Here is a 57,056-nt window from a genome sequence, read left to right as displayed (position 1 = left end):
TCGACAGCGCTAGGTTATGGGAATTTTGTGGAACTTGGGTATTATCGAATGACAAGGACTGATTATGATGCTGAAATGGTTGCTGCATTCCGCAAGCAGGTGAAAGAGGAAGTGGTACCGCTTGTCACCCGGCTGAAGGGACGTCAGCGCGAACGTCTTGGATTGGAGAAACTGAACTATTATGATGAGAATTTTCATTTCAGAACGGGTAATGCCATTCCAAAAGGCGATGCTGAGTGGATCATCGAAAATGGGAAAAGGATGTACCAGGAGCTTTCGTCTGAAACGAATCAGTTTTTCAACTATATGATCGATAATGACCTGATGGACCTTGTGGCGAAGAAAGGCAAAGAAAGCGGAGGCTATTGTACTTTTATAGAAGACTATAAAGCTCCATTCATCTTTTCTAATTTCAACGGTACTTCCGGGGATATAGATGTTTTGACACATGAGGCAGGTCATGCATTCCAAGTGTATCGCAGCCGTGATCTTGACATTCCTGAGTATTATTGGCCTACATATGAAGCCTGTGAAATCCATTCGATGAGCATGGAGTTTTTAACTTGGCCATGGATGGAGCTATTTTTCAAGGAAGATACGGAAAAGTATAAGTTTTCCCATTTAAGCGGTGCCCTCACATTCCTCCCGTATGGGGTAGCTGTTGATGAATTTCAGCATTTTGTCTATGAAAATCCTGATGCTTCCCCCGTTGAAAGAAAGCAGGCTTGGCGTAAGATCGAGATGGAATATTTGCCACATCGCGATTATGAAGGAAATGAATTCTTGGAGAATGGCGGGTATTGGCAGCGGCAAAGCCACATTTATCAATCACCTTTTTATTATATCGACTATACATTGGCCCAGATTTGTGCTTTCCAATTCTGGAAAAGGTCGACCGAAAAAGATGAAACGGCTTGGGAGGATTATTTGAATCTGTGCCAACTTGGAGGCAGCAAGTCCTTCCTTGATCTCGTTGAATCTGCGAATTTGAAATCCCCATTTGTTGACGGTACTGTACAGTCCGTTGTAAAGGTGATAGACGAATGGCTCTCCAATGTAGATGATAAGGCATTATGAAATGTTAGTCTGTATGATACGAACTGGATACTTGAAAGAACGCTTGGAGATTATTCCAAGCGTTTTTTTGAATTTTTCATAGGTTCGGAATGTTGGGCATGAAAAGTGCTGATTTAAGCCTCACAGAGAAAGAGTTTCAGACTGCACAATGAGAGGATGTTAGCACAGGAAAAAAACAGCCGACGAAAGGAATATTGCTCGGCTTGTCTTAAATGTCTCTTCCTTACATATAAATGTAGGGAGGAGGGGAGAGTATGCTGTCAAGGTGGTCAGGGAGTTTTCAGATTGCAGCGGTTTATGTAGGCACAGTCGTCGGTGCAGGATTTGCAACTGGAAAAGAAATTGTCGAGTTTTTTACCCGTTATGGCTTTTATGGCTTTATCGGGATTTTAATAGCAGGTTATATTTTCATTTTCACCGGGACGAAAATCATGCTCATTTCCGCAAGGATCAGAGCATCTTCCTATGAGGAGTTCAATCAATTTCTTTTTGGCAGGAAAATAGCAGGAATCATCAACTTCTTTTTCCTTATCATGCTGTTAGGGGTGACGGCTGTCATGATTTCGGGTTCAGGAGCCGTTTTCGAAGAACAACTTGGCGTGCCTAAAAGTATAGGAAGTTGGTCTACGATCATACTGGCATCCTTGGTCCTGATGATGGGCATGCGCGGTGTTTTCACTGTGAACTCTTTTGTTGTACCAATCATGATCTGCTTTAGCTTGATCCTTTTTTTCTCGACTTTGGGTAATGGGGATTTCTATAAGACCCTCACAAAAGTTCCTGATGAAGTGATCACCGTGAAAATGATTTTGTCACCATTTGCCTATACAGCCTTTAACCTTGCTTTGGCACAGGCTGTGCTCGTTCCAGTTGCATATGAGGTTCGAGATGAGAAGGTCATTAAACATGGTGCAATCCTAGGAGGGATATTCCTAACGATCATTTTATTGACGGGGCATTTTTCACTTATGACACTTCCTGACGTGAATAGTTATGAAATTCCTTCAGCAGTTATTATGAGAACGGCAGCCAGTCAGTTATATTGGATGTTCATTTTGGTGATTTACGGGGAGATATTCACTTCGGTCATCGGAAACATATATGGGTTACAGAGGCAAATCAGCAGTTATATTAAATTGCCAAGCATGCTGATCATAGCGGTGATTTTTTTAATAGCCCTGATCATTAGTGAATTCGGATATGGAAGGTTACTAGGATATATTTATCCGGTTTTTGGATACATAAGCCTCCTTTTTTTAGTGCTGGTCTGGAAAAGCAAGGCAGGGAAGGAGTAATGAATAACGGGGGGCCAGTCCTTAGCCCTCCGTATCAGGGTAAAATGGATGTTCATCCTTTCATCAGCGTCTTAGCCATCTCTAGAAAAGCATCCCGGTAATCTCTATCTTTTTTCGTGAATATAGTTAAGCGGACGGGTGTTTTTTCATCCTTGAGCAATATGGAAGTGATCACATCATCCCCACTTTCCACTTCAAAGCCCGTGCCGCCCTCGACATCAAGTGAAGGATCCCTAATCGTTTCTGAAATGCTTTCCAGCTGGGCTTGAACATTTTTTTCTACCTCATCCCAATTGACATCCTCTTTCAACAATTCGACTCTCATATAAATGGAGTCATCTTCAGTCAGGAACACAATATCCTTTCCTGGTTCTTCGGCACTTAATCTGAATTGTTGCAAAACATAGAGGCTGAACGGTTGATTATCACTTTTTTTTAGGAACGCCGTTTTTTCTTTTGCTTCCCCGTTAATTGTATATTGCAGGTTTTGCTCCATCAGTCTTACTTTGTTATCGCTTCGGTTATTGCGATTATCTCCTTGAGAAGCCTTGCCTTCGTGCCCCTCTTTTACTGAATCTTCCTGTGGCTCATCTGGCTTTTCGTCTTTAGCCATACCGCAGCCAGTCAACAGAAAAGCGGCGAATGTGACACAGCCAATATTACGTTTCCAACTAGTCATGTGTTTCCCTCATCTTTCTGATAGAATTCCAATCTGTTTGGATATTCCTGCATCACATACAGGTATCTTGCCCTTTAATGAATTAGACGGCATAAAATGGAAAAGGTTACAAAAAGCGGGGGAATCAATGGGCACGATTGCTAGAAAGTGAAAAACGGAATGGTCATCCAGTAACCATCCCGTTTGAATACATTGAATTATCCTATGATTTTATAATTTTTATGATTGACGACGGTTTTTTGTTCAAGTTCCAAATCACGATAATTTTCCATATACGTGACGTCCACGATTACTGAGTTCTCGTTCACTTTCTCGACGATTCCTTTTAAGCCTTCTCTAAATTCAATGATATTTCCAACTTCCGCTTTCTTCATGGTAATCATCCTTTCCCATTTTGTTTCCAATGATTAAAAAGTAACTATGGAGTAATTGGATTATTCGAACATCTTGCCGTTTAGATTTTGACGTGGGAAGTGCTAGTAAGAGATTAGTTATCTCTTATGTCGGTACAGTAAGCTAAACTTTTAAAGGGAGGTACGATTCTAGTAATGGAGCAGTTGTAATGATATGGCATAATTTGGTATAACTTGCAAACGCAGTTATGCGTACCAGTATGTAATTCTATGTACAAAAAATGCCAATCATTTTACATTATGATATTTTACTATACAGTGTGCACTATTTTAAAGCATACGTAAAGAATAATGTAGCAAGTAGGCCTCAAAAAATTCTGATTTATATTAAGTGGCAAGCTTATGTTAAAATGAAAATGGAATTTCTCCTGTCTGGATTTGATGGAACATTTGATAATTAAGGAGGATAATATGATGAATGCAGAAGAAGCAAAAGATGTACTCGATAAACTGGCAAATCGGGAAATGGATGAATTCAGGATAACAAAAGAAGAATTTTTAGCTTTTCGTGAGGTTCTTGTTAAAAGGGAAGACTTTAAACATTTTCGGGGGAATGCTCAACATAACGGTGTGATAATTTATACGTATTTAGAAGAAGCGAGAAGTTGATGGATGTATATTTTTTAGGGTGGCTCATGATTGAGCCACCCTAAATTATTTATAATGGAAAAATCAATTGTTTCCTTAATTTATTTAAAGCGGACTTTCTCCATGATTTGACGGCTGCTGCAGTAACTTGATATATCTCAGCGATTTCAGTCACCGTTTTATTTTCCAGGTATGTCTGTAATAGCCAGCGTTGCTGATTCAGTGTCAATCCTTCCGTGTAGGTTAGGATAGTATCGATGGCAAAGGCCTCTTCATGCATTAAAAAAGGATCCTTAATCTCTAATATGAAGGAATCAAAGGGTTCGGTGCGGGTTTCATATTTATGATGGTGCTTTAATTCGTTCAGAATTTTGCCTTTGATCACTGTATAGGCATAGTTGGAGAATTGTCCGTATTCCTCATGGAAATTCCTAAATGACTCCCATAAAGCAATCAAGCCTACTTGAAAATATTCCTCCTTATTTTTATAGATGGAAAGTGAGCGGATAATATGATGGATCATCGGGGTGAATTCCTTCGTTAGCGCTGAGAAATCTTCCATTAAGCAAGTCACCTTTAGAAAGTGCACTTTCCTGTATTCCCGGGTGCTTCTACCATAAATAAATCGATCGGATATAGCCAAAGGGCATAACGGAATATGGAGGGAATAAAATGTGGGTTTTAAGGGAGCTAAAGAGAACCTTATTGAAAGGGGAAAAGGGAGATTCAAGTAATATTGAATGTGGCGGTGACCAAATGAAAAAAACATCCTGATATTGGATGTGCCGAAACAATTCACTCGTTCTTCTTTTAGTTTTTTCTCTTCATTCAATGTAACGCCATATATCATGAAGAGATGTTTAGTGTAGACAAATTTTGAAGAAAGCGATTTGCCTGCAGTTTTTTGATTTAATAAACGTTTCAGTTGATTTCAGAAATAGCTCCCTTTCCGCCGACCGACTGTCTGCCAAGCTCCTCGCTGCAAGCATCTGCGGGGTCTCGCTAGCCAGTTATTCGGCAGGGGTGTCGTAAATTTCTTCAATCCAGTGAGGAGGATTTCATAAAACAGTAACCTAGTCTTGTTAAAAAAGGGTTCGGGATGAGACCATTCCGAACCCCCTTTTGTCGACAAACTGTACACCGAAGCGGGCATATTATTAAACCCTTATATTTATTAACTTTGCGATTTTCGGAATCCAGCATCCTGTGCGTCTTGTTCGGTACAAAACATTTCTTCTGGTTTAGTTATTTCGTAATATTGGCCCGAAGGAATGTGATAAATTTTATTGCCTTTAGAGTTTATATTCCCTTTAATTTGCGGGTTACTGCAAGACCCAGTGGGCTTTTCCACTGATGCTTCTTTTGTCTTCGAATCATCAAACCCTTTTGAAGTTGCATAGTTTTCAATTGACCAAATACCGATTTCGTCTTTTTGGGCTTGTTTCTGAATAGTTTCCAATTCATCAAGATATTTCGTATTGGGTGCATAAACATAGGCTACCCTGGCCAGTCCTTTTTCAAGCAGGAGTTTATTCACCATTTTACCATCAACATAAAAATAGGCCAGCAGCCGGCCGTATTTATCTCTTTCACCTATGCCGGTTTCGACTTCCACTTTAGAACCCGCAGGCATTAGTTCCTTGGTGAATTTGCTTGCTTCAGGTCCAAAAGGCTGAACGGGCTTGGATGGGTGCACGGTTTCTGGGGTATCCACCAAAAGGAGCCTGACCGTTTCTTCATTTCCATTAGCCATTTTGATTTTTACTGTATCTCCGTCAACAACTTTGATGATCTCGGCTGTGAATGTCTTGCCCTTTTCTTCAGTTGAAGAATCCGCACTGGATTGGATGTCTTTGTTGGAAATTGAATCTTCCTGTTTGGATTGATTAATTAGGTTATTTGATGCTGCCTGACAGCCAGACAACGTGATCAGGCAAAGTGCAGTCAGGAGAAAAACATTCAGATAAGAATGTAAAAAGGAATTTCCCTTCATGATAAGTCCCTCCATTTTTTAAAGTGTTTTCCAAGTCCGTCATGGATATATTCGCCAGGAATAATACTAACCTATAAAAAAGCGAAAGAAAATGAAAATTTTTACATGCATCGCTACCCCATATCATGATAGTTTCTTATAATGATATGGTGGAGTAAGGGAGGCAGGCGTGCAAAATGATATTTAGGCTTGAAAATATTAGGTATAAAGGTATTTTGAAAATTGATGATTTGAAAATATCCGCTTGTATGGTTACTTGCTTGACTGGGGAAAGCGGTGCAGGAAAAACCTCACTGCTCCGATTATTGAACAGGATGGATGATCCGGATAGCGGTTCGATTTATTATCGGGAACAGCTGCTGGATGAATTCAACCCGATAGAGCTCCGGCGTAAAGTCACAATGCTTTCTCAGGCACCGTTCACTTTACCGGGTACGATTGAAGAAAATCTTCAGATTGGCCTGGAATTGACAGAACGGGAAAAAAAGGATAAAGCCGATTTGGTTAAAGCACTTGAAACCGTCCAGTTGCAGAAATCTTTGGACGAGAGGGCGGAGAATCTTTCTGGCGGGGAGAAACAGAGGCTGGCATTGGCGAGGTTACTTTTATTGAACCCCAAGGTGTATTTACTGGATGAGCCTACTTCAGCTCTTGATGAGGAAGCCGAGTTGACGGTCATGAGCCGTTTTTTAGAAGAAGTAAAGCGGAAAAAAGGAACAGTCATCATGATAACCCATTCAAAACAGCTTGCAGACATATGTGCTGAAAAGAGGATCGTTCTGAAAAAGGCGAAGGAGGGTGACTATTAATGGAGGCGAATGGGATAATAGATATTGAGTTCTGGCGTCTTTGTGCGGCCTACGTGTTTGTAGTAATTCTGCTCATAATCGTGAAATGGCGGGGGATTTCGCGGGAAAAGCAAATCATGCTCGCTACGGTACGGATGACGGTCCAACTCATTCTGGCCGGATATGTTTTGACATATATCTTTGAAAATCCCCACCCTTTACTTTCTTTAGGATTTTTATGTGCGATGGCCCTGTTTTCCATCCATAATATTTTTAAGCAAGTGTCCCATACACTTAATAAGAAAATCAAAAGGATGGTTATCTTAAGTATGTTGTCAGGTCCCATGGCTGCCTTGTTTTATTTTAATGTGGTCGTGATCCATTTCACGCCATGGTATGAGCCGAGGTATTTCATTCCAATTGCAGGGATGATCGTAGGGAATGCCATGACTGGAGTGACATTGGCGCTTAAAAACCTCCATGATGGGATTAGCAGTAATCGTGATAAGGTAGAAGCGATGTTGATGCTTGGAGCGACTCCAGCGAGGGCTGTTAAGAAATATGTGGATGCTGCATTCGACTCGGCAGTGCTCCCGACTTTGAACAATATGCTCGGGATGGGGATTATCTTCCTTCCAGGAATGATGACAGGACAAATCCTGTCGGGGATAAGCCCGCTCATCGCTATTGAGTACCAGATTGCGATACTGATCGGGATCCTCGGAAGTGTTTCATTAACGGTGGTCCTTTTCATTATGCTGAGTTTCAGGGCTTTTTTTACCAAAAATGCACAGCTGTCCATTTAATCATTGAAGAATCTGAAAAGTAATAGTTGCAGTTCCTTCTATATTTTTGTACTATTTTGTAGGTACCAATAGTTTTGGTTTGTTTGTTGGGAATGATAATGCTATCCTGATAAGGAAAAGGGCATTTCTTTTTTCATTTCTTTCCTGATTGGATGGAGAAAACCCCTTACATAACCTATTTTTGTTAATTTATCTTAAAGGAGATTGATTTATATGGTAGAAAAAACATTTACAGTAACTGCAGAAACAGGAATTCACGCTCGTCCGGCTACATTGCTTGTACAAGCTGCAGGAAAATTTGATTCAGAAATAAACCTTGCTTATAAAGAGAAAAAAGTAAACCTTAAGTCCATCATGGGTGTAATGTCACTAGGTATTGGCAAAGGGGCGGAAATTACGATCTCTGCTGAAGGAAGCGATGAAAACGATGCACTAAATACACTTGCTGAAACGTTGAACAGAGAAGGATTAGCAGAATAATGTCCACTTTGATTAGTGGAATAGCAGCTTCAAACGGAATAGCCATCGCTAAAGCCTATCGACTGACTGAGCCAGATTTATCGATTGAAAAAAGAAGCATAGAAGATGTCGAGGCGGAAATATCCCGTTTTAAGGAAGCTATTCAAAAGTCAACAAATGAATTGGGGATAATCAGGGATAAAGCCGAGAAGGATTTAGGGGCTGATAAAGCCGCTATCTTTGACGCACACCTACTTGTTTTGGCTGATCCGGAACTTATAGCTCCAATTCAGGATAAAATTCAATCAGAAAGCGTCAACGCTGAGTTTTCCTTAAATGAAACCGCAAGCATGTTCATTACGATGTTTGAACAAATGGATAATGAATACATGAAGGAACGTGCAGCGGATATCCGTGACGTCACGAAACGGGTGCTGTCACATCTTTTAGGTGTTCATATTCCAAATCCGAGCATGATTGCTGAAGAAGTGATCATCATTGCGGAGGATTTGACTCCATCCGATACAGCACAGTTGAATCCGGCATATGTCAAAGGATTTACGACCGATATCGGTGGACGTACATCCCATTCAGCCATAATGGCACGTTCATTGGAAATTCCAGCAGTCGTTGGAGCGAAGTCAGTGACCTCGTCCATTGAAAATGGTGATTTGGTCATTATTGACGGGTTAAAGGGTGAAGTTCACATCAATCCGACTCCAGAACTCGTGAAACGCTACGAAGAGGAGCAGGAAGCCTATGCTATGCAAAAGGCTGAGTGGGCGAAGCTGGTTCATGAACAAACCGTTACAAATGATGGTCATCATGTGGAATTGGCAGCCAATATTGGTACGCCGAAAGATCTGGACGGCGTACATCAAAATGGCGGTGAAGGCATCGGGTTATATCGTACGGAATTTCTTTATATGGGCAGAAATGACTTTCCAAGTGAAGAAGAACAGTTCGAGGCATACAAAGCGGTGCTCGAAGGAATGTCAGGTAAGCCTGTAGTCGTCAGAACGCTTGATATAGGCGGAGACAAGGAGTTGCCTTATTTAGAGCTTCCTAAGGAAATGAATCCTTTCCTTGGATACCGTGCGATTCGCCTTTGCTTAAATGAGCAGGAGATTTTCCGGACTCAGCTCCGTGCCCTCCTTCGTGCAAGCATTTATGGAGATTTGAAAATCATGTTCCCGATGATTGCCACACTGGCTGAATTCCGCGAAGCTAAAGCCGTCTTGGCTGAAGTTAGGCAGGAATTGCTTGATAATGGTGTTCAAGTTGCCGAAAAAATTGAAGTCGGAATCATGGTTGAAATCCCTTCAACTGCAGTGATGGCGGATATATTTGCTAAGGAAGTCGATTTCTTCAGCATAGGCACTAATGACTTGATTCAGTATACGATGGCCGCTGACCGAATGAATGAGAGAGTATCTTATTTATATCAACCATACAATCCAGCGATTTTACGCCTGGTTAAAATGGTCATAGATGCTGCTCATAAAGAAGGGAAATGGGCCGGGATGTGCGGGGAAATGGCTGGAGATGAAGTGGCCATCCCGATTTTGATCGGATTGGGCCTTGATGAATTCTCAATGAGTGCCACTTCGATTTTAAAAGCACGTTCTTTAATCAGCCAACTTTCGCTTGAAGAGATGAAAAAACTATCTCAGGAAGTTTTAGGGCTGGATACGAATGATAATGTAAAAGAAGCGGTACTTAACGCTTTAAAGAAATAAATGAATCAGGAAAAACGCACCCCATCCACAGAACCTTCGGATGGGGTGCTGTCCTATAATTCTTGCTTGATCATTTGAGAAAAAATGTTTAATGCACTAAAATGGGGGTAAATAAAAAGCAAGCACAGTTGTTTAGCTCTATTAGGGCAGCTGACATTCTCATTTCCCCCTTTGACGCCGGTTGGGTTATCCAACCGGCTATTTTTTGTAAATAAAAAAATAAAGAATGATTATTCAGATTTTTCACTTTACGGTAATGACGATATAATGGAAATATAATGTTAAGAAAATGGAGGTTAGATATTGTATGGAATTACATTTGGAAAAGAAAAATGCCTTGATTTTAGCTTCTAGTCAGGGTTTGGGGAAGGCTATGGCAGCTGAATTGGTTAAGGAAGGGGCAAATGTCATGCTAGCCAGCCGTGATGGAGAAAAGCTTTCCGCCGTACAAAGGGAATTATCGCAGCTTGGTACGGGTAAAGTTTCTTATATGGTAACGGATATTACCAAAGCTGAGGATATTAAAAGCCTGGTTGGGCAAACTGCTGAAGAATTCGGCGGTATCGATATTCTCATTAATAACGCCGGAGGTCCTCCAGGGGGTTCATTTGCAGATTTCAATGATGAAGAATGGCAACAATCTTTCGAACTTAATTTACTAAGCTTCATAAGGACGATCCGTGAGAGCTTGCCACATTTAAAAAAACAGGGCGGGAAAATCGTTAATATTGCTTCTTCATCCATTAAGGAACCGATTCCAGGACTGATATTATCGAATACATTCCGGACGGCAATCGTTGGATTGTCAAAGACGTTAGCTTCGGAATTAGCACCAGACCGGATTTTGATCAATACAGTCGGACCAGGAAGAATCTCAACGGACCGCGTTCAGCACCTTGATAAAATGAATGCAGAGAAACAAGGCGTCACTCCTGAGGAGATGACTGAACAATCCATAAACAAAATCCCTCTTGGCCGTTATGGGGAACCCGAGGAATTTGCAAAGTTCGTTACTTTCCTTGTTTCAGGTGCTAATACATATTTAACGGGCCAGTCCTATTTAGTTGACGGAGGAATGATAAAGTCCATTTAAGGTTTTTTTAAACAAAATGATTGGGAGGAATCTGCAGTATGCAATCGAACAAAGTGATCGGCTTCATAGGCTTAGGAGTTATGGGGAAAAGCATGGCCGCAAATCTACTTAAGGCGGGGTTTGAGGTATTTGTTTATACAAGGACGAAAGATAAGGCAAGTGAACTGCTCTCACAGGGTGCGAAGTGGGCATCTGCACCAAAGGAAATTACGCAGAAAGCTAATGTGATCATTTCCATGGTGGGGTACCCTAGTGATGTGGAAGAAATCTATCTTGGGGAAAATGGGCTTATCGAGAACGGGAAACTAGGAACCTATTTAATCGATATGACGACCTCCACTCCATCTTTGGCAGTGAAAATAGCAGAGGAAGCCAAGAAAAGGGGTATGGAATCATTGGATGCACCGGTTTCCGGAGGAGATATTGGTGCTCGAGATGCGAAGCTTACGATCATGGTCGGCGGGTCCAGTGAGGCATTTGAAGCGGTCCGGCCCATTTTTGATATCATTGGCAGCAATGTTGTCCATCAAGGGCCGGCTGGCTCAGGACAGCATACGAAAATGTGCAATCAAATCGCCATTGCATCTAATATGATAGGAGTGACTGAAGCGATTTCCTATGCCAAAAAGGCGGGGTTGGATCCGGACCGGGTTTTAAGGAGCATATCATCGGGTTCTGCCGGAAGCTGGTCACTGTCCAATCTTGTGCCGAGGATGGTTGAAGGGGATTTTGAACCTGGTTTTTATATCAAGCATTTTATCAAGGATATGAAGATTGCACTTGATGAAGCGGAAAAAATGGGAATGGACGCTCCTGGATTAAGCCTGAGTAAATCCCTATATGAGGGTCTGGCAGAAGCTGGCGAGGAAAATAGCGGTACACAGGCATTATATAAACATTATAATTAAGTGCTAGCATTTCTTTATCATGAATAAGCTGATAGCGACAGCCTTTATAAAAAGGAGTGAAAGCTATGGGCGAATTCGATGATATCAATATGAAATTCCAGGAATTAGAAGATGGTCGATATATTGTAAGGATTGAAGGCTTTAAACGAGAAAAAACCATTCATCAAACAAAGCCCATTCGTTGGGATCTGAAATTAATGAATGAAAGTCCGCTGATCTTGCCGGTGAAATTCAGTCATATCGAAACGAATGCCGGTTTTCAGATCCTGATGCGCGAATTGAAGAGTTTAGGTTTTTCAAAGCCGCGCTCCGCAAAGGAATTTGAAGAAGTGATGGCTGATTTACTTGGGTCCATCGTTGAAGTGAGCCTTACCACGACAAATAAGGAAGAAGGATATCGGGAAATTCGTTTTTTACGGAGATTGTATTAGTTGTCTGGCTTGGTGAAAAACCTTCGATAGCCTGACATCTTTGAAAATAGGAAAGTGGCCTTCAATTGTTCATTCAATCGAAGGCCACTTTTTTTTCGGTTACTTTATAGTTAAAAAAGCTTCAATACGGTCCAAAGCCTTTTCCAGGGTTTCCATGGAATAGGCATAAGATATCCTGAAGTACCCTTCACCAAGGGGAGAGAAGGCATCTCCAGGGACCACTGCCACTTTTTCCTGTTGAACAAGCTTAAGGCAAAAATCAAGGGAAGAGGCATAGCCTTCAGGCAGCTTTATAAAGAAGTAAAAGGCACCATTTGGTTTGACTATTTCCAGTTTCATCGCTTGTAAGCGACTGTATACGTATTCCCGTCTCCGTGCATACTCAGTCTTCATGGGGATGGCATCATCCCTGCCCGCTGTCAATGCTGCCAAGGCAGCTCTCTGCGATATGGAGGCGGCACAGGTCACATTGTATTGGTGAACCTTCAGGATATGCTGAGAGATGGCTGCAGGCGCAAACAGAAGGCCGATCCTCCACCCGGTCATGGAATGGGACTTGGACAATCCGTTCAGGACGATGGTTTGTTCTTTTAAGAAAGTGGCAATCGAAACATGTTCCTGATCGAATACCAGTTCACTGTATATCTCATCAGCCAATATGAAGATGTCCTTGCCCCTTACAAGTTCGGCAATGTCCAATAATTCTTCGGCAGATAGTGTAACCCCGGTCGGATTCGAAGGATAGGGCAGAACGATGCACCGAGTATGTTCAGTCATGTACTTTTCAATTATATCTGCAGTCAAACGAAATCCATTTTTTGTTGTATCGGCATAAACAGGTGTTGCACCGCACATCTTAATGATGGGTTCGTACCCTGGATATACCGGACCAGGTAATATTACTTCGTTCCCTGGGATGAGGATCGTCCGAAAGGTAATGTCTATGCCTTCGCTGGCACCAGAGGTCACTAGTACTTCATTCGCCGGATCATAGCTAAGCTTGTATTTATCCTTTACATATTTTGAAGCGGCTTCCCTTAATTCCAGATAACCGGCATTGTGAGTATAAACGGTATAGTCATTATCGATGGCTTGTTTTGCTGCTTCTTTAATATGCATTGGAGTTGGAAAGTCAGGCTGTCCTATCGTTAAGGAAATGGTGCCTTCGATATCTGCGACCATATTGTAGAATTTACGGATTCCTGATATTTGAACGTCTTTTACTAGAGGGTTTATTAAATGTTCCATCTATGAATATCCTCCCTTTTCTAACTACATGAATTATGTACTATGTTTGACTCATTCATTCTATTTTATCATTTAGTATGGATGGGGGAGAAAACTTTTTGAGATTAATGAATTAAAGGTATAATGAATGATAAGAAAATTTTGAGGGTTGATTACATATGATAAGGACTTGCGCAATTACTTCTAATCAAGAAATCAGTTTTGGTTTACCGCTAACGGAAATGAATAATCCGGATATCGAGTGGTACTGGGTGGATTTTTCCAACCCCACAAACAAGGAAATCGAACTATTATCCAATCATTTTCACTTTCATCCGCTGGCAATTGAAGACTGCCTGGATGATTTTAACCAACGTCCCAAAATGGATTTTTATGAGGGCTACCAATTTCTTGTGATTCATGCTCTAAGGGAGAAGGTATTTAAAGCAGTGGAATTGGATATGTTTGTTGGTGAAAAATGGATAGTCAGTTTTCATAAGGAAGATATGCTTGAACTGGAAAAGGTATGGGAAGAAATTGCTGGTAATAAAATGTTGAAGCAAAGTCCCTTTTTCTTGATGCATAGGATAATTGACAGAATCGTCGATGAATTTTTCCCACCTGTTTATAAAATTGAAAGCGAATTGGGCAGCATTGAGGAAAATACTGAAAATGACACGATTAACGAATTGATGGATCAGCTTTTCGATTTACGTACAGATATGTCCAGGCTCCGCCGGACCATATTGCCAATGCGTGATTTATTATACAGAATGATTTCATCAGAGCGTCTGAATTACTTGAAAGATCAGCACCTTTATTTTAATGATGTGTACGATCATCTTCTTAAATTGACTGAAATGCTTGAATCCTATCGAGATTTTTCGTCCGATATCCGTGATAGTTATTTGTCTGTGAACTCTAATAATATGAATTCAACGATGATGACATTGACTGTCATCACTACCATTTTCATGCCGCTGACCTTCATAGTGGGCGTATATGGGATGAATTTTGAATATATGCCGGAATTAAATTGGCATTATGGCTATTTCCTCATTCTTGGAATGATGGGCGGAATTGCCTTGATGATGTTTTTATTCTTTGTTAAAAAAGGTTGGCTCAATCCAAAGAAAAGGTCGCGAAAGAGATGAAAAGACCCAACTGACCTTGCTATTCTAAGTTTCAGTTGAGAAATTGGGGAGTATGCTGGATTTTGTTTCCGCGGCGAGAATATCATCGCTGGGGTAATTTTTTATGATTATTTTTGAGTGGAGCGACAACTTATAAGCTTTATTTGATATACTTTGCTGCTTTCCTCTAAATGCGAATAGGGTTTGGAAGGGCTGCAGGGCGTTATATTGCGACCATGCTTATCCATGTCGATTATATCATGGAGGGGTTATATCCAAGAGACGGGCCTTACGATCGATATGGTGGCCGGAATGGCAGTGGTGAAAAATGAGCTTGGAAAAAAGAGGGACTCTGATGGGTCCCTTTTAGTTTGGCTTTAATAAATAATCACTTCTTGATTCTTTTTTTATCTGCGCTCTAAACAAAAGAAATATTCAGCCGAATTATTAGGTATGAGTTCATTGATAAAACCATGATATTTTTCCTAGCGGTTAAATGATTTTTGGAATTATGAAATGAAAAAGTAGAAGGGCGAGATGCAAAATGGAAGCAAATAAAGGGATATTACTGGAAAGTGGAACGAATGAGCTTGAGATAGTGGAATTCGGTCTCGGAAAGAATAAATTCGGCATTAACGTAATTAAGGTGAAGGAAATCATTAATCCTGTCCCCATCACGCTTGTCCCTCATACCCATCCAAATGTGGAGGGGATCATTGAGCTTCGCGGAGAAGTCCTGCCAGTTGTGAATGTGGCGGATGCTTTAGGATTTCCGCCATCTGAAACTCCTGAGCAGGATAAATTCATAGTGGCTGAATTCAATCAGCAAAAAGTGGTTTTCCATGTCCATACGGTAACACAGATCCACCGTATTTCCTGGTCCCAAATCGAAAAGCCTTCGGATATGTATCAAGGCCTTGAAAGTCAGATTATTGGAGTAATAAAATTAAATAGTGAAATGTTACTGTTACTCGATTTTGAAAAAATAGTGGTCGAAATCAATCCAGAATCAGGAATAAACATCCAACAGGTTAAAAAGCTTGGTATCCGGCAAAATTCAGACAAGAAAATCCTGATTGCAGAAGATTCTCCATTACTGAGAAAGCTGCTGTTTGATACATTGTCAGAAGCTGGATTCAAGTACTTGGAGTTTTATGAAAATGGACTTGATGCATTTAATTATCTGGAGAATTTAATTGAATCAGGAAAAGTGGTTGAAGATGAAGTGCAACTGGTGATTACCGATATTGAGATGCCTCAAATGGATGGACATCATTTGACCAGAAAAATAAAGGGAAACGGGGAACTCTCTGGATTGCCGGTCATTATTTTCTCTTCTTTGATTACTGACAGCCTGCGTCATAAAGGTCAAGTCGTTGGGGCTGACGCACAAATCAGCAAGCCTGAAATTGCAGAGCTTATAAAGTTGATGGACAGATTGGTATTATGAATGTAAAAACGGGCCGATGAGGCGTTACCTCACGGCCCGTTTGGTTTATCGATGATTAATACTTGGAACCTTTTCCTAAAAAGGAGGATGGAAATGGATTGTGAAAAGGTTGCTTGACCGACCCACGCCCGTGAGCCCTTTTCTCGGTGTTGGTAGGGTTCGGTTGTTTTTCACCTGCTTGTCCAACGTAAGATTGCAGGATCTGTTTTGCCTTGGATAATGACAACGCTGCTTTAGGGTTCCGTATGGAGGCTGCCCGGCTGCCGAGGTGGGGTAGTTTTTTCAAATCTTCCTTAGTGGGAGGTAAATGAAAAACATATGATCCGCATTCGACAATGACGTCGGATTGTTGTGCTGCAAAGCGAGGGTTATCAGAGAAATGAAGTCCAATCTTCTTCGCTTTTCCTTCTTGCATAAGCTTGCTTAATGCGAGCCGTTTTAAATTATATAAATTCTTGGGCTCCAATGCAGTCTTTGCATGTTTATTGACAATAAACACGGCTTGGGCAAGGGAGTTTATCGAAAACTCATCCCTTTCAGAATGTCCTTTCGTTTGGTTCATTAGTGGAAACTCCTTTTCTTAATAAGGTTAGAAGGACGTTATAAACAGACTTCCTTCAGTAAAAACCTGTTTTTATATATTGGTTGAAATAGAGACGTGTGTGCAACTAGGCAGAAAATAGTGAAAAAATAATGCATGTACATCTCTAGGGTATGACCATCATTTCCCAACACTTTACCATCTATTCATTTTCATATTATACCACTTCAAAATATATAGGGAAGTAAAATTCAATCGGAAGCCTTTTGGTCCAAGAAAAAGAAGGCGTTTATGTCGCCTTCTGTCCAACCCTTATTGAGTGTAGATATTGATATTTTCAGATACCCCAGCCTGTGCGCCGAATTGTTGCTGGTAACCCTGAAAGCCTTGATAAGCAGGGTACGCTGGATAAGCAGGGTAAGGAGGGTAAGCGGGCGGGTATGGAGGAGGATATGGAGGATAGACAGGTGGACGGTTATTGAATAGCAACGGTCCAATTGCCAATCCTGCAACAAAAGCTACAGGCGCCAATAGCGGAAAGAAAGGAAAGAAGCGCTCGTCATTCCAATATTCAGGTCCATATTCATTCCCATATGCATTTCTGTAATCGTTCTGTAGCATTATGGTCTGCGGAAAGTGGTAGTAAGGAAAATACTGTGTTTGCATAATTAGCCTCCTTTTCTCAAATTCTTTACATAGTATGGATTTTTTTAAGAAAAGAGCCTGTTCCATCTTAATCTGTTATAATGAATCTACTTATGAGAAAAATTGGGGGGGACCTTAATGGATCGGTTTAAAAGCATTTTTGCAGTCGGTTTTGGAGGAGCGGCTGGAGCGATATTGCGTTATTCCGTAATCTTGACTGCTGGCCATTCCTTCTTCCCGTTTGGAACCCTCTTAATAAATATAGTAGGCAGCTTTTTGCTTGGAATGATCAATGGCTATTTCGCCTCGAAAAAGAAATCGCTTGTTTTCTTAGCGCTGGGCAGCGGGTTTTGCGGCGGTTTCACCACGATGTCCACATTTTCCCAAGAAGTGGTGAATCTACTGCAGACTTCTCTGCCATTGGCGGGACTGTATCTTGGTGCCACGCTTTTTTTTGGTTTGGTCGCTGGTTTCCTCGGACTGGGCCTTTTTAATAGACGGAGAGGTGAGTCCCTTTGATTGAGGTTCTTTCAGTTTTTATAGGAGGCTTTTTTGGAGCGGCCTCTAGATATGTCTTGCAGATTATTTTTAATAGTCTATTGCCAGCCTTCCCGATGCCCATTAGCATTTTACTGATTAACCTTATAGGTTCCTTTGGGCTGGGAATGGCGTTGCCACAGAAAGAAACCTGGGCTTTATCTTTGCAGGTTTTTCTGACAATAGGTTTCCTTGGTGCTTTTACGACCTTTTCAACATTCAGTATGGAAACACTTGAACTTATTAGAAAACACCGTTATATAGATAGCCTTATCTATATAACGGTGTCTGTTTTTGGGTGTATCGGAACTTTCCTTTGTGGCTATTTAAGTATGATATAACCTTTATGGCAACTACCATTGGCACTGGTAAAAAAAACCTGGTTTTCTCAGATATACTTCTAATGCTATAATTCATAGGAGTCCATTACATGATTTATTGCAACAAGTTGTTTTAGTCGCACAGGTTTTGTTAAAAGTCTGGCGGTTTTCCCCTGTATTCTTTTCCTATCATTTTTCGGATTGGAATTCGTAAACAGTTAACTCCGGACGTGAAAGAAAACGATATGGGAGACGGGTAGTGCCAAGCCCTCTATTAACATGTAACGTTAAAGAATCGATTTCATACGTGCCCTCCCGGTACTTTTCAGCGTATGGGGGAGTTACAAGGGCACCGGCAAAGGGGATTTGTACTTGACCTCCATGACTGTGACCGCTTATTTGATACTGGATGTCGTAGGTCCTTGATGTGTCGGCAAGGTCAGGGGCATGCGAAAGCATAATGGTGAACACTTCTTCCGGGATGCCAGAAAGTGCTTTTTCAAAATCAGGTTTCCCAAGCATGGCATCATCAACCCCGGCAATGACTATTTCTTCAGCCGTTAATAAGGTAATCTTAGTTGAGGTATTTTGCAACATGGTAAAATGGGATTTTTCCATGATATCGCTGTAAATTTCTGAGCCATATCCCCCATGATCATGGTTACCGTAGATGCTGAATTTTCCAAGTGGCGCTTTGAGCTGATTCAAAACGAGATGGATTTTCTGGTGAGCCTTGTATTTATTAGGCTGGTCCATCAAATCTCCGGTAAATAAAATAACATCAGGGTCCAGTTGGTTTATCTTATTGACAATTACTTGTAAATCATTAAGCTGAAATTGAAAGCCTAAATGCGTATCACTGAATTGGACCATTTTCATGCCATGAAAACCTTTTGGGATAAGCGGGTGGCTGATGATTTTATGCTTAATTTCTAACCATTTCGGCTCCAAATTATGGGCATAATAGCTTCCGCCAATACCTAAACCGGTTAAGGTAGCCAATGTACCAAGACTTTTCTTTAAAAATGTTCTTCTGGATATGGGTTTATTCAAATTAATCAACCTATCTAATATAAAAATGTTACTTCCTCATACTAACAAACAATATACATAAAATGAAGAAAATATCTTCTATAAGCATATGAAAAACATGTAAACTGGGGTTTGATGAAACCGTATCCGGTTTGAAATTGAACATCTATACGGAGGTAACATGATGACCGAACCAATGTTTATTACACTGATTATACTTCTATGCGCGATTGCGCTTTTTATACAAGGGAAATTTCGAGCAGATTTAATTGCACTTAGTGCACTATCTATTCTGGGTTTACTGGGGATTCTTACATTGGATGAACTAGTGGCCGGGTTTGCGAATCAAGTGGTCATCATGCTGGCAGGGCTATTTATAGTCGGTGCTGGCCTGTTAAATACAGGAATCGTGGAAAAGGCAGGAAATAAACTGTTGGGTTTATGTGGGGGCAGTGAATGGAAATCGCTGCTTATCGTCATGCTGACAGCAGGGATATTAAGTGCATTTTTAAGCGGAACAGGAATTGTTTCCATACTGCTTCCGCTCGTTATGAGCATGGCCTTACAACAAAAAACAAGTCCGACAAGGTATTTATTGCCACTTGCCTATGCAAGCAGTATTGGAGGGCTATTAACACTGACAGGTACTCCCTCCAATATGATCGTTGCTGATGTATTACGGCAAAACGGAATAGGGACTTTAGAATTTTTTGACTTTACACCAGTGGGCTTAATCGCCTTTGCAGCAGGGGTATTCTTCATGTTGACACTCGGACGCCTGTTGCTTCCTGAGAAGACCATTGCCGCGAACAATAGTGTCAAGGGACTGTCGGCAGGGGAGCTTGCCGGCATGTACAAAGTATATGACCGATTGCATTATCTGCATATACCCGCTACTTCCGATATTGTTGGAGAAAGGCTGTCGGACCTCCAGCTTCCTATCCAGTATGAATTGACTTTGATTGAAATCCAGCGGAAGCCAAAGGATAAGCAATTGCCGCTGTTGCAAAGACAACTGACGATTTCAGCCAGGGCGGATGAGGTTCTTCATCCTGAAGATATCATTTTGGTGTTTGGAGAAGAAGAAGCAGTTGAGAGATTGGCACTTAACTATGAACTGGAGTTTAAACATTTCAATACCGAACAAATAAAGAAACATTTTCTTAGCAGTAGATTTGGATTGACAGAAATATTGATCGTCCCGAACTCGGATTATGAAAACCAAACCTTGATAGATGTGCATTTTCGTGAGAAATACCAATGTAATGTGCTGGCAATCAATCGGAATGGCGAATATATTCAAGCGGATGTCGGAACGGAACGTCTGAAACCGGGGGATGCAATCCTGATACATGGAGAATGGGAGAACATTGAGAGGATTTCCTCGGATTTACAGGATGTCATCGTTATTGGGAGTACATCGGAAGATGGCTCTCCGGTCAACTCCAAGGGCAAAGCATGGATTGCCTTGGGAATCACTGCATTGATGGTTATTCTTTTATCGATGGAGTCCATCCCTGCTGTACTATCGGTATTGACGGCCGCATTGTTGATGGTGATCACTGGCTGTGTCCGTTCGATGGAGGATGCTTACCAAAAGATTAACTGGGAACCTGTTCTTTTGATTGCGGCCATGTTCGGAATAACGGCAGCATTGGATAATACGGGTGGAGTGAGAATGATAAGTGATTGGCTGGCCGTTTTATTCAGCAATATCGGGGCACACGGGATATTAGCGGTCTTTTACCTCCTGACACTGATCCTGAGCCAATTCATCCCGTATGGAGCCGCGACGGTAATCATGACGCCCATTGCCCTGACATCTGCGGTGAATCAAGGAATCGATCCTCTTCCTGTGTTTCTATGCCTTGCCGTTGCTGGCAGTTTGGCGTTATCCACTCCAAGGGTTGCCACTACCAACGCGCTTGTCATGACGGCGGGTGATTACAAGCATAAAGATTTTATCATGATCGGGATATCCATACAGATATTCATTGGCGTTATCATGGTGATCACGATACCATGGTTCTTCCCTTTTTAATAAGACATAAGGCATTGTCCATCTATGGACAATGCCTTTTCAATGTGTTTCTTATCAAATGGATAGGATGAATGGGGAAGTTTAAGGTTCTGAAAAAAGAGTTATGCAGTAGGAATAAAAATTATTTATTATCAATGCAAGAAACTAATGGTATAATTTTGGCATATTGTGTTTTCGTAATTAGGGGGAAGATGCATCATGGATACAGAAAAGATATTAAAGAATTTAGACAGGGTGACACCATTCTTTCAACCGATTTTCAGTGCAGATCAACATCAGGTAATCGGGTATGAAATTCTAGGGCGCTATGAGGAACAATCTGAATATAAAAGTCTTGGTCCTTTTTTTCACGATTCTGCAGTACCGGAAGAGTACAGGGTGGAAGTGGATAATTACGTACTTGAAATTGCCTTGGAAAGAATAAAAGACTATGGTGAAGATTTTCTTATCTTTATCAACAGAGATCCTAATTTGCTTATGCTGGATCATGGCGAAGAATTCATGGAGATTTTACATCGTCATTTTCAACCAGAGGAAATGCACCGGATCGTGCTGGAATTATCAGACACGATCAGTCCGGAAAACTTAGATCCTTTGCAGCATGTGCTTGCTTACTTTAAAACATATGGGATTAAGATAGCTTTAGATCATTTAGGACAAGATACGCAATTGGACCGAATCGCACAGATTTCTCCGAATATTTTAAAAGTTAACCTGGACCAGCTTCGCATTTCAGGTGGAGATGCCTATCAGGTCATCCTGTTTTCTCTAAGCATGCTTGCACGAAAAATCGGCGCCAATTTGCTATTTGAGAACATTGAGTCCGAATACCAGCTTCGCTTTGCATGGAAGAATGGAGGACGATATTACCAAGGGTATTTTTTGGCGAAACCGGAAGGCGAATTCATTAATAAAGATTTACTTCGTGAAAAATTCCATCAAGAATGTCAGTCCTTCATTTCTTTAGAGACCAAGAAGCTTGAAGCCGTTTATCAAAAGACTTTGCAATTCAACGAGAATATGCAAAACTTCTTAAAGCAGCAAAAGCGGGGTTCCCATGAAGAATTTCTTGGAGTTTTGGCGAAAAAAATGGATTCCATATGTTTTCGGCTTTATATTTGTGATGAAGAGGGGTATCAAAAATCCCCCAATATCCTCCATAAGGACGGGCAATGGTTAGTCCAACCCAGTTATATGAATAAAAATTGGAGCTGGAGACCTTATTTCCTCGAAAATATCGTAAAGATGCGTAACGAGAAAAAAGGAAGACTATCCGATTTATACAGTGATATCGAAACGGGGGAAACCATTCGGACCTTTTCATATCCACTGAATAATAAGGAATACATTTTCTGTGATCTTTCTTATAGTTATTTATATGAAAATGAAGCACTATTATAAAAAACGATTCATGAATATAATCGCTTTAAATGTGTAACGATAAGCAGAAATGATGCGCTTGGAGGAGACATATTTTGAGCACGTACATCTGGATTCTAATCATAATCGTTACAGTCATGGCGTTATATCTGCTCTTTTATACTTATTCTGTAGCAAGGGCACAGAAAGTGAAAGTCAGATATGATTCGACTATCGATGATTCAGTCAAAGAACACCCTTATTTAAAGAACCCGATATTCGTTTCTCTTTTTGTTGGAACGATTTTGGTTGCCGGTTTTATTTTTTACTATGCTTTTCGATAATTGTGAGAAGAAGATTTCAATATCATGAAATCTTCTTTTTTATTGTGAAGAATGGGCAATGGTATCAATGTCTTACGGAGAATGTGATTTTGTAGTTTGGCTTTGATTTGGACGGGTATTGAAAGACATAGGCAAAAATCCGAATCATTAGGAGAAATTCTATAACGAGGAGATGATTGTAATGAGTAAATATTTAGTTGCATGTCTTGCCAGTGTCCTTTTATTTTTAAGTGGAGGGTACACTGCTTCAGCGGAGGGCTTACATAGAGAGGAGGTACTATCTTTAGTACAGGATGCCATGGAGAATCAAGGTTCGATCAGTGAGGAAGTAGGTACTAAGGAAGCGATTGAAGGGAAGTTGGATAAACATTTCACAGGTGATTTCATCGAGAAGTTTGTCCAAGCTAATGTAGTGAAAGTCGATGGCGGTTATACCGCATTTGGATCCGATTTTGCTCCGTATTATATCCCTTTCTTCAGTTACGACAAGAATACGGAAATTGTATATGGGAAAAACGGTGATGTCATTTATGTTCAGGAGGAATTCCAGGACACTGGGGACGGACCTGTATCGATGGAAAAACATGTTGAGTCAGTTACTTTGAAAAAGGAAAATGACGTATGGAAGGTAATGGACGTTAAGTATAAAAGGGAAAAATGAAATAAGGAATTTTAAAGAAAAGTCCTTCAAAGTTAAAAAATATGGGGGCTGAATGAAAAAGTCTAGAGAAGGTTACAGCCTTCTCTAGACTTTTTGTTATATATTCAGTTCTCTCTTTATTTCGTCCAATTCAAAACCAATAATGGCTTTGCCGTCGATGACGACCGTTGGTGTGGAATAGGCGCCATATTTATTAGTTAGTTCTTTACGTGCATGTCCATCTGCTTTAATATCTTTTTCTTTGTATACGACATTATTATCATCAAAGAACATTTTCATGATTTTGCAGGGAGGGCAATCAGGTTGGGTATAGAGCGTTACGTCTTTCATTTCATTCCTCCATGTATGCTTTAGGTAAGGTTTACTTTTTCATTATAGAGAATGCCAAGACATTTGAATAGGGATAGACCTTAAGGATCGTTCTACCGATCTTTTTCCTGTTTTACCAGATAGTCGATCAATCCCATGGAACAAACGTTCAGGTCCATGGGAATGATATCAAAAACAGGATGATCAGCGCTGATTCCCTTTTCGCCTAAATGAACAGCGACCTCCGTGAAAATATTTTTACTGGTCGCTGCCACTTGTTCCTCAAAGCTAGCATATTCCCTATATGCCGATTTGGCAGTCTCCACAAATATAGGAAGCCAGTAATGAAGTTGTTTATATACTTCCTTAGGATTTTCCGATACCCCGTAATGTCCAAAATATATACGTTCGACGCCGATGCTTTCATACAATTCCGCTGCAGCAAGCATCGCATCGGGATTAAATTGGTTTGGCGATGTGGACGGTAAGTAAAATTCCAAACCTTCTTCATCGAGTTCACGATAATAGATGCCTACGGTGTCACCTGAAAAAATCCCTTTTGAAACCGAATCGTAAATGCTTAAATGATGGTTTGCGTGTCCTGGTGTGTCATAAAAGGTCAACATGGAATTTTCACTTGTTTTTAGGGATTCCCTATCATGTTTAGTTAACATTCTTTCAAATGGAATAGGTAATATCGGATCGAAAAGCTCGTTGAATTCTTCACCATAGACTGCTTTAGCCCCAGCGATCAAACGTGTTGGATCTTCTAGATGCCGTGCACCTTTTGGGTGGACGATCACTTTGGCATTCGGACAATGCTGTAAAAAAAGTCCAGCTCCACCTGCATGGTCCAAATGAATATGGGTAAGAATGATAGATGTAATATCTTCGAGGGCGATTCCCAAATGTTCGAGCCCCTTGATTAAGTGGGGGATGGAAGGGCTGGCGGAAGTTTCGACTAAGGTGATGTCTTCATCGGCAATTACATATGTTCCTGTACGATTTCTTCTATCCAAATCAAACCCATCAATCAATGAAATGCGATAACCAAGCTCACTAATGTTTTGCAACAGAATCTACCCCCCAGAAAATTTTTCATGTACAAAATCCATTCCTTATTTTATTCTGTTAATAGTGCCATGTAAAGAATGAAGTTTTAAATTATTCTGAATTTATTTCAGCGTGGCTACTGGATAGAAAAGTATGGTATAGTGAAACCTATCGAAAAGGTTTTATTCAGAAAGGAGAGGGAGTATGTCTCAATTACAGGGCATCCTTACCAGATTGAAAAGTCTTCAAGAGCAAGCGAAGGAATCTGAATCTGCTCAACGTTTTTTTGAAATAGATGGTGTGAAAAAGTGCCAGGTTACATATTTCAGCAAAACAGAAATGTTCGAGCTTGAAGTATACAGTGATAAAGGGAAATCATCAAAATATCAATTCGATAATATTGATATGATTACCATTGAAATCTTTGATCTTCTTCAATCTTAAAAAATCACAAAAAGCCGCCTTCCTTTGGAAGCGGCTTTTTTATTGTGAATGAAGCCGTTCAATTTTTACTTGAATGAAGTAGTGATTTTTACGACATCTTATTAATTGGAGGGATGTAAATGAAAAATCCAATGGTAATATGCCCGGTATGCGGAGAGGAAAGGGAAATGGAAAATGTATTAACGGCACAATCCAACCAAAATGTGATTTATCAATGCCCGGAATGCGGTTTTAAACAGGTTAACATCAAAACTAGTAAGGGCTAAGGGTCTCTTGCGAATCCCAGCGTTTGGGATTTTATTGGTCTAGGAATGAGCCTTTTCTGCTTACATATGTTAAACTATATAAAGAGCTGTTTATAAAAACATATGGTAAGGGGTTTTAACATGATCGGTACTCATGATGGGGATTTATTGGAATCCAGCGTTAAAGACTTAATGATTTCTTCTGAACGCGTGGCCCACGTGCAGGTAACCAATAATTTAGAACATGCACTATTGGTATTAACAAAGAGCGGTTATACGGCCATTCCTGTGTTAGATCCGATGTATAAACTGCATGGTTTAATTAGCACACCAGTCATTCTGGATTCAATCTTGGGACTGGAACGAATTGAATTTGATAATCTTGAGAATAAAAAAGTTTCCGAAATAATGAATATAGAAATACCTCGCCTGCATATTGAAGATACATTGACCAAGGGTGTGGAATTGTTGATTGATCATCCGTTTGTCTGTGTAGAGAATGACGAACATGTATTTGAGGGTATCTTAACAAGAAGGGCAATCTTGAAAAAAGTATTTAAACAAAATACACCTGATAAATAAGTAAGGCTTAAAATGATGGTTAACCTCAAGACTCGCCAGTTGGCGAGTTTTCTTGTTTTTACCTATTTGATCCAGTTAGTGGCAATGTCTATAAACAGTTAGGGTCTATTAGGGGAGGATGCGGAAATTGGGCCAAGCAGTGGATAGTGCAAAAGTGCAGAATAAAAAATTGAAACGTCCCTTCATATTAGCTACCATCATGCTGGCTATGTTTATGAATGCTATTGAAGGAACGATCGTTTCGACGGCAATGCCAGCCATTGTAAGTGATTTAGGTGGTTTTTCACTTTACAGCTGGGTGTTTTCAGGCTATTTGTTAATGAACGCCGTAACAGTCTTGATATATGGAAAGCTATCGGATATTCTCGGGAGAAAACCTGTCTTATTATTTGGAATCGTTGTCTTTTTAATTGGCTCCCTTCTTTGCGGCTTTGCCAATTCTATGACGGAACTCATCATTTATCGCTTTGTACAAGGTTTTGGGGCGGGGGCTGTAGCTCCTGTAGCTTCGACAATTGTTGGTGATATCTATAAAAATGAAGAGAGGGCACGCGTTCAAGGGTATCTATCGAGCGTTTGGGGCATTTCAGCGGTCCTGGGGCCCGCTTTGGGCGGCTTGCTCGTTGAATCCCTGACTTGGAAGCTGGTCTTCTGGGTCAATGTTCCACTGGGCTTGCTATCTTTTATTGGGATTTGGTTTTTCCTTCATGAAAATATCGAAAAGAAAAAACGTGATATCGATTACCTAGGTGCAACGCTATTGACATTATCCATATCCACTCTTATGGTGATACTCGTAGAAGGAGGAGTGAAATGGTCATGGGCTTCGGCTCCGGTCATATCCTTGGCATTAGTGGCCATCATCACCTTTATCTTATTCATTCTTCAGGAAAAGAAAGCAGCAGAACCGATGATGCCATTTGAAATCTGGCAGGAGCGTTCCATTCTGATTGCGAACCTCGTATCCCTGACGACAGGGGTGATGATGATTGGATTATCAAGTTTCCTCCCCACATTCGTTCAGGGCGTAATGGAGCGCTCGCCTACGGTAGCTGGTTTTACATTGACAGCCATGTCAATTGGCTGGCCGATCGCATCAATGGTCTCAGGCAGGTTATTGATGAAAATAGGATTCAAATCAACCTCCCTCCTTGGAGGGTGCTCATTGATTCTTGGGAGTTTGATCTTAGTATGGATGAAGCCGGAAGCTGGGCCCCTCATTGCTGCCACGGGATCCTTCTTTGTCGGTGTAGGCATGGGCTTGACTTCTACCTCATTCATTGTCGTCATTCAAAAAACCGTCAGCTGGGAACGAAGGGGTATTGCGACAGCCTCCAATATGTTCATGCGTAATTTAGGAAATACTGTAGGTGCTGCATTACTTGGAGGAATCATGAATATGAGACTTCAAGCCTATTTGAGCGAACATGCGCCAGCCGGCTCGGGTGTGACGATTGATACGGCAAATAAACTGTTGAACAGTGAAGAACGCATGTCGCTTCCTGAAAATGTGGTAAAGGTTTTACAGGAAGGACTTACATTGTCTTTACAGACGATTTATCTCATCGTTCTAGTCTTCTCTGTCATCAGCTTCCTGTTACTCACGAGACTGAGAAAGAATAAGAAAGCATAGGAAAAAAAGGCAGACTTTTTAAATGGAGTTTGCCTTTGCGTTTAAGGAAACGCGACTCTGATGACCAATTGAATCAATAATGCGATCGTGACCGACACGCTGTGATCCGATAAGGGAACCGATTGTGTAATAAATGGCAATACCCCATGCCATGCTACCGGCAATGAAATAGGTAATGAATGCAGATTGAAGGTAGGTGGCACCATTTCTTAAAAAGGTATACATGAGCATGGTTGCCTGTCCAGGTCGTAACATTCCGGGATGGATAAATTCTTTTGGGAGATGCCAATCCGTTTCATCGGAAGGTTTCGGTTTTTTTTATGAAATTCATGATCAAAGCGACAGTCAAAAGACAGATGGCCAATAGATTCATTGCCTTCTCAGAGAATGAATTAGCAAGCAGCCCGCCACATAAGCCGCCGAAAAGGGAAAATGGGATTAACTGGAGGGCATCCTTTTTAGCTGTTTTTTCTTGAATAAAATATAAAAGCTAGAAAAAGAAGATTGGGAAATTTGACTGAACCAATAACCTGGTGATGAATGGGTAAACCTATCAGATAGAAGGGAAGGCATGCCGATAAGACCGCCGCTCCCAGCCAATGTGCCCGACAAAGGATGCTGCAAAACTATGACAAGCAATAAAATGATCGTCAAAGGACATTCACTCCGTTTCTTTTCTCTTGTATTATAAGCCGACTTTGTTGATAATAAAATTTAAACAAATTAAATCATCATGATAAGAATTAATTATCAAGAGGTTGGTGTGTATGTCATTTTCAGAATTCCATTTATTATCCGTGCTTGCTCAGGAGATGAATATGAGAAAAGCAGCTGAGCGGTTGTTCGTTTCCCAGCCGGCTTTATCACAGCGTTTACAATCAATAGAAAAGGATTGGGGATCGAAACTGTTTCTGCGTTCACAAAAAGGGCTGTCACTGACTCCTGCAGGTGAAGCGGTAATCCGTTTGGCCAATGAGGTTATAGAAAAAGAAGAAAAGGTCAGGGAAAGTATTCAAGCTATGGACCATGAAGTATATGGCACATTGAAAATAGCCTGTGCCTCGATTGTCGGTCAAAATTGGCTGCCGCAAGTATTGAAAAAGTTCGTTCAAAAATATCCGTATGCCAAAATTTCCTTAATCACTGGCTGGAGCAGTGAGATTCTAAAGTCTTTGTATGAAGGACAAGTGCATATTGGCATCATAAGGGGAGCCCCGGATTGGAAAGGGGTAAAACAGCATTTATTTACGGATATGCTTTATTTGGTGGATACTGAAATGAAGGAGCTGAATCAAGTGTTCGAAACGGACCGGCCATTCATTCAGTTTAAAAGCGATTCGAATTATTATCAGGAAATTCAGGACTGGTGGCATCGGCAATTTAAAACGACACCAAAAAACACCATAGTCGTGGATCAAATCGAAACATGCAAACAAATGGTATTTAATGGTATAGGATATGCGATCCTGCCAGCCATAACTTTACATGATAAAGATACTAATGTTTTTAAAATCCCTCTACTGGATGGGCATAATCACTCAATCGAACGAGATACATGGCTTTGCGGCTATGAATCTGCCTTCCAGTTAAAGCAAGTCCAGGCATTCACGGAAGTGGTGAAAGAGCATATTCGGGACCAAGGAATGTTATAGGTCCGTTGACGAAAATGTCAATAGGGGAGAATAATATATAAGAGTGACATTCAACTTGTCTTGCCGGCAGTTGTCTGGTAAATTTAAAACGAGTAATGATACATATTTAGGAGGTTTACCCGGAATGAATAAAATGGATGCAAACGAAATTATTTCTTTTATCTCGAATAGTAAAAAATCTACACCTGTAAAAGTATATGTCAAAGGCGATTTAGAAGGCATGGATTTTGGTCCAGCTTCTAAAACTTTCATAACAGGAAATACAGGTGTTGTATTCGGTGAGTGGTCTGAAGTCGAAGAAGCAATCAAGGCAGCAGGAACAAAAATCGAGGATTTTGTAGTTGAAAATGATCGCCGTAACTCTGCCATTCCTTTGTTGGACCTAAAAGGCATCAAAGCACGTATCGAGCCTGGCGCAATAATCCGTGACCAAGTATCCATTGGAGACAACGCAGTCATCATGATGGGTGCATCAATCAATATTGGTTCTGTCATCGGTGAAGGCACAATGATCGACATGAACGCAATACTGGGCGGACGTGCAACAGTGGGCAAAAACTGTCACGTAGGTGCAGGTGCCGTTTTAGCAGGTGTCATCGAGCCGCCTTCCGCACAACCGGTCATTTTGGAAGATGATGTTTTAATCGGAGCTAATGCGGTCGTACTGGAAGGTGTGAAAATCGGTCAAGGTTCAGTTGTGGCGGCTGGTGCAGTTGTAACGAAAGACGTTCCTCCTTACTCCGTGGCTGCTGGTATCCCGGCGAGGGTCATTAAACAAATTGACGAAAAAACAAAATCAAAAACAGAAATCATGCAAGAACTTCGTCAACTTTAATTTTCTTTAGTGAATATTGCCTGAAGCGTGGATAAATATATCCACGCTTTCTGTATAGGGAGGAAATAATGTGAAAAAAAATCCTTTTGCCGAGATCCGGCGTGATTTGCATCAAATACCGGAGATAGGATTCAAAGAATTCAAGACGCAGCAATACCTACTGAATTACATAACGAATCTGGACCAGGAGCGAATGGAAATAGAAACTTGGCGGACTGGGATATTCGTTAAAGTGAAGGGGCTGAACCCGCGAAAAACAATTGGCTACCGGGCTGATATTGACGGTCTGCCGATAAAAGAGGAAACGGGATTGCCTTTCGCATCCAACCACGAGGAATATATGCATGCCTGCGGTCATGATTTTCATATGAGCATAGGTTTAGGATTATTGACATATTTCACCGAAAATCCGATCGATGATGACTTGCTATTCATCTTCCAGCCTGCAGAAGAGGGTCCTGGCGGAGCTGAACCAATGCTTAAATCGGAAACCATGAAAAAATGGAAGCCGGATATGATTCTTGCTTTACATATTGCTCCAGAGTATCCAGTTGGGACGATTGCCGTTAAAGAAGGGCTTCTATTTGCCAATACATCTGAATTATTCATCGATTTAAGGGGGAAAGGAGGGCATGCAGCCTATCCGCACGAAACAAATGACATGGTCATTGCGGCCTGCTCGCTTGTAGGGCAGCTTCAAACAATCGTTTCCAGGAATGTCAATCCACTTGATTCAGCTGTCATTACAGTTGGGAAGATTACTGGTGGCACCGTTCAAAATATTATTGCGGAGACAGCGCGGTTAGAAGGTACAATACGCACCCTTAACCCCGAATCGATGGTAAAGGTCAAGTCAAGAATAAAAGCGCTTGTGGATGGTATACAAGTGGGATATGAGTGCATGGCTGAAATCGACTATGGCGCGATGTATCATCAGGTGTATAATGAAGAACGGTTGACCAGGGAATTCATGGAATTTACAGAGAAGTCAACTGCTGTACATTTGCATAAATGTACTGAAGCAATGACTGGTGAAGACTTTGGTTATATGTTAAAGGAGATTCCAGGATTCATGTTCTGGTTGGGGGTTTCATCGGAATACGGATTGCACCACGCTAAGTTAAGTCCGGATGAAAAAGCGATTGAACTCGCGATTAATCACTTAACGGAATATATAACGTTTAAGGGAAGGGAAGCGTAAAAATGCTTTTCAGTACAGAACATGCTCTAAAGAGAGAACGAATGACGTTGGAGGGCTTATTGTGAAAAAAGAATTTGCGGTGATTGGACTTGGCCGTTTTGGCGGCAGCATAGTCAAGACATTAGCTGAAGAAGGATTAGGGGTTCTGGCTATCGATGCTGACGAAGATCGAGTGAATGAATTTGCCAGAATAGCTTCACATGCCGTAGTAGGGGATACGACAGATGAAAATGTACTGAGAAACATAGGAATTCGTAATTTTGATCATGTCATCGTAGCGATTGGCGAGAATATTCAAGCTAGTATATTGACGACTCTCATGCTTAAGGAATTGGGTGTCGGAAATGTTACGGTTAAAGCGCAAAATGATTATCATGAGAAGGTTCTTCGTAAGATCGGGGCCGACTTTGTCGTGCACCCCGAACGAGATATGGGGAGAAGGATTGCCCATAATATCGTCTCCAATAATATTCTCGATTATTTGGAGCTTTCTGATGAACACTCCATCGTCGAAATTGTTGCAAGCCAAAAGATGAATGGAAACTCGATATTTGACCTTGATATCCGTGCTCACTATGGGCTGAATATTGTCGCGATCAAAAGAGGGAACGACATAAATGTCTCCCCGCAGGCGAGCGATTTAATTCATAAAGGTGATATATTGATCGTCATCGGCGCGGATTCGGACATCAATCGCTTTGAAAAGAAAATTGTGGAATAAGTAAGCGTCCTGCTAAAATCGAGCAGCGCTTTTATCAAAGGAAAACAAAAAGGTTTCGGAATGGTCTCATTCCGAAACCTTTTTGTTTTTTAATTGGATTTGAAGTAGTTATAGAGAATAGCTTGCATCGACAATTTTTTAATTCCCTTAAGTAGTCCTTCGAAAACCATTCTTTTCTTTTACTTCTGTGAGTACACGCAATATTGTTTCTTTGCGTTTCGCATATATAGATTTTACATCTACATAATGACACAAATGATCTTTACTTTCTGTACACTGTGATAAAAGTGAACAAGTCGCACAAATGGGTTAGGATGATTTGTACTCTCTATTTTGATTTATTTCTTCTTGAAGGCGTACTTGATAGGCTTGTGTTTCCGGAACTGGCTTTCCACAGTGTGGAATCAACAAATACATGCTTCTTATCAGTTTACTTTCGGAAGCTTTCCATTAAGATGCGATAGAAAATCTATTCAAGCATCCTTATCACCTCAAGTTTTAATACTTTTTTAAAAAACAAAAAAGACTGTAGGCAAAAGGAGTTCTATCTAACTGTTAAAACAAAGTTGATTGGAATGGGTGTTCGGAGACTCCTGCGGGAGTACGCGTCCAAGGGAGAACCTACAGGCGCTAAGGCGCCGAGGAGGCTCCCGGACCGCCCGCGGAAAGCGAGTGCCTGGGGTGGAATTCAACGTTCGAGATTTACAAACCTAAACAAAGAAGCCCAGCCATCAATGGCTGGGCTTCTATTATTTATTGGACTTCCATGATGATCGGTAGGATCATTGGACGGCGTTTAGTTTTTTCATATAGGAATGGAGATAAAGTGTCTGTAATTTCATTTTTTATTTCAGACCATTGTGTAGTTTTACGATCCATCACCTTATTTAAATGCTTAGTTATCAAGGATTGAGCATCGCTGATAAGGTCTCCTGATTCTCTCATATAAACAAATCCGCGTGAGATGATGTCAGGACCGGATGCAATTTTGAATTCCTTCATATTGATGCTGACAACGACAACGACAAGGCCTTCCTCGGAAAGAATCCGACGATCACGGAGAACGATATTACCGATATCCCCGATGCCGCTTCCATCGATATAAACCGAACCTGAAGGGATTTTACCAGCGATTTGTGCTGTGTTTTCACTTAAGGAAAGAACTTCACCATTATCCATGATAAAGCAATTTTCTTCCGGAACACCGCAATCGACTGCATGGCGGGCATGTAGTTTTTGCATACGGTATTCACCATGGATTGGCATGAAGAATTTTGGTTTTATCAAACGGAGCATTAGCTTTTGTTCCTGCTGTCCGCCATGTCCCGATGTATGAATGTCATTCAAAGGACCTGAAATGACGTCTGCTCCTGCACGATATAATTGATTGATCGTTCTGGAAACACTGATTGTGTTACCAGGGATAGGTGAAGATGAAAATACGACAGTATCACCAGGAATGATTTGAATTTGACGGTGAGTACCATTCGCTATGCGCGACAGGGCTGCCATTGGTTCACCTTGGCTGCCTGTACAAAGGATGGTTACTTTATTCGCAGGCATACGATTCAATTGCTGTACATCAATAAATGTATCTTTAGGCGCTACGATATAACCAAGATCTTGTCCAATTGATATGGCTGAATCCATGCTTCGGCCAAAAACGGCTATTTTACGGCCGTTAGCCACGGCTGCTTCCACAACTTGCTGAAGGCGATGGATGTTCGATGCAAACGTTGCAAAAATAATCCGGCCGTCAACCTTACGGAAAATGTCTTGAATGGTATCGCCGACACGGCTTTCGGACATAGTAAAGTTCTGAACTTCACTATTTGTGCTATCCGAGAGTAAGCACAATACACCTTCTTTACCGATTTCAGCCATCTTGGTCAGGTTTGCAGGCTCGCCCACTGGTGTAAAGTCGAATTTAAAATCACCAGTATGGACAATTTGTCCAGGTGGTGTTTTTACAACGATTCCATAAGAGTCAGGGATACTGTGAGTTGTACGGAAGAAAGAGACGGACGTTTTCCGGAACTTGATCACTTCATCTTCACTGATTTCAATCATGGTTGTCTGACGTAATAGGCCGTGTTCTTCCAATTTGTTACGAAGCAGTCCAAGTGCCAGCTTCCCGCCGTATACAGGGACATTCACTTTTCTAAGTAAATAAGGAATCCCGCCAATGTGGTCCTCATGGCCGTGGGTAATGAAAACACCTTTAATTTTATCTACATTTTTCTCTAAATAGCTGTAATCTGGAATCACATAGTCAATACCGAGAAGTTCATCTTCAGGAAATTTAATTCCAGCATCAATGATGATGATTTCATCTTGAAACTGAACAGCATATGTGTTCTTACCGATTTCGCCTAAACCGCCCAGGGCGAATACAGCTGTTTGATCGTTTTTTACAAATTTCATAAGTTATAGCTCCAATACTTTGTAATCTTCATTTTGTTTTTCATATTCTAAATATGCTCCGGTTACGGGTAGTACGATTTCTACGTTATAAGGTTCTTTTTTTAATTTTAAACGAACGTCACGAACGGATTCACCTTCGACAAACATTGTTTTAGTATTCTCCCTGATGGGAACCTCTGATATGGTTACTTGATAGTATACCTTAAAAACCATTTTAATCTCTCCTCACTTGTTTGCATTGCTTTTTTCATTATATATAAAAACAACAATTTTTTCATGTTTTTCAACATCATGTAAAAATAAACCCAGCTCCGCCATAAAAACGGAAGGGGTTTGATGAATTAAATATACCAATGTCTAAAAGTATATAAAAAAATAGATGGCAGATTTTAGTTTCAATCCAATTGTAGCTTCCTCTATCTTATATCCTATCCGTTTTTGCCATGTGTAAAACTTAAATCATGGGATCTTTTTTTCGTAAACGATTTCTTTCTAGATTAATACAGTACAACTGTGTACAGCGTTTCATGAAAACACAACGACTCATATTTTAATTGAAATATGTATTCACCTGACCATATAAAAGCCATGATAGAAAGAATGCTTAACAAGAACTTTACAACAAGGAAGAAGCCCTCCGCAAGTTTTTGAAGGGCTGTCCGAAAAAAATTCGCATATGGATGACGGCCAAGGCAGGAATGAGTGGCAAATCATGCGATAGATTTTTTTCTTAAAAGATCATTCCACTGTTTAGCAAGCTTTTTACGAAGCTTTTTTAACATGGCGATCACGCTCCCTTAGTTATTATTGTATAGGATTATTCAATAATGTAAATACGTCTTTACAGGTACTTAGCCCATTTTTGAAAAAAAAGGCTCATTCAAACAAGCAACTGGGATTTGAGAGGCGAGAAGGATGGGAGAAGTGTAATCTGGAAAGCCTGAGTTGGTTTCTATTAAGAATAGTATATGCCCATTCTTGAATAAAAAACGTAACTTTGAGTTGAATCAGGTAGGGTTACTTGACTTATCTCGATGACAATTATTAAATGGGTACATATTAAAAAAGGAAAAAATGAATGAATTGGAAGTGAATCGTTAGTGAAAATCGTATTCTTTGATATTGACGGAACTTTGCTTGATCATGAAAAAAAGTTACCTGCTTCAACAAAAAAAGCCATTAAGCAACTGCAGGATAGCGGGGTTTTTGTAGCGATTGCCACAGGAAGGGCTCCGTTCATGTTCGAGTCTTTAAGGGAAGAGCTTGGCATCGATACATTCGTAAGTTTCAATGGACAATACGTTGTTTTTGAAGGGAAAGTCGTTTATAAAAACCCTTTGAGCATACCCGAGATAAAACGGCTCCACGAACATGCAGAAAAAAATGAAATACCGATCGTTTTCATGAATGAGGAGACAATGAAATCGAGTGTGCCACATCATAGCAGAATTGAAGAAGCATTAAGCAGCCTGAAGTTTCCCCACCCTGAACATGTGGCAGATTTTTATGAGGACCATGATATATACCAAGCCTTATTATTCTGCTCGGAAGATGAAGAAGGGAACTTTGTTGGGAAATATGATGACTTTCATTTCATTAGATGGCATGCGTATTCGACGGATGTACTTCCATTTGGGGGTTCAAAAGCTGAAGGCATTAAAATATTAATGGAAAAAGTCGGGTTTGCACTGGAGGATGTTTACGCCTTTGGAGATGGCTTAAATGATATCGAGATGTTAAAAGTAGCGGGATATGGCGTGGCAATGGGGAATGCCGGTCAACTTGTGAAGCAAGAGGCCGACTTTGTAACGAAGGATGTCGATGATGACGGCATACTTTTTGGTTTGAAGGAACTTGAACTGATATAAAAACAAAACCCCCGTCAATTAACAGACGGGGGTTTTGCTTATTACGTTACCTCTCCACCGCAATTGAATTTTTCGGAATGGCATAAGGGTCTTCCGGATTGATATGATCATAAAACAGGATTCCATTAAGGTGGTCTATTTCATGTTGAAAGCAAATGGCTGCGATGCCTTTCAGGCGGAGTTGAACCGATTTTCCTTCCAGGTCTGTACCCACAACCGTTATTCGGGCATAACGGGGCACATATCCGGAAACGGGACGATTTACGGAAAGGCAGCCTTCTCCGGATGTCAAGTATGCTTTTTCGACTGAATGGCTAACGAGTTTAGGGTTGAAAAGTGCATAGCTATACAGTTGATCATCTTTTTCTTTCAAATGAACTGCAATCATCCTTTTTGAAACATTCACCTGTGGTGCAGCCAAGCCAATTCCTGCCCTTAACCCGTATAGAGCAGCAATATCGGGCTTCTGGCTGTTTTGGACATATTCCATCAAGCTGGCTAAAAGTTGCTTATCTTCATATGATGCCGGAAGCGGAACCTCTACCGCGACTTGCCTTAAGATTGGATCGTCTTCATTAACAAAATCATCCATGGTAAGCATAATCTTTCACCCCATAAAAATTCTTATAATATGTATAGGGTTATTTTAACAAAAATAATACTGAAAGTTAATGGATGATCTTAATGAAAGAAAAATGGAAGGGATGGAATCAAGTCGATTAAATCCCCCCCGCCATTATTTTATTTGCGTGATGAGGTCTATTTAAAAAAATCAATCATTTTTTTTGAATCAGGGTAAATAGTTAACATTTTCGGGTAAAGGTAATAGTAATTATCTGCTTAGCATAAGCACGCGCCGACAATGATTAGTAGAATGAACAGGACAATGATAATGGCGAAGCCGCTTCCAAAGCCGCAGCCTCCACCATCACCATAACCATAGCTGGGTGAAACGGAAACCGGATAACAACAATCCTGGTTGTAACCTCCATACATAATTTCATACCTCCGTTTTTGTATTATTAAAATGCTGACCACTCTGATTAGAAACGGTCCCTACAGCCTATGCAGTATGGTTTAAAGGGTGTAGGCTAGCGCCCAGTAATGAAAAAAACCTGTTCGGAATATGATTGTAACAAGTGTCTGCGGCTTATCAGGGAATTTAGAGAAATGAATCTTCGAAGAACTATCAGAAGGAGCTGTCTATGTTGAATCGTTTTGGTCCATATGTTATTTTACTTCTTTCTTTAGTGATCTTGACTGGTTGTTTTAATGGTTCGCCGGAAGAAAGAATCCACAAAATCCTAGAGAAAACTGCAGAAAAAGAAAGTGATTTCACCGAGCATCAAGAGCCTCTTAATGATTTGGAGAAAAAAGAAAAAGAAAAATATGAGAAAATCATTAAACTTGGATTGGATGATTATGAACAGATCGTCCAGCTTTCAGATGAAGCCACCAAGAATATCGACCAAAGGGAAAAAATAATTGAAAAGGAACAAAGCAGTATGCAATCCTCAAAAGAACAATTTAATCAGATAGATGAACAAATCAGGAAAATAGAGGATGAAAAGATAAAAAAAGAAGCGACTGAAATGAAAAAGGTCATGAGTGAGCGCTATAGCACCTACGATAATTTATATGATGCCTATCAACAAAGTCTTGCTTATGATCGTGAATTATATGAACTTTTTAAAAAAGAGGATTTGAAAATGGATGAATTACAAGTGCAAATCGAGAAAATAAATACCTCTTATACAAAAGTTTTGAAAGCGAATGAGGAATTTAATGCATTAACGGAAAAATCAAATCAAAAAAAAGAAAGTTTTTATGATAGTTCCGGCATAGAAATGGCTGATTCAACAAAGTAATATAAATAATGATGGGCTGTGATCCTCACTCACAGCCCATATTTTGTTCAATCGAGTTCATTTATGGACTAAAGAATTCTAAAATGGTCTTTTTTGTGCAACCAGCTTGATGTGAAATTTTCATACCTGTACTAAAAAAAAACGATAAATAAAAATCTAACAGCAGACTAATATGAAAGCGTTTGATTATTTTTTGGAATATTATTTTAAAGGCTCAAATGCCTTTAGTTAAAGCGGTTTTGGAATTGATCTGATAGGCTGGGGAATTGAAATGTTATCCTTAACCATCCTTAAATTGATAAATACGGGAATTTTAATGGTACAGTTGTAAAGTGAAAACTAATACAGAGAAGAAGTATGAGTATTGGAAATTCTATTAAATCAAAATTATAAGGAACTCCAAGTGATTGACTTGATGTTAATTCATCTTGTAAACTTAATCTATAAAAATTCTTGTATCATTTTCCTTGATTTTTTTTATGGTACAGAATAAGATTGAGACATATTAAGTATATCCACGTTTGAGGATTGGTCTTAAGGGAAAAATAAAAGAATGAATTGTTGAAGAAACTAAAAAGCAAACTATTTTTGCTTTATAGAATAATAATAGCAAACCTTTTTAATGAAAGGATGAGGTGCCAAATGGCTCAAAAAACTAAACAAGCTAAAAATAATGTTCAGGATCAGCTTAAGAAAGTAGAAGAACAATTTGAAACTTTTCAAATTTTAAATGAAGAGGGAGAAGTCGTTAATGAAGCGGCAATGCCTGATTTAAGTGATGAACAATTGCAAGAATTAATGCGTCGTATGGTTTATACACGCATCTTGGATCAACGTTCTATATCACTGAACCGCCAAGGCAGATTAGGTTTCTATGCACCGACTGCCGGTCAAGAAGCTTCTCAAATCGCTTCCCAGTATGCTTTGGAAAAAGAAGATTTCATTCTGCCTGGTTACCGTGATGTTCCGCAAATCGTTTGGCATGGCCTGCCGCTTTGGCAAGCATTCTTATTCTCCCGTGGACATTTTAAAGGAAATCAAATTCCTGAAGACGTCAATGTAATTTCCCCTCAAATCATTATCGGCGCTCAATATGTCCAAGCTGCCGGAGTTGCTCTTGGGTTGAAGAAACGCGGAAAAAAAGCTGTAGCCATCACATATACGGGTGACGGTGGAACCTCACAAGGTGACTTCTATGAGGGAATTAACTTTGCAGGTGCATATAAAGCGCCAGCTATCTTCATCGTGCAAAACAACCGTTTCGCAATCTCTACACCGGTAGAATTGCAGTCAGCAGCGAAAACATTGGCCCAAAAGGGTGTGGCTGCAGGTATTCCAGGCATCCAGGTTGATGGTATGGATGCTTTGGCCGTTTATACAGCCGTTAAAGAAGCACGTGAACGTGCAATTAATGGTGAAGGTCCTACATTGATTGAAACATTAACTTACCGTTATGGTCCACATACAATGGCTGGGGATGACCCGACACGTTACCGTACTTCCGAAATGGATAACGAGTGGGAACTGAAAGATCCATTGGTTCGTTTCCGCAAGTTCTTGGAAAACAAAAAACTTTGGAATGAAGAATTAGAGAACGAAACGATAGAAAAAGCAAAAGACGATATTAAAGAAGCAATCAAATTGGCAGATGCAGAACCAAAGCAAAAGGTTACAGACCTTATTGAAAACATGTATGAAGAAATGCCTTATAACTTAAAAGAACAATATGAAATTTATAAAGAGAAGGAGTCGAAGTAAGCCATGGCTCAATTGACGATGATTCAAGCAATTACAGAAGCATTACGTACAGAACTTAAAAATGACGAGAATGTACTCGTTTTTGGGGAAGATGTTGGTCTTAATGGAGGAGTTTTCCGTGCAACGGAAAATCTTCAAAAAGAATTCGGCGAAGATCGTGTATTCGATACACCTCTTGCTGAATCTGGAATCGGTGGATTAGCGGTCGGTCTTTCTTTACAAGGTTTCCGTCCTGTTCCTGAAATTCAATTCTTCGGATTCATATATGAAGTAATGGACTCCGTAAGCGGTCAGCTTGCTCGTATGCGTTACCGTTCAGGCGGACGTTACAGTGCACCGGTTACAATTCGCTCACCTTTTGGAGGCGGAGTGCATACTCCGGAAATGCACGCTGATAGCTTAGAAGGTTTAATGGCTCAGCAACCAGGGTTAAAAGTAGTTATCCCTTCAACTCCTTACGATGCAAAAGGCTTATTGATTTCAGCGATTCGTGATAATGACCCTGTCATTTTCCTTGAGCACATGAAATTGTACCGCTCTTTCCGTCAGGAAGTTCCTGAAGAAGAATATACGATTCCATTAGGAAAAGCGGATGTGAAAAGAGAAGGAACGGATTTATCCATTATTACGTATGGTGCGATGGTACAGGAATCCATCAAGGCAGCTGAGGAATTGGCTAAGGAAGGTCATTCCGTCGAAGTGGTCGACTTACGGACTGTATCTCCATTGGATATTGATACAATCATTGCTTCTGTAGAAAAAACAGGACGCGCTATCGTTGTTCAAGAAGCACAAAAGCAAGCTGGTATAGCAGCGAATGTTGTAGCGGAAATTAACGAACGTGCCATTTTGAGCTTGGATGCTCCAGTACTGCGAGTGGCTGCTGCTGATACGGTATTCGCGTTTTCACAAGCTGAAACAGTATGGCTCCCTAATTATAAAGACATTATTGAAACGGCGACTAAAGTCTTGAAGTTTTAACAATCTTAAGTAATGGAATGAATGTCCTGCTTGGGAAAGTGATTTTGCATGAACGCAATGCAAGATAAAGGACTTTATTCGAAGCACTAAGTATGATTTAATATAGGAGGTTGAACTCAGTGGCATTCCAATTTAGACTCCCTGATATCGGAGAAGGTATACACGAAGGTGAAATAGTGAAATGGTTTGTAAAACCAGGAGATAAGATTCAAGAAGATGACGTGCTTTGCGAGGTTCAAAACGATAAGGCCGTTGTTGAAATCCCATCCCCGGTGGAAGGTACCGTTGAAGAAATCCTTGTTCAAGAAGGAACGGTTGCCGTTGTTGGCGATGTACTTGTAACATTCGATGCTCCAGGTTATGAAAATCTTCAGTTTAAAGGGGATCATGGAGAAGAAGCGAAGGCAGAAGGTGAGAAGGATACGGAGGCCCAGGTTCAAGCAACTGCTGAAGCTGGACAGGAAGTCAAGAAAGAGGCTGCTCCGGTTCAAGAAAATAGTGGAGTAACGGGCGCGGGATTACAACCACAGGTTGAGGTAGATCCTTCACGACGTATTATCGCTATGCCTTCTGTTAGGAAATATGCACGCGAACAAGGGGTAAATATTCGTGAGATTTCTGGTTCTGGGGATAATGGCCGCATCATGAAAGAAGACATAGATGCTTTCAAAAACGGCAAAACTGCTCCACAGCAACCAGCAGCTCAAAGTGAAGCTTCACAACAAAATGATACGGAAACAACCGAAAAACAAAAAGTTTCAATTCCAGAAGGGCAATATCCTGAAACTCGCGAGAAAATGAGCGGCATGAGAAAAGCGATCGCAAAAGCAATGGTTAAATCCAAACAGACAGCTCCGCATGTAACATTAATGGATGAAGTCGATGTGACGCTATTGGTTGCTCACCGTAAGAAATTCAAGGAAATTGCTGCAGAAAAAGGAATCAAGCTTACATTCCTACCTTATGTTGTTAAAGCGTTAACGAGTGCATTACGTGAATTCCCTATGCTTAACACATCATTTGATGATGAGGCTAGTGAGATTATCCATAAACACTATTACAATATCGGAATTGCAGCAGACACAGACAAAGGACTGCTCGTTCCAGTTGTAAAAGATGCAGATCGTAAATCAACTTTTGCTATTTCACAAGAAATTAATGAATTAGCGACGAAAGCCCGTGACGGCAAATTGGCTCCTAACGAAATGAAAGGTGCTTCTTGCTCCATTACGAATATCGGTTCCGCAGGCGGTCAATGGTTCACACCTGTAATCAATCATCCAGAAGTTGCCATTCTAGGGATTGGACGCATTGCCGAAAAAGCAATTGTACGCGACGGGGAAATTATCGCCGCTCCAGTTCTGGCATTATCACTGAGCTTTGATCACCGCATGATTGATGGAGCAACAGCTCAACATGCATTGAATCATATCAAAAAGTTATTGAACGACCCAGAATTATTGTTAATGGAGGCGTAAACAATGGTAGTAGGAGATTTTCCAATCGAAACAGATACTTTAGTGATCGGTTCAGGCCCAGGGGGATATGTTGCCGCAATTCGCGCAGCACAGCTTGGACAGAAAGTGACGGTCGTTGAAAAAGGAACAATCGGCGGAGTTTGTTTGAATGTAGGCTGTATCCCATCGAAAGCTTTAATTTCGGCTGGACACCGTTTCCATGAAGCTCAGCATTCAGAAGATATGGGTATCTTTGCAGAAAAAGTTACGGTTGATTTTGCTAAAGTACAAGCTTGGAAAGGTACTATTGTAAAAAAATTAACAGGCGGTGTCAGCAGCCTGTTAAAAGGTAATAATGTTGATGTTGTAACTGGCGAAGCTTACTTCGTTGATGAAAACAGCATCCGTGTTATGAATGATGACTCAGCCCAAACATATACATTTAAAAACGCAATCATCGCCACTGGTTCATCGCCAATCGAGATTCCGTCATTTAAATATACGAAACGTGTACTTAATTCCACTGGCGCTCTTGCTTTGGAAGAAGTTCCAAGCTCGATCGTGGTAATCGGCGGAGGTTACATTGGAACTGAGCTTGGCGGAGCATTCGCAAGCTTTGGCACTAAAGTGACCATCCTTGAAGGTACAGAAGAAATTCTTTCAGCAGGCTTTGAAAAACAAATGGCAGCACTTGTTAAGCGTAACCTTAAAAACAAGGGTGCTGAAATTGTTACTAAAGCAAATGCTAAAGGCGTGGAAGAAACTGAAACAGGTGTAACCGTTACTTATGAAGTAAAAGGCGAAGAGAAAAAAGTTGAAGCCGATTACGTTTTAGTAACTGTTGGACGTCGTCCAAATACTGCTGAAATCGGCTTGGAACAAGTCGGAATCAAAATGACTGACCGTGGTTTGGTCGAAACGGATAAACAATGCCGTACAAGCGTGAAAAACATTTACGCAATCGGTGATATCGTTTCTGGACCTCAGTTGGCTCATAAAGCTTCTTATGAAGGTAAAATTGCAGCTGAAGCCATTGCAGGACATTCATCTGAAATCGACTATCTTGCTATTCCGGCTGTTGTATTCTCTGAACCGGAACTTGCTTCTGTCGGTTATAATGAAAAAGAAGCGAAGGAAGCTGGAATCGAAGCGCTTGCTTCTAAATTCCCATTCGCTGCAAATGGACGTGCTCTTTCATTAAATAATACGGACGGATTTGTGAAGCTTATCACTCGCAAAGAAGACGGATTGGTTATAGGAGCACAAATTGCAGGACCAAACGCTTCTGATATGATTGCAGAACTTGGTTTGGCTATCGAAGCTGGAATGACTGCCGAAGATATTGCGATGACAATCCATGCACATCCAACTTTAGGGGAAATCACAATGGAAGCTGCTGAAGTTGCCCTTGGAACTCCTATTCACATCATTAAGTAATTGATTTTTATAAAAGCGTACTGCCTAAAGCAGTACGCTTTTTTTGTATTGACCAGATTTACAAAAATGAAGGATGACTCCCCATTCATGATTTTCTTCTCACTAGTTAAATGAAAAGGACAAAAAGGGCATAAGCTATAAAAAGGACTTCTTACTTTTTTCCTTGAAAGGGTTTGAAAAAGGCAATAGAGGATAAAAAATAAGATGAGCGATGTGCTAAAGGAATACTTTTTGCCAATAAAAAGATCATGGCTGATATATTCATATTAAAATGGGGTGGATCACTTGAAAAATTATCTGGTAATCCTCTTTCAACTAATCGTTTGGAGTGGGTATACATTAGTTGAATGGCTGTCTGTCAACGATCGATTCGTTTTCAAAGTATTCATGTTTCTGGTCTTTTCTTATCTGGCCATTTACATTGGTAAAATGATTTTAAAATCCAATAGGCGAACCATGCTTGTTACCGTGATAAGTCTATTATGTTACGGGATATTACAAATCCTTTTGGAAACGCTAGTACCCGTTTATTGAATTTTTCGTAAGCCTCGACGACACAAGAAATCACGGAGGAATCATGATTAACAAAGCAGTAGCATTATTTACAGTAGTATCATTTTTATTGTTGGCTTGTAATGATCCGAGTTCCGGTCAAACTGAAAATGAGAATGAAAAAAGTGTGGAAACGACAACGACGGTCCAAGATGAAAGCCAGCAAGAGAAAGATTTGAAAAAAGAAACGTCAAAAACAATTGGCGAAGGGAATGTAAAGGCAGAATATCGGGTGGATAAAGGGAATTGGTCATTTAAACCCATTGGGGATGCAAATCCGAAAGTGGTGTTGTTAACATTTGATGATGCACCTGATAAATATTCTCTGGAAATAGCCCAAACCCTGAAGCGGCTTGAAGTACCTGCGATATTTTTCGTGAACGGTCACTTTCTTGAAAATGATGAAAACAAAGCGATGCTGAAAGAAATTCATGAAATGGGTTTTTCTATCGGCAATCATACGTATTCCCATGTGAATTTAAAAGAGTTGAACGAAAAGGAACAAGAGCGGGAAATCGTAAAATTGAACAATTTGGTTGAGGGCATAATAGGGGTACGCCCCAAGTACTTCAGGGCGCCATTTGGATCGAATACCGAGCATTCAAAAAAAGTCGCTGAGAAAGAAAAAATGCTGGTCATGAATTGGACATACGGATATGACTGGGAAAAAGAGTATCAGGATAAAAAAGCTTTAACGGAGATCATGTTGAATAGCCCTTATTTAGGAAATGGTGCGAATTTACTGATGCATGACCGGAAATGGACCAGTGAAGCGATAGAGGATATCGTGAAAGGTTTTCAAAAGAAAGGCTATGAGATCCTTGATCCAAAATTAATTGAAACGCCTGCATGAGCCAATTTCGGCATCTGCAGGTTTTTTTTATTTCCTTGGATAATAATACATCACCCGTTTATTGAAGAGATGTAGCTGCGCCCGTAATTTCTTAGCAAGGAACTTACACAATTCATTAGCTTTTCCCTTATCACCGAAAGTTGCTGTTTCAGGGAGGGTGAATTGGATATAGGATTGAATCCGCTCTGATCCATCTTCTTCCTTAACGACTTCTTGGTCAACGCCTATCAATATCATGTGATATCGATCTTCTGTGGATTGGAGATATATGGCCTTATCTTTCATTCTTTCTGGTTCTTTCATTTCATAAGGAAATGCTTTCTTATCATAGTCCCAATCCAGTTGCTTTCCGGTTTTCGCTGTGATCATTTGATAATAGTTCAGCAATTCTTTCACGTCTTCGATGGTTACAGTCCCTTTCGCGGACTCAGGAACAAGTTTGATATAGGCATTTTCAGTCATGTGTATCCCCCTTAGATTGATAGGATGTAAGAATATATTAACATTTTATGGATGTATTATATACATATCTATATGTAAATTAAAAGGCGAAATTCCTTTTTCACCTTGCTATCTGAAGCAAGGAGTGTGATGAAATGAGCTCCAGGGCCCTTCGTTTATAAATGAATTCTCGTGTTTTTTTAAAAAAGAATCAGTCTAACGAACGATTGGAATCAATTTTTTCCAACATGAGGGTTCATTAAATGGGGAAAAGTATATATGTTATACTTTTTAGCTTGAAATAATAAATGTGTTATATTATAATTCATATAAAGCGGTTACATTATATGAATGATGCATACAATATAGAGGAAGGGGTTGTAAAAATGGGAACTATCGTATGTCAAACTTGCAATAGCACGATTGAACATTTTGAAGATGAAAAAGTAAGTGTACTATATACACACAATCACAACTGCCAAAGCTGTGATACAGCTGCCTCTGAAAAATAAATGGAAAAAGGTTTTAAGATTAATAGAATTTAAGGGTGTTTCAGGGTTGTAACCTGGAGCACCCTTTTTATAGAAGTTATGAAGCGAAAATCTTCAGTTTATCGGGAGCTGCGTGCTCAATTATAAAAGGGGCAAAAAAACCAGAGCAGCACTCTGCTCTGGTTTGATGGGGTCAATCAATTTTTAATGATGCGTAAATATTTTATTTCTGGGTCCTCAGGGCCTTGAACAGGAAGGCCGGCTTCGATGTTTTTCCGGATGTAATTGATATTATCTTCAGTAATCAATTCACCTGGAATGAAGATCGGGATTCCAGGCGGGTAAACCATGATGAATTCAGCGCTAATTTTGCCGACAGATTCCTCAATGGGAACCACTTCGGTTTCTGCATAAAATGCCTCCCTGGGTGATAAAGCCAGTGGTGGTGTATCAGGGAGCAGGACTTCGATCTTTTCATGTTCAGCCGCCATTTCCTTAAACTCATCCGCTAAGTCTCTAAGGGCAGCGATCAGCAGATCCGCTTCTGTTTTTGAGTCTCCAGGTGTTATCAGGCAAAGGATATTGTACAAGTCAGAAAGTTCCACTTCGATATTATGCTTTTCACGAAGCCACTTCTCAACGTCGTATCCGGTAATATTCAATTCCTTAATGGATATGATCAATTTAGTCGGATCATAACTAAAGGCTGCCTCACTCTCGAGAATTTCGCTGCCGACACAGTAAAGATAAGGAATCTCATTAACGGCCTCACGGATATACCCTGCGAGATTGATCGCTTCATCAATCATTTCCCTGCCTACCGTCGCAAGTTGTCTTCTAGCTGTATCCAGGGAAGCCAGAAGGATATAGGAGGTTGAGGTGGTTGTGAGCATGCTCAATATGGCTTGAACACGATTTGCGGAAACCAATCCAGCCTTAACATTTAATATGGAACTTCCCGTTAGTGAACCGCCCAGCTTATGAACACTCGTTGCAGCCATATCTGCTCCAGCTTGCATGGCTGACATCGGCAAGTCTTCATGGAAGTGTATATGGACACCATGTGCTTCATCTACGAGTACTGGGATTTGGTGGGAATGGGCAACTTCCACTATTTTTTGCAAATCAGCCGAAATGCCGAAATAGGTGGGATTGATGACAAGCAATCCTTTTGCATCGCTATGTTCCCTTAAAGTTTTTTCAACGGCATCGACGGTGATTCCATGTGAGATGCCCAAATCTTTGTCTATTTCAGGATTGATGAAAATGGGAACCGCTCCGGAAAATACAATGGCAGACATTACGGATTTATGTACATTCCTCGGGACGATGATTTTGTCCCCAGGTCCGCAGACTGTCATGACCATCGTCATGATTGCTCCACTTGTCCCTTGAACGGAAAAGAATGTGTGATCTGCGCCAAAAGCTTCAGCGGCAAGATCCTGAGCTTGTTTAATGATCCCCTTTGGCTGATGGAGGTCATCGAGTGGTGCGATATTGATTAAATCTATGGATAATGCATTTTCTCCAATGAAATTACGGAAATCAGTGTCCATTCCTTTTCCTTTTTTATGACCTGGAATATGAAATTGAACAGGATTTTTTTTTGCATGCTGCAATAAGGCAGTGTATAAGGGTGTTTCATTCTGTGACAATTCTTTGTGGCCCCTTTTCAATAAAATAGGTACGAAATATTTGGGAGTATATACTCCCTTTCTATTAACGATCGTATGTTTCTCCGATTCCATTCGTATGGTTAGTAAGCTTGTGGATAGACATAAAACATATGAATTATAGCACGTCTTATAATAAATGCCTAGAGTGACTTTAATGTCCCGGCTTAAACAATTTCTACATGTCTTTGTTGTTAAGGGGCTCAATAAAATTATCAGCAGATTATAAATGTCTATTTTCCTAGTATTTACTGGATTTACTCAAGAATTCTTCTTTTATTAATATTGTAGGTGAGTTTAAAAATTGAACGGCTAAACAATATTTGCCATAATGAAGCTAATGATTTTTGAATTCAGCTAAATAAACAAACCACCAAAGTGAAAAGGGGAGATGAGTAGTTTGAAGTGGAAAACGCGTGTGACCGATTTGTTAGGTATTCAATACCCAATCGTACAAGGGGGATTGGCCCATTTAGCATATGCAGACCTGGCTGCGGCAGTTTCGAATGCAGGAGGGCTAGGGCAGGTAACGGCCATGTCCTTGGACAACCCGGAGCAACTGACAGATGAAATTAGAAAAACCAAATCATTGACGGATAAACCGTTTGGTGTGAACTTTGCAATCGGTCAGCATGGAAGACCTTATGAACACATGCTGGAAGCAGCCTTGAAAGAGGATATCGCAGCAGTTTCCGTAACCGGCGGTAACCCTGCACCATTTCTTGATTACGTCAAAAGCACCCAGGTGAAAAAACTTGTGCTTGTTGCTGCAAGAAGGCAGGCGATGAAGGCTGAACAGCTTGGGGCAGATGCGGTGATGGTTGTCGGTCAGGAGGGAGGCGGACATTTGGGCCGTGATGATATTGGAACTTCTGTGTTAATTCCTCAAGTTGTGGACTCCGTTAAAATTCCAGTCATAGCCTCGGGTGGTTTTGGCGATGGACGCGGTTTGATGGCAGCATTGGCACTTGGTGCCGAAGGAATCGAGATGGGAACACGATTCATAGCAGTCAAGGAATGTGTTCATGCACATGAATTATATAAAAATGCCTTGGTTTCCGGTACAGAAAATGATACCGTTGTCATCAAGCGGTCCATTGGTGCACCAGCCAGGGTAATTGCAAACAGCTGGACCGATAAGATCCTTGATATAGAAAAAGAAAACGGCGGATATGAACAATTGAAGGATTACATAAGTGGAAAAGCGAATCAGCGTTATATCCATGACGGTGTCGAAGGTGAAGGCTTTGCTTGGGCTGGACAAGTGATGGGGTTGATTCATGATGTACCATCGACTGCTGAATTATTCAGTCGGATTATCGGCCAGGCGGAAGCAATTCGTTCAAAATGGGCAGACTGATGATGCATGGTCTGCCGGACAACATGAAAAACTATCTAGAAGGAGCGTGTTTAGGGTATGGATTATCAATATCCAATGGATCTTGATTGGTCTACTGACGAAATCGTAGATGTGATTAAATTCTTTGAAGCGGTAGAAAAGGCTTATGAAAATAAAATACAAAAGGAAGAATTTATGAAGGCTTACCGAAGATTCAAGGAAATAGTCCCCGGTAAGGCGGATGAAAAAAAGTATACGGATGAGTTTGAGTCAGTCAGCACCTATTCAGCCTATCTTGTAATAAAGAAGGCAAAAGGAATCGATGACGGAGAATGGATAAAAATGAAAAATTAAAAATATAATTTTTAGAAAACTCCATTGACTTACTGAAAAGATTGTTTTAACATAATAATCAAGAAAAAGATAAAGGCAGTGACGAAGAAGAGTACCTTAATGATGTTCTGCAGAGAGCCAGTGGTTGCTGAAAACTGGTGAACGAATTTAAGCGAATGGACTTCCGAGCCCCAAACCGAAACGGATGAACGGAGTAGGCTTTGGCGATTATCTCATCGTTAACGGAGATAGGCATGTTAATGCCGTAAAGTGAGCTAATTTAGCTAATTAAGGTGGTACCACGGGTTCCTCGTCCTTTGGATGAGGGCCCTTTTTGCGTTTTTACGGAAATGATAATTAAATCTATGAATGAGAGTAGTAATCTTTTTAGATGCGTCACAGAGAGCCGGGATAGGTGGAAACCGGTACGATATAAGAAGATGAATGGACTTATGAGTGGTTTCTTGAAATAAGTAGGGAAACTCGGCTGCCCCCGTTAAAGGGTAATCGCAAGAATTTTTCATTTCTTGCTTGAGAGGGAAAAATGATGAGTTTTTCCAACTTGAGGTGGCACCGCGGTATACCGTCCTCTGCAGACACATATTTGTGTTTGCGGGGGATTTTTTTATTGGAATTTCAATATATATTCCTATTAGAGAAAAATCGAAAAAAATCCAGAGGAAATGAAAACTCCGGCACTAGGCCAAAAGGGTTTTCCCTTCGGAGGTTTTTAAGAGCGCATAAGAATCGGGAGGGAATTGAGAGATGAATAATTTGGATGAAAAAAAAATACTCCGTTTCAAAATGGACACAATTGAAGGGGATATCCACACACCCATTGCCATATTTCAAAAATTGGATGGTGACCAGAAGTTTTTATTGGAAAGTTCGAATTCGCATCATGACAACGGCCGCTACTCTTATCTAGGTTCAAAACCTTATCTGGAGGTGACATCACTTGCTGACCAAGTATATGTGAAAGATACTGAAACAGGTGATCAAACCGTAAAGAACATCAATATCATCGAGTTTCTGAAAAACGAATTATTAGTGGAAATAGGAGAGGCTCCCATACATCTTCCGCCATTTAACGGTGGTGCAATCGGATATATGGGCTATGATATCATTCGTCTATATGAAAATATAGGTCCGGTGCCTCCCGATTCACTGCAAATGCCTGATGCTCATTTTCTTTTTTATAAAGAACTGTATATATTCGATCATGTTCTGCAGAAGATCCATCTTTTGACCGCGGAAGAAGATAGTGAAAAAAGTTTATTGGGGATGAAGGAAAAAATCAATCAGGCAAGCAAGCCGTCAAAGGAAATATCGTCTGAATATTTGGAATTCAATTCGAATTTCAGTCAGGATGAATTCGAGAAAATGGTCCTTGAAGTTAAATCTGCGATTATAGCTGGTGAAGTGTTCCAAGTTGTTTTATCACAAAGGTTTAAAGCGGACTTCGATGGGGAGCCTTTCGATGCCTACCGTCGTTTGCGATTAGCCAACCCCTCTCCTTATATGTTTTATATAGAATTTGGTGACTATACAATCATTGGGTCGTCTCCAGAAAGTTTGATCAGTGTTTCATCAGGAATGGTTCATGTTAATCCCATTGCCGGTACAAGGCCGAGAGGGAAAACGGATGAAGAAGATAAAGGCTTCGAAAAAAGCCTGCTGATGGATGAAAAGGAACTTGCCGAGCATAAGATGCTTGTTGATTTGGGTAGAAATGATCTTGGCAGGGTTTGCGAAATTGGTTCAATCCACCTTACCGAGGAAATGGAAATTCAAAGATATCAGCATGTCATGCATATTGCTTCGAAGGTTAGCGGAAAGCTTAGGGAAGGGTTCACGAGTTTAGATGCACTGACGGTCTGCCTCCCTGCCGGAACAGTCTCAGGTGCTCCTAAAATCAGGGCAATGGAGCTGATCAATAAACTGGAAAATTGTAAACGGGGGATGTATTCGGGCTCGATAGGGTTCATAGGTTTTGGAGGGGATCTTGATATGGCTTTAGCCATTCGGACGATGATCATTAAAGATGGCAAGGCCTATGTACAGGCAGGGGCAGGAATTGTATATGATTCAGATCCAAAAACGGAATTTGAAGAAACACAAAATAAAGCGCGCGCTTTAATGGAGGTTCACACAAAATGATTTTATTAATTGATAACTATGACTCGTTCACTTATAACCTTTATCAATATTTAGGCGAAGTGGAAAAAGAAATCATAGTAAAAAGGAATGACGAAATCACCCTTGCGGAAATTGAGGAACTGAATCCAATGGCGATCGTCATTTCCCCGGGACCCGGCAGGCCGGAAGATGCTGGCATCAGTATGGAGATCATCCGTAATTTTTATGAGAATGTTCCGCTATTAGGCATTTGTTTGGGGCATCAGGCCATTGGGGCAGTTTTTGGTGCGAATGTGGTTGGGGCGAAACAAATCATGCATGGGAAAACATCGGTTATCGAACATGATGGAACAGGTGTATTTGCCAAACAGGACTTACAATTCCCGGTAATGCGTTACCATTCCCTTGTAGTTGAAAGGGCGAGTTTACCAGATGAACTGACTGTGACGGCAGTAGCACTGGATGATGGGGAGATCATGGCCCTGAAACATCAAGACTTCCCGCTCTACGGTTTACAGTTCCACCCTGAATCAATAGGGACGAAAATCGGCAAGGAATTATTACATCAATTTTATGAGATTGCGGGAACCTTCCAATCGGAGAAGGAACAATCCATCTTATAAAACAAAAAACGACTGGGGGAGTTAGCGGTGAAGGAGTATTTAGCGAAGTTAGCAGAGCGTCAAACATTGACGGAAGAAGAGATGAGCAGAGCAGCCCAATCGTTATTTTCTAAAGATATCACCGAAAGCGAGATGGCAGCATTCATCATTGCCCTGAAATCCAAAGGGGAAACGGCAGGTGAAATAGCAAGCCTTGTCAGAGTCATGAGAAAAGAAGCAAGAAGTGTACAAACAAGCTCCCTTAATGTAATGGATAATTGCGGAACGGGAGGAGATGGGTCACAAAGCTTCAATATAAGTACTGCATCGGCCTTCGTACTTGCTGGGGCCGGTGTCAAGGTTGCCAAACATGGAAACCGTAGCATTTCAAGCAAAACGGGCAGTGCGGATGTATTGGAAGAATTAGGTGTTAATTTGTACTTGGAGCCTGACATGTTAAAAGAACTGTTGGAGGAAAATGGGATCACATTCTTATTTGCCCCATCGGTCCACCCTAATATTGCACGGATAATGAAAGTAAGAAAAGAACTGAAAATCCCGACGATATTTAATCTCATCGGTCCTCTGACAAATCCAGTCCAACTCGACACGCAATTAATGGGAATTAATCGACGCGATATGCTCGAGCTTTTTGCGGAAGTCCTACATAAATTAGGGAGGAAACGCGCGGTCGTAATAAATGGTGCCGGTTTTATGGATGAAGCGAGCCTACAGGGTGAAAATTCACTCGTGCTTTTGGAGAAAGGGGATATTATCCCGTTCACGCTGCATCCTGAAGAAGTGGATCTGCCGGTTTACGGAAATGATGCCATCCGCGGCGGTGACGCCAAACAAAATGCCGATATCATGCTTAGGCTTCTCAAAGGGGAAAAAGGGGCCTATCGTGATACCGTTTTATTGAATGCTGGATTGGGATTATACGCACATGGTACGGCAGAAACGATTAAAAAAGGAATCTCCATGGCCAAAGAAAGTCTTGATAGCGGATCGGCTCTTGCAAAGTTAGAAAATTTGATTGCTTATGGCAATAGAAATAAGGTGGTCATGTAATGGAAGATATTTTAACGAAAATCATCGAACAGAAAAAGGTGGAAGTCGCAAAATTAAAAGAAAGGGGCTTAGATGATTCGGAAATGATCAACTTAGTCAGACCATCTTTGGTGGAAAATTTGAAAACGGCGAAATCGATGGCGGTTATAGCGGAAATAAAACGGGCTTCCCCTTCAAAAGGGGACATTAAAATCAATGTAAATCCAATCGAGCAGGCCCTATCATATGAAAGTGGCGGAGCGGCAGCGATATCCGTATTGACGGATGAGGTTTTCTTTAAAGGATCAATTGCAGATTTGAGAATCGTAAGCGAGGCCATACGGATTCCCAGGTTGTGCAAAGATTTCATCATCGATGAAATCCAAATCGATCGCGCACATCAAGCTGGTGCCACTATCATTCTATTGATTGTGGCAGCCCTTTCTAAAGAACGCCTTCATGAATTATATCAATATGCAAAAAAGAAAGGGCTTGAAGTATTGACGGAAGTCCATGATGAAGCCGAACTGGAACGGGCTCTAGAGCTGAATGCAGAGCTCATAGGGATTAACAATCGGAATTTAAAGACGTTCAAAGTGGATTTGGCTGTAACGGAACGACTGGCGAAGTTACTTGATCCAAAACGCCATATCATTATCAGTGAAAGTGGAATCAAGACAAAAGAAGACGTGATGCGTGTGAAGGAAGCTGGTGCAAAAGCGATTTTAGTAGGGGAGACACTAATGACTGCATCAAATCTTCCGCACACGATGGCCGAACTGCAAATGAGTATATAAGGAGATTAATATGTTAGTGAAAATCTGTGGGATAAAGACATTGGCAGCCGCTCAGACGGCTGTTAGTTACGGGGCAGACTTCATTGGTTTTATTTTTGCCGAGAGTAGCAGGAAGGTTGAGCCAGGGAGAGTAGGAGAATTCGGAGCGAATCTAGCTGCACATGTTAAAAAAGTCGGAGTGTTTGCCAATCAAACTGAACAAGAAGTGATAAAAAGTGCTGAAATTGCAGGATTGGATTATATTCAGCTTCATGGTAATGAGTCTGCCAGCTTTGCCCGCAGAATGCCCCTACCGGTGATCAAGGCCTTTGCCGTCCATTCAGAGAAAGACCTTGAAAACCTTCATGAATACCCAGCAGATTATCTATTAGTTGATCTTCCTAAGAGTTCATCAGGAAAGGGATTGACTTTGGATTGGGATATGATCCGAAAAGCGGATCTGCCACTGGGGAAGGTAATTCTAGCGGGTGGGCTGACTCCGGAAAATGTCGGAAAAGCGATTAATGCCGTTTCACCTTTCGCAGTTGACGTAGCCAGTGGTGTAGAAACAAACGGATTAAAAGATGCTGTAAAAATAAAAGCATTTATTAATGAGGCAAAATATACAGCCGGAAAAGAGGAATGAATAGATGAATACTTATACACAGCCTGATAAAACTGGACATTTTGGAGCATATGGAGGCCGTTTCGTTCCGGAAACTTTAATGGCGGCGATTACGGAGCTTGAAGAAGTATATGAACAATCTAAAAATGATCCTGAATTCCAAAGGCAGCTAAGTTATTACCTGAAACAATATATCGGTCGGGAAACACCTCTTTATTTTGCGGAGAACTTAACAAGACTAGCTGGTGGTGCAGATATTTATCTGAAGCGCGAAGACTTGAATCATACCGGAGCCCACAAAATAAATAATACGATCGGTCAGGCTTTGCTGACTCAGAAAATGGGCAAGAAAAAGGTGATTGCCGAAACGGGTGCAGGACAGCATGGGGTTGCAACGGCGACTGTGTGTGCTTTGCTGAAGTTGGAATGCATCATCTTTATGGGAGAAGAAGATATCAGGAGACAGAAATTGAATGTATTCAGGATGGAGCTTTTGGGAGCCAAGGTCATATCTGTATCACAAGGAAGCGGGACACTGAAGGATGCAGTGAATGAGGCGTTACGATATTGGGTGGCGAATGTGGATGACACCCATTATATAATGGGATCAGTTCTTGGTCCGCATCCATTCCCCGTTATTGTACGTGATTTTCAAAGTGTGATAGGGAATGAAACAAAGCGTCAATATTCGGAGGCGGTTCATTCCCTGCCGGATGCAGTAGTCGCTTGCATAGGCGGAGGAAGTAATGCAATGGGAATGTTTTATCCCTTCATTGAGGATGAAACGGTAAAATTATACGGAGTGGAAGCAGCAGGGCATGGACTTGAAACACCATTACATGCTTCAAGTTTGACGAAGGGGAAACCTGGGGTGCTCCACGGGGCCTTCATGTATGTATTGCAGAACGAGGACGGTCAGATCCAGGAGGCACATTCAATTTCAGCAGGGCTGGATTATCCAGGGGTAGGGCCGGAACATAGTTACTTAAAAGATACAAATCGGGTGGAATATACTTCCGTAACCGATGATGAAGCCTTGAAAGCTCTAGCGATGCTTTCAAGGGAGGAAGGGATCATCCCTGCTTTAGAAAGTTCACATGCCATTTCCTACGGTTTAAAACTTGCTAAAGAAATGGAAAAAGGAACAGGGCTGGTGATTTGCCTGTCCGGCCGTGGTGATAAGGATGTTGAAACGGTCCAATCATTGATGGGGGGTAGTGAACATGAATAAATTAACAAATGCGCTTGAAGAATGTCAAACAAAGCAGGAAAAAGCATTCATACCTTATATTATGGCAGGCGATGGAGGTCTTGAACGGTTAAAAAGCCAGCTTCTTTTCCTTGAAAACAGCGGGGCGACTGCCGTTGAACTAGGTATTCCATTCTCTGACCCTGTCGCTGATGGACCGGTTATCCAACAAGCTGGCATCCGATCTTTGGAAAATGGAACAACTTTAAAAGATGTCCTGAAAAAAGTAATGGAAATCAAAAATGATGTGACCATCCCAATCATTTTAATGGGATATACGAATTCAATCCTGGCATATGGACTAAAAGAGTTTACGAATGACTGTCTTCAAGCAGGGATTTCCGGGTGCATCATCCCCGATTTACCGATTGAAGAAGAAGCCATCTTTTCATCAATCAAAACTGCAGGTATCGTTCTTATCCGGCTTGTGACACTCACGTCTTCGAAGGAGCGTATCACTGAGATTACCGCAGGGGCGGAGGGATTCATCTACGCAGTTACAGTCAAAGGCATTACAGGTGCCCGTGACGCCTTTGGGGAAGAACTTGGAGGCTATTTAAAGAAGGTAAAGGAGATAAGTCCGGTTCCCGTTCTTGCTGGGTTCGGCATATCGACGCCAGAACATGTCCGTGATGCAATACAATACTGCGATGGTGTCATTGTCGGCAGCAAGATCATCGAATGCTTCGAGACAGGTAAGGAAGATCAAATTAGTGACTTGATACAAGCAAGCAAAGGGTTAGTGCAAAAATAAGGAAAGGAGAGCCTCCAAGGCTCTCCTCAGTTTGTAGACAAAAGGGGTTCGGAATTAAAAAATTCTGAACCCCTTTTGAAATTCCCTTTGAATTTTCGCCTAAAGTTAAGAGATTGGGGCTCTACGAGCCCACTATGTTAGGCCATTTTTGG

62 protein-coding genes and 2 other annotated features (1 of these 64 running past the window's edge) are annotated in these 57,056 nt (G+C 40.9%); of the genes, 44 read left to right on the top strand and 18 right to left on the bottom strand.

All coding sequences use genetic code 11. The annotated features are described in order from the left end of the window. Both Q8G36_RS12565 and Q8G36_RS12560 read left to right on the top strand, forming a co-directional pair. A protein-coding gene (locus tag Q8G36_RS12565; RefSeq protein WP_305161229.1) for a M3 family oligoendopeptidase crosses the window boundary here: on the top strand, window positions 1-1,077 show its 3' portion. Its footprint begins 618 nt before the window's first position; 1,077 of the gene's 1,695 nt are visible here — the last part of the coding sequence; its start codon lies off the left edge, out of view; the stop codon is at window positions 1,075-1,077. Between the two features lie 254 nt (window positions 1,078-1,331). Then, entirely contained in the window at window positions 1,332-2,372 is a 1,041-nt protein-coding gene (locus Q8G36_RS12560) for a YkvI family membrane protein (RefSeq protein WP_305161228.1), read from the top strand. 52 nt (window positions 2,373-2,424) lie between these two features. On the opposite strand, the gene Q8G36_RS12555 is transcribed toward Q8G36_RS12560, so the two are convergent. Next, complete coding sequence (locus Q8G36_RS12555; protein ID WP_305161227.1) at window positions 2,425-3,051, bottom strand: hypothetical protein; 627 nt, start codon at window positions 3,049-3,051, stop codon at window positions 2,425-2,427. Window positions 3,052-3,248: 197 nt separating this feature from the next. After that, window positions 3,249-3,425, bottom strand: coding sequence for a YkvS family protein (locus tag Q8G36_RS12550; RefSeq protein WP_064505160.1), 177 nt, complete (start codon window positions 3,423-3,425; stop codon window positions 3,249-3,251). Between the two features lie 453 nt (window positions 3,426-3,878). Between Q8G36_RS12550 and Q8G36_RS12545 the strand changes: the two genes are divergently transcribed. Further along, window positions 3,879-4,073: a hypothetical protein gene (locus Q8G36_RS12545; RefSeq protein WP_063232021.1), complete on the top strand. Its 195-nt coding sequence runs from the start codon at window positions 3,879-3,881 to the stop codon at window positions 4,071-4,073. Between the two features lie 49 nt (window positions 4,074-4,122). On the opposite strand, the gene Q8G36_RS12540 is transcribed toward Q8G36_RS12545, so the two are convergent. Both Q8G36_RS12540 and Q8G36_RS12535 read right to left on the bottom strand, forming a co-directional pair. After that, window positions 4,123-4,614: a sigma-70 family RNA polymerase sigma factor gene (locus tag Q8G36_RS12540; protein WP_305161226.1), complete on the bottom strand. Its 492-nt coding sequence runs from the start codon at window positions 4,612-4,614 to the stop codon at window positions 4,123-4,125. A gap of 612 nt (window positions 4,615-5,226) precedes the next feature. Next, entirely contained in the window at window positions 5,227-6,045 is an 819-nt protein-coding gene (locus tag Q8G36_RS12535; RefSeq protein WP_305161225.1) for a thermonuclease family protein, read from the bottom strand. A 179-nt stretch (window positions 6,046-6,224) separates the two neighbouring features. On the opposite strand from Q8G36_RS12535, the gene Q8G36_RS12530 reads away from it, so the two are divergent. From Q8G36_RS12530 to Q8G36_RS12500, 7 genes are all read left to right on the top strand, one after another. Then, the gene (locus Q8G36_RS12530; RefSeq protein WP_370694083.1) at window positions 6,225-6,854 is read left to right on the top strand and encodes an ABC transporter ATP-binding protein; all 630 of its coding nucleotides are present in this window, start codon (window positions 6,225-6,227) and stop codon (window positions 6,852-6,854) included. Continuing rightward, window positions 6,854-7,639 (top strand): ABC transporter permease, encoded by a 786-nt coding sequence (locus tag Q8G36_RS12525; protein WP_305161223.1) that lies wholly within the window; start codon window positions 6,854-6,856, stop codon window positions 7,637-7,639. Before Q8G36_RS12530 ends, Q8G36_RS12525 begins: the two co-directional genes overlap by 1 nt. Before the next feature lie 213 nt (window positions 7,640-7,852). Further along, window positions 7,853-8,119 carry a phosphocarrier protein HPr gene (locus tag Q8G36_RS12520; protein WP_034314127.1) on the top strand — a complete coding sequence of 89 codons (267 nt, stop codon included), beginning with the start codon at window positions 7,853-7,855 and terminating at the stop codon, window positions 8,117-8,119. Then, window positions 8,119-9,837: a phosphoenolpyruvate--protein phosphotransferase gene (ptsP, locus tag Q8G36_RS12515; protein ID WP_305161222.1), complete on the top strand. Its 1,719-nt coding sequence runs from the start codon at window positions 8,119-8,121 to the stop codon at window positions 9,835-9,837. The genes Q8G36_RS12520 and ptsP overlap by 1 nt, the downstream gene beginning before the upstream one ends. 307 nt (window positions 9,838-10,144) lie before the next feature. After that, the gene (locus tag Q8G36_RS12510; protein ID WP_305161221.1) at window positions 10,145-10,930 is read left to right on the top strand and encodes an SDR family oxidoreductase; all 786 of its coding nucleotides are present in this window, start codon (window positions 10,145-10,147) and stop codon (window positions 10,928-10,930) included. A 38-nt stretch (window positions 10,931-10,968) separates the two neighbouring features. Then, complete coding sequence (locus tag Q8G36_RS12505; RefSeq protein WP_305161220.1) at window positions 10,969-11,838, top strand: NAD(P)-dependent oxidoreductase; 870 nt, start codon at window positions 10,969-10,971, stop codon at window positions 11,836-11,838. Between the two features lie 65 nt (window positions 11,839-11,903). Continuing rightward, the gene (locus tag Q8G36_RS12500) at window positions 11,904-12,269 is read left to right on the top strand and encodes a hypothetical protein (RefSeq protein WP_034314117.1); all 366 of its coding nucleotides are present in this window, start codon (window positions 11,904-11,906) and stop codon (window positions 12,267-12,269) included. Between the two features lie 99 nt (window positions 12,270-12,368). On the opposite strand, the gene Q8G36_RS12495 is transcribed toward Q8G36_RS12500, so the two are convergent. Further along, on the bottom strand, window positions 12,369-13,517 hold the full coding sequence (locus Q8G36_RS12495; RefSeq protein ID WP_305161219.1) for an aminotransferase A: 1,149 nt from the start codon (window positions 13,515-13,517) through the stop codon (window positions 12,369-12,371). Window positions 13,518-13,675: 158 nt separating this feature from the next. Between Q8G36_RS12495 and corA the strand changes: the two genes are divergently transcribed. Together corA and Q8G36_RS12485 are read left to right on the top strand one after the other, a co-directional pair. Next, complete coding sequence (corA, locus tag Q8G36_RS12490) at window positions 13,676-14,650, top strand: magnesium/cobalt transporter CorA (protein WP_305161218.1); 975 nt, start codon at window positions 13,676-13,678, stop codon at window positions 14,648-14,650. 523 nt (window positions 14,651-15,173) lie between these two features. After that, window positions 15,174-16,079, top strand: coding sequence for a chemotaxis protein (locus Q8G36_RS12485; protein ID WP_305161217.1), 906 nt, complete (start codon window positions 15,174-15,176; stop codon window positions 16,077-16,079). A gap of 55 nt (window positions 16,080-16,134) precedes the next feature. Here Q8G36_RS12485 and Q8G36_RS12480 read toward each other — a convergent pair whose 3' ends face one another. After that, on the bottom strand, window positions 16,135-16,641 hold the full coding sequence (locus tag Q8G36_RS12480) for a YkyB family protein (RefSeq protein ID WP_063232011.1): 507 nt from the start codon (window positions 16,639-16,641) through the stop codon (window positions 16,135-16,137). Window positions 16,642-16,932: 291 nt separating this feature from the next. Continuing rightward, window positions 16,933-17,241 (bottom strand): hypothetical protein, encoded by a 309-nt coding sequence (locus tag Q8G36_RS12475; RefSeq protein ID WP_370694082.1) that lies wholly within the window; start codon window positions 17,239-17,241, stop codon window positions 16,933-16,935. Between the two features lie 162 nt (window positions 17,242-17,403). Here Q8G36_RS12475 and Q8G36_RS12470 point away from each other — a divergent pair, with 162 nt between their 5' ends. Then, entirely contained in the window at window positions 17,404-17,784 is a 381-nt protein-coding gene (locus tag Q8G36_RS12470) for a fluoride efflux transporter FluC (protein WP_305161215.1), read from the top strand. After that, window positions 17,781-18,143, top strand: coding sequence for a fluoride efflux transporter CrcB (gene crcB / locus Q8G36_RS12465; RefSeq protein ID WP_305161214.1), 363 nt, complete (start codon window positions 17,781-17,783; stop codon window positions 18,141-18,143). Before Q8G36_RS12470 ends, crcB begins: the two co-directional genes overlap by 4 nt. Before the next feature lie 168 nt (window positions 18,144-18,311). On the opposite strand, the gene Q8G36_RS12460 is transcribed toward crcB, so the two are convergent. Then, window positions 18,312-19,175 carry a metallophosphoesterase gene (locus tag Q8G36_RS12460; RefSeq protein WP_305161213.1) on the bottom strand — a complete coding sequence of 288 codons (864 nt, stop codon included), beginning with the start codon at window positions 19,173-19,175 and terminating at the stop codon, window positions 18,312-18,314. Window positions 19,176-19,338: 163 nt separating this feature from the next. Between Q8G36_RS12460 and Q8G36_RS12455 the strand changes: the two genes are divergently transcribed. The 4 genes from Q8G36_RS12455 (at window position 19,339) to Q8G36_RS12440 (ending at window position 23,559) form a co-directional block, all read left to right on the top strand. After that, window positions 19,339-21,195 (top strand): SLC13 family permease, encoded by a 1,857-nt coding sequence (locus Q8G36_RS12455; protein ID WP_305161212.1) that lies wholly within the window; start codon window positions 19,339-19,341, stop codon window positions 21,193-21,195. Between the two features lie 198 nt (window positions 21,196-21,393). After that, complete coding sequence (locus Q8G36_RS12450) at window positions 21,394-22,596, top strand: EAL domain-containing protein (protein ID WP_305161211.1); 1,203 nt, start codon at window positions 21,394-21,396, stop codon at window positions 22,594-22,596. A 74-nt stretch (window positions 22,597-22,670) separates the two neighbouring features. Continuing rightward, a complete protein-coding gene (locus tag Q8G36_RS12445; protein ID WP_305161210.1) occupies window positions 22,671-22,898 on the top strand; it encodes a hypothetical protein in 228 nt (75 codons plus the stop codon). A 181-nt stretch (window positions 22,899-23,079) separates the two neighbouring features. Continuing rightward, the gene (locus Q8G36_RS12440; protein WP_305161209.1) at window positions 23,080-23,559 is read left to right on the top strand and encodes a DUF3993 domain-containing protein; all 480 of its coding nucleotides are present in this window, start codon (window positions 23,080-23,082) and stop codon (window positions 23,557-23,559) included. A gap of 96 nt (window positions 23,560-23,655) precedes the next feature. Here Q8G36_RS12440 and Q8G36_RS12435 read toward each other — a convergent pair whose 3' ends face one another. Both Q8G36_RS12435 and Q8G36_RS12430 read right to left on the bottom strand, forming a co-directional pair. Continuing rightward, window positions 23,656-23,889 (bottom strand): glutaredoxin family protein, encoded by a 234-nt coding sequence (locus tag Q8G36_RS12435; protein ID WP_251427557.1) that lies wholly within the window; start codon window positions 23,887-23,889, stop codon window positions 23,656-23,658. Between the two features lie 92 nt (window positions 23,890-23,981). After that, window positions 23,982-24,941, bottom strand: coding sequence for an MBL fold metallo-hydrolase (locus Q8G36_RS12430; RefSeq protein ID WP_305161208.1), 960 nt, complete (start codon window positions 24,939-24,941; stop codon window positions 23,982-23,984). A 184-nt stretch (window positions 24,942-25,125) separates the two neighbouring features. Here Q8G36_RS12430 and Q8G36_RS12425 point away from each other — a divergent pair, with 184 nt between their 5' ends. The 4 genes from Q8G36_RS12425 (at window position 25,126) to Q8G36_RS12410 (ending at window position 27,825) form a co-directional block, all read left to right on the top strand. Beyond that, the gene (locus Q8G36_RS12425; RefSeq protein ID WP_034314086.1) at window positions 25,126-25,365 is read left to right on the top strand and encodes a YkuJ family protein; all 240 of its coding nucleotides are present in this window, start codon (window positions 25,126-25,128) and stop codon (window positions 25,363-25,365) included. Window positions 25,366-25,484: 119 nt separating this feature from the next. Continuing rightward, complete coding sequence (locus tag Q8G36_RS12420) at window positions 25,485-25,631, top strand: hypothetical protein (protein ID WP_089362373.1); 147 nt, start codon at window positions 25,485-25,487, stop codon at window positions 25,629-25,631. A 120-nt stretch (window positions 25,632-25,751) separates the two neighbouring features. Next, complete coding sequence (gene cbpB, locus Q8G36_RS12415) at window positions 25,752-26,192, top strand: cyclic-di-AMP-binding protein CbpB (protein WP_063232001.1); 441 nt, start codon at window positions 25,752-25,754, stop codon at window positions 26,190-26,192. A 127-nt stretch (window positions 26,193-26,319) separates the two neighbouring features. Further along, on the top strand, window positions 26,320-27,825 hold the full coding sequence (locus Q8G36_RS12410) for an MDR family MFS transporter (protein ID WP_305161207.1): 1,506 nt from the start codon (window positions 26,320-26,322) through the stop codon (window positions 27,823-27,825). An 18-nt stretch (window positions 27,826-27,843) separates the two neighbouring features. Here Q8G36_RS12410 and Q8G36_RS12405 read toward each other — a convergent pair whose 3' ends face one another. Both Q8G36_RS12405 and Q8G36_RS12400 read right to left on the bottom strand, forming a co-directional pair. Beyond that, a complete protein-coding gene (locus Q8G36_RS12405; RefSeq protein WP_305275065.1) occupies window positions 27,844-28,056 on the bottom strand; it encodes a hypothetical protein in 213 nt (70 codons plus the stop codon). A gap of 207 nt (window positions 28,057-28,263) precedes the next feature. Next, entirely contained in the window at window positions 28,264-28,479 is a 216-nt protein-coding gene (locus Q8G36_RS12400; RefSeq protein WP_305161205.1) for a hypothetical protein, read from the bottom strand. A gap of 113 nt (window positions 28,480-28,592) precedes the next feature. Between Q8G36_RS12400 and Q8G36_RS12395 the strand changes: the two genes are divergently transcribed. The 4 genes from Q8G36_RS12395 to Q8G36_RS12380 all read left to right on the top strand — a co-directional run bounded on the left by Q8G36_RS12395 (window position 28,593) and on the right by Q8G36_RS12380 (window position 32,234). Next, window positions 28,593-29,477 (top strand): LysR family transcriptional regulator, encoded by an 885-nt coding sequence (locus tag Q8G36_RS12395; protein ID WP_063231999.1) that lies wholly within the window; start codon window positions 28,593-28,595, stop codon window positions 29,475-29,477. 124 nt (window positions 29,478-29,601) lie between these two features. Further along, complete coding sequence (dapD, locus tag Q8G36_RS12390; protein ID WP_305161204.1) at window positions 29,602-30,312, top strand: 2,3,4,5-tetrahydropyridine-2,6-dicarboxylate N-acetyltransferase; 711 nt, start codon at window positions 29,602-29,604, stop codon at window positions 30,310-30,312. 70 nt (window positions 30,313-30,382) lie between these two features. Then, on the top strand, window positions 30,383-31,513 hold the full coding sequence (locus tag Q8G36_RS12385; RefSeq protein WP_305161203.1) for an N-acetyldiaminopimelate deacetylase: 1,131 nt from the start codon (window positions 30,383-30,385) through the stop codon (window positions 31,511-31,513). A gap of 61 nt (window positions 31,514-31,574) precedes the next feature. After that, complete coding sequence (locus Q8G36_RS12380; RefSeq protein WP_305161202.1) at window positions 31,575-32,234, top strand: potassium channel family protein; 660 nt, start codon at window positions 31,575-31,577, stop codon at window positions 32,232-32,234. Between the two features lie 753 nt (window positions 32,235-32,987). Here Q8G36_RS12380 and rnjA read toward each other — a convergent pair. Together rnjA and Q8G36_RS12365 are read right to left on the bottom strand one after the other, a co-directional pair. Then, on the bottom strand, window positions 32,988-34,658 hold the full coding sequence (rnjA, locus tag Q8G36_RS12370) for a ribonuclease J1 (RefSeq protein ID WP_034314071.1): 1,671 nt from the start codon (window positions 34,656-34,658) through the stop codon (window positions 32,988-32,990). 3 nt (window positions 34,659-34,661) lie between these two features. Continuing rightward, window positions 34,662-34,871 (bottom strand): DNA-dependent RNA polymerase subunit epsilon, encoded by a 210-nt coding sequence (locus Q8G36_RS12365; protein WP_034314070.1) that lies wholly within the window; start codon window positions 34,869-34,871, stop codon window positions 34,662-34,664. Between the two features lie 887 nt (window positions 34,872-35,758). Here Q8G36_RS12365 and Q8G36_RS12360 point away from each other — a divergent pair. Continuing rightward, window positions 35,759-36,526, top strand: coding sequence for a Cof-type HAD-IIB family hydrolase (locus tag Q8G36_RS12360; RefSeq protein WP_305161201.1), 768 nt, complete (start codon window positions 35,759-35,761; stop codon window positions 36,524-36,526). A 46-nt stretch (window positions 36,527-36,572) separates the two neighbouring features. On the opposite strand, the gene def is transcribed toward Q8G36_RS12360, so the two are convergent. Both def and Q8G36_RS12350 read right to left on the bottom strand, forming a co-directional pair. After that, a complete protein-coding gene (def, locus tag Q8G36_RS12355; protein ID WP_305161200.1) occupies window positions 36,573-37,127 on the bottom strand; it encodes a peptide deformylase in 555 nt (184 codons plus the stop codon). 239 nt (window positions 37,128-37,366) lie between these two features. After that, window positions 37,367-37,522, bottom strand: coding sequence for a YjcZ family sporulation protein (locus Q8G36_RS12350; protein WP_305161199.1), 156 nt, complete (start codon window positions 37,520-37,522; stop codon window positions 37,367-37,369). A gap of 209 nt (window positions 37,523-37,731) precedes the next feature. On the opposite strand from Q8G36_RS12350, the gene Q8G36_RS12345 reads away from it, so the two are divergent. From Q8G36_RS12345 to Q8G36_RS12315, 7 genes are all read left to right on the top strand, one after another. Further along, on the top strand, window positions 37,732-38,394 hold the full coding sequence (locus tag Q8G36_RS12345) for a YkyA family protein (protein WP_305275061.1): 663 nt from the start codon (window positions 37,732-37,734) through the stop codon (window positions 38,392-38,394). 642 nt (window positions 38,395-39,036) lie between these two features. Then, complete coding sequence (gene pdhA, locus Q8G36_RS12340) at window positions 39,037-40,152, top strand: pyruvate dehydrogenase (acetyl-transferring) E1 component subunit alpha (protein WP_305161197.1); 1,116 nt, start codon at window positions 39,037-39,039, stop codon at window positions 40,150-40,152. A gap of 3 nt (window positions 40,153-40,155) precedes the next feature. After that, complete coding sequence (locus Q8G36_RS12335; RefSeq protein WP_061462266.1) at window positions 40,156-41,133, top strand: alpha-ketoacid dehydrogenase subunit beta; 978 nt, start codon at window positions 40,156-40,158, stop codon at window positions 41,131-41,133. A 119-nt stretch (window positions 41,134-41,252) separates the two neighbouring features. After that, window positions 41,253-42,611, top strand: a complete 1,359-nt coding sequence (locus Q8G36_RS12330) for a dihydrolipoamide acetyltransferase family protein (RefSeq protein ID WP_305161196.1) — start codon at window positions 41,253-41,255, stop codon at window positions 42,609-42,611. A 3-nt stretch (window positions 42,612-42,614) separates the two neighbouring features. Continuing rightward, window positions 42,615-44,027, top strand: coding sequence for a dihydrolipoyl dehydrogenase (gene lpdA, locus Q8G36_RS12325; protein WP_305161195.1), 1,413 nt, complete (start codon window positions 42,615-42,617; stop codon window positions 44,025-44,027). A gap of 276 nt (window positions 44,028-44,303) precedes the next feature. Further along, the gene (locus Q8G36_RS12320) at window positions 44,304-44,561 is read left to right on the top strand and encodes a hypothetical protein (RefSeq protein WP_306804763.1); all 258 of its coding nucleotides are present in this window, start codon (window positions 44,304-44,306) and stop codon (window positions 44,559-44,561) included. A gap of 43 nt (window positions 44,562-44,604) precedes the next feature. Continuing rightward, window positions 44,605-45,432 (top strand): polysaccharide deacetylase family protein, encoded by an 828-nt coding sequence (locus tag Q8G36_RS12315; RefSeq protein ID WP_305161194.1) that lies wholly within the window; start codon window positions 44,605-44,607, stop codon window positions 45,430-45,432. 27 nt (window positions 45,433-45,459) lie between these two features. Here the strand turns inward: Q8G36_RS12315 and Q8G36_RS12310 are convergent, their stop codons facing one another. Further along, on the bottom strand, window positions 45,460-45,894 hold the full coding sequence (locus Q8G36_RS12310) for a DUF1885 family protein (RefSeq protein WP_305161193.1): 435 nt from the start codon (window positions 45,892-45,894) through the stop codon (window positions 45,460-45,462). A 365-nt stretch (window positions 45,895-46,259) separates the two neighbouring features. On the opposite strand from Q8G36_RS12310, the gene Q8G36_RS12305 reads away from it, so the two are divergent. Then, entirely contained in the window at window positions 46,260-46,385 is a 126-nt protein-coding gene (locus Q8G36_RS12305) for a GapA-binding peptide SR1P (RefSeq protein ID WP_072272684.1), read from the top strand. A gap of 176 nt (window positions 46,386-46,561) precedes the next feature. Here the strand turns inward: Q8G36_RS12305 and Q8G36_RS12300 are convergent, their stop codons facing one another. Further along, entirely contained in the window at window positions 46,562-48,019 is a 1,458-nt protein-coding gene (locus tag Q8G36_RS12300) for an aminotransferase class I/II-fold pyridoxal phosphate-dependent enzyme (protein WP_305161192.1), read from the bottom strand. A gap of 418 nt (window positions 48,020-48,437) precedes the next feature. Between Q8G36_RS12300 and Q8G36_RS12295 the strand changes: the two genes are divergently transcribed. From Q8G36_RS12295 to trpA, 9 genes are all read left to right on the top strand, one after another. Further along, on the top strand, window positions 48,438-49,397 hold the full coding sequence (locus Q8G36_RS12295) for an NAD(P)H-dependent flavin oxidoreductase (RefSeq protein WP_305161191.1): 960 nt from the start codon (window positions 48,438-48,440) through the stop codon (window positions 49,395-49,397). Between the two features lie 57 nt (window positions 49,398-49,454). Then, the gene (locus Q8G36_RS12290) at window positions 49,455-49,730 is read left to right on the top strand and encodes a UPF0223 family protein (RefSeq protein ID WP_063596342.1); all 276 of its coding nucleotides are present in this window, start codon (window positions 49,455-49,457) and stop codon (window positions 49,728-49,730) included. 69 nt (window positions 49,731-49,799) lie between these two features. After that, window positions 49,800-50,030 (top strand) — a binding site (T-box leader). A 35-nt stretch (window positions 50,031-50,065) separates the two neighbouring features. Then, window positions 50,066-50,303, top strand: a binding site (T-box leader). Window positions 50,304-50,474: 171 nt separating this feature from the next. Next, the gene (trpE, locus tag Q8G36_RS12285) at window positions 50,475-51,869 is read left to right on the top strand and encodes an anthranilate synthase component I (RefSeq protein WP_305161190.1); all 1,395 of its coding nucleotides are present in this window, start codon (window positions 50,475-50,477) and stop codon (window positions 51,867-51,869) included. Continuing rightward, window positions 51,866-52,471 (top strand): anthranilate synthase component II, encoded by a 606-nt coding sequence (locus Q8G36_RS12280; RefSeq protein WP_305161189.1) that lies wholly within the window; start codon window positions 51,866-51,868, stop codon window positions 52,469-52,471. The genes trpE and Q8G36_RS12280 overlap by 4 nt, the downstream gene beginning before the upstream one ends. Before the next feature lie 27 nt (window positions 52,472-52,498). Then, window positions 52,499-53,521: an anthranilate phosphoribosyltransferase gene (gene trpD / locus Q8G36_RS12275; protein WP_305161188.1), complete on the top strand. Its 1,023-nt coding sequence runs from the start codon at window positions 52,499-52,501 to the stop codon at window positions 53,519-53,521. Further along, entirely contained in the window at window positions 53,521-54,297 is a 777-nt protein-coding gene (trpC, locus tag Q8G36_RS12270; protein ID WP_305161187.1) for an indole-3-glycerol phosphate synthase TrpC, read from the top strand. Before trpD ends, trpC begins: the two co-directional genes overlap by 1 nt. 10 nt (window positions 54,298-54,307) lie before the next feature. Further along, window positions 54,308-54,922, top strand: coding sequence for a phosphoribosylanthranilate isomerase (locus Q8G36_RS12265; protein ID WP_305161186.1), 615 nt, complete (start codon window positions 54,308-54,310; stop codon window positions 54,920-54,922). A gap of 4 nt (window positions 54,923-54,926) precedes the next feature. Further along, window positions 54,927-56,132 carry a tryptophan synthase subunit beta gene (gene trpB, locus Q8G36_RS12260; protein WP_305161185.1) on the top strand — a complete coding sequence of 402 codons (1,206 nt, stop codon included), beginning with the start codon at window positions 54,927-54,929 and terminating at the stop codon, window positions 56,130-56,132. Further along, complete coding sequence (trpA, locus tag Q8G36_RS12255) at window positions 56,125-56,904, top strand: tryptophan synthase subunit alpha (protein WP_305161184.1); 780 nt, start codon at window positions 56,125-56,127, stop codon at window positions 56,902-56,904. Before trpB ends, trpA begins: the two co-directional genes overlap by 8 nt. The last annotated feature ends 152 nt before the right edge of the window (window positions 56,905-57,056 follow it).

This window comes from Peribacillus frigoritolerans (assembly GCF_030676415.1).
Classification (GTDB): domain Bacteria; phylum Bacillota; class Bacilli; order Bacillales; family DSM-1321; genus Peribacillus; species Peribacillus frigoritolerans_A.
This window is presented reverse-complemented; position numbering and strand designations above follow the sequence as displayed.

Coding starts and splice junctions, on each gene's coding strand:
- Q8G36_RS12560 (WP_305161228.1), top strand. CDS start 1,332: ATGCTGTCAAGGTGGTCAGGGAGTTTTCAGATTGCAGCGGTTTATGTA.
- Q8G36_RS12520 (WP_034314127.1), top strand. CDS start 7,853: ATGGTAGAAAAAACATTTACAGTAACTGCAGAAACAGGAATTCACGCT.
- trpE (WP_305161190.1), top strand. CDS start 50,475: ATGAATAATTTGGATGAAAAAAAAATACTCCGTTTCAAAATGGACACA.
- Q8G36_RS12480 (WP_063232011.1), bottom strand. CDS start 16,641: ATGAACCAAACGAAAGGACATTCTGAAAGGGATGAGTTTTCGATAAAC.
- Q8G36_RS12475 (WP_370694082.1), bottom strand. CDS start 17,241: ATGCTACAGAACGATTACAGAAATGCATATGGGAATGAATATGGACCT.
- Q8G36_RS12305 (WP_072272684.1), top strand. CDS start 46,260: ATGGGAACTATCGTATGTCAAACTTGCAATAGCACGATTGAACATTTT.
- Q8G36_RS12280 (WP_305161189.1), top strand. CDS start 51,866: ATGATTTTATTAATTGATAACTATGACTCGTTCACTTATAACCTTTAT.
- corA (WP_305161218.1), top strand. CDS start 13,676: ATGATAAGGACTTGCGCAATTACTTCTAATCAAGAAATCAGTTTTGGT.
- Q8G36_RS12470 (WP_305161215.1), top strand. CDS start 17,404: ATGGATCGGTTTAAAAGCATTTTTGCAGTCGGTTTTGGAGGAGCGGCT.
- trpB (WP_305161185.1), top strand. CDS start 54,927: ATGAATACTTATACACAGCCTGATAAAACTGGACATTTTGGAGCATAT.
- Q8G36_RS12485 (WP_305161217.1), top strand. CDS start 15,174: ATGGAAGCAAATAAAGGGATATTACTGGAAAGTGGAACGAATGAGCTT.
- Q8G36_RS12425 (WP_034314086.1), top strand. CDS start 25,126: ATGTCTCAATTACAGGGCATCCTTACCAGATTGAAAAGTCTTCAAGAG.
- Q8G36_RS12335 (WP_061462266.1), top strand. CDS start 40,156: ATGGCTCAATTGACGATGATTCAAGCAATTACAGAAGCATTACGTACA.
- Q8G36_RS12495 (WP_305161219.1), bottom strand. CDS start 13,517: ATGGAACATTTAATAAACCCTCTAGTAAAAGACGTTCAAATATCAGGA.
- Q8G36_RS12455 (WP_305161212.1), top strand. CDS start 19,339: ATGACCGAACCAATGTTTATTACACTGATTATACTTCTATGCGCGATT.
- Q8G36_RS12555 (WP_305161227.1), bottom strand. CDS start 3,051: ATGACTAGTTGGAAACGTAATATTGGCTGTGTCACATTCGCCGCTTTT.
- Q8G36_RS12420 (WP_089362373.1), top strand. CDS start 25,485: ATGAAAAATCCAATGGTAATATGCCCGGTATGCGGAGAGGAAAGGGAA.
- Q8G36_RS12510 (WP_305161221.1), top strand. CDS start 10,145: ATGGAATTACATTTGGAAAAGAAAAATGCCTTGATTTTAGCTTCTAGT.
- Q8G36_RS12405 (WP_305275065.1), bottom strand. CDS start 28,056: ATGCTCATGTATACCTTTTTAAGAAATGGTGCCACCTACCTTCAATCT.
- Q8G36_RS12345 (WP_305275061.1), top strand. CDS start 37,732: ATGTTGAATCGTTTTGGTCCATATGTTATTTTACTTCTTTCTTTAGTG.
- Q8G36_RS12265 (WP_305161186.1), top strand. CDS start 54,308: ATGTTAGTGAAAATCTGTGGGATAAAGACATTGGCAGCCGCTCAGACG.
- Q8G36_RS12440 (WP_305161209.1), top strand. CDS start 23,080: ATGAGTAAATATTTAGTTGCATGTCTTGCCAGTGTCCTTTTATTTTTA.
- Q8G36_RS12450 (WP_305161211.1), top strand. CDS start 21,394: ATGGATACAGAAAAGATATTAAAGAATTTAGACAGGGTGACACCATTC.
- Q8G36_RS12545 (WP_063232021.1), top strand. CDS start 3,879: ATGAATGCAGAAGAAGCAAAAGATGTACTCGATAAACTGGCAAATCGG.
- lpdA (WP_305161195.1), top strand. CDS start 42,615: ATGGTAGTAGGAGATTTTCCAATCGAAACAGATACTTTAGTGATCGGT.
- Q8G36_RS12365 (WP_034314070.1), bottom strand. CDS start 34,871: ATGGTTTTTAAGGTATACTATCAAGTAACCATATCAGAGGTTCCCATC.
- def (WP_305161200.1), bottom strand. CDS start 37,127: ATGCTTACCATGGATGATTTTGTTAATGAAGACGATCCAATCTTAAGG.
- Q8G36_RS12350 (WP_305161199.1), bottom strand. CDS start 37,522: ATGTATGGAGGTTACAACCAGGATTGTTGTTATCCGGTTTCCGTTTCA.
- Q8G36_RS12395 (WP_063231999.1), top strand. CDS start 28,593: ATGTCATTTTCAGAATTCCATTTATTATCCGTGCTTGCTCAGGAGATG.
- trpC (WP_305161187.1), top strand. CDS start 53,521: ATGGAAGATATTTTAACGAAAATCATCGAACAGAAAAAGGTGGAAGTC.
- Q8G36_RS12315 (WP_305161194.1), top strand. CDS start 44,605: ATGATTAACAAAGCAGTAGCATTATTTACAGTAGTATCATTTTTATTG.
- Q8G36_RS12535 (WP_305161225.1), bottom strand. CDS start 6,045: ATGAAGGGAAATTCCTTTTTACATTCTTATCTGAATGTTTTTCTCCTG.
- dapD (WP_305161204.1), top strand. CDS start 29,602: ATGAATAAAATGGATGCAAACGAAATTATTTCTTTTATCTCGAATAGT.
- Q8G36_RS12540 (WP_305161226.1), bottom strand. CDS start 4,614: ATGGAAGATTTCTCAGCGCTAACGAAGGAATTCACCCCGATGATCCAT.
- Q8G36_RS12290 (WP_063596342.1), top strand. CDS start 49,455: ATGGATTATCAATATCCAATGGATCTTGATTGGTCTACTGACGAAATC.
- rnjA (WP_034314071.1), bottom strand. CDS start 34,658: ATGAAATTTGTAAAAAACGATCAAACAGCTGTATTCGCCCTGGGCGGT.
- Q8G36_RS12525 (WP_305161223.1), top strand. CDS start 6,854: ATGGAGGCGAATGGGATAATAGATATTGAGTTCTGGCGTCTTTGTGCG.
- Q8G36_RS12500 (WP_034314117.1), top strand. CDS start 11,904: ATGGGCGAATTCGATGATATCAATATGAAATTCCAGGAATTAGAAGAT.
- Q8G36_RS12505 (WP_305161220.1), top strand. CDS start 10,969: ATGCAATCGAACAAAGTGATCGGCTTCATAGGCTTAGGAGTTATGGGG.
- cbpB (WP_063232001.1), top strand. CDS start 25,752: ATGATCGGTACTCATGATGGGGATTTATTGGAATCCAGCGTTAAAGAC.
- Q8G36_RS12435 (WP_251427557.1), bottom strand. CDS start 23,889: ATGAAAGACGTAACGCTCTATACCCAACCTGATTGCCCTCCCTGCAAA.
- Q8G36_RS12310 (WP_305161193.1), bottom strand. CDS start 45,894: ATGACTGAAAATGCCTATATCAAACTTGTTCCTGAGTCCGCGAAAGGG.
- trpA (WP_305161184.1), top strand. CDS start 56,125: ATGAATAAATTAACAAATGCGCTTGAAGAATGTCAAACAAAGCAGGAA.
- pdhA (WP_305161197.1), top strand. CDS start 39,037: ATGGCTCAAAAAACTAAACAAGCTAAAAATAATGTTCAGGATCAGCTT.
- Q8G36_RS12550 (WP_064505160.1), bottom strand. CDS start 3,425: ATGAAGAAAGCGGAAGTTGGAAATATCATTGAATTTAGAGAAGGCTTA.
- ptsP (WP_305161222.1), top strand. CDS start 8,119: ATGTCCACTTTGATTAGTGGAATAGCAGCTTCAAACGGAATAGCCATC.